The following is a 55,167-nucleotide window of genomic DNA, read 5'->3' as shown; positions in this document are numbered from 1 at the left end:
GCCTTGCCCTCGGCATAAAGCTGGCGGACGCGTTGCTTTTCCTTGTTCGCGAGCCCCGACGGCATCGGCCCCGCCGGGATCAGGATCTGCGGCAGATGGCCGAAGCGCAGCGCACCGATCAGCAGGCCGGGGACGATCTTGTCGCAGATGCCGAGCAGCAGCGCGCCCTCGAACATCGCATGGCTGAGCGCGATCACCGTACCCTGCGCGATATTGTCGCGGCTGAACAATGACAGGTCCATGCCCGCCTGCCCCTGCGTCACCCCGTCGCACATCGCGGGAACACCGCCCGCGACCTGCGCGGTGGCGCCGACTTCGCGCGCGAAGAGTTTGATCTGCTCGGGATAGCGGCCGTACGGCTGATGCGCCGAGAGCATGTCGTTGTAGCTGGTGACGATGCCGATATTCATCGCCGCGCCGGTGCGGATGACGGGTTTGTCCTCACCCGCCGCGGCAAAGGCGTGGGCGAGGTTGCCGCACGACAGATTGCCGCGATTGGTTCCCGCCTCGCGCTGGCGGTCCATCAGGTCCAGATAGGCGGCGCGGCGCGGTGCGCTGCGCTCGATGATGCGGTCGGTAACCTTGGCGATTACGGGGTTCAGATCAGTCATGCCAGCTCGCTCCATCGCGCTCGATCAGCGCGATTGCGCTCGACGGGCCCCAGCTGCCCGCGGTGTAATTCTGCGGCGCCATGTCGACTTCGGCCCAGGCGTCGCGGATCGAATCGATCCACTGCCACTGCGCCTCGACCTCGTCGCGGCGCACGAACAAAGTCTGGTCGCCCTCGATGAAGTCGAGCAGCAGGCGCTCGTACGCGATCCGCCGCCGCTCGCCGGCAAAGCTGTGCGAGAGCGAGACGTCCATCGTCACCTCTTTCAGCTTCACGCCGTCGCGGTCGAGCCCGGGCTGTTTCGCCATCACCTTGACGCGGATATTCTCCTCAGGCTGGAGGTTGATGATCATGCTGTTCGCATCGAGCTTGCCCGCGCCGACGCGCGCGAAGATATTGTGCGGCACCGGCTTGAACTGGATCAGCACCTCCGACTTGCGCTGCGGCATGCGCTTGCCCGTGCGCAGGTAGAAGGGCACACCCTTCCAGCGCCAATTGTCGATATAGGCCTTGAGCGCGACGAAGGTTTCGGTGTTCGACGGATTGCCGAGTTCGTCGGCATAGCCCGCGACAGCGCCGCCGTTCACCGCACCGCTGGTGTACTGGCCCTTGACGCTATGCGCCTTGACGTCGGCGGCGGTCATCTTGCGCAAGCTGCGGAGCAACTTCACCTTCTCGTCGCGCACCGCGGTCGACGACACGCTCGACGGTGGCTCCATCGCGATGATCGCGAGCAGCTGGAGCATATGGTTCTGCACCATGTCCTTCAATGCGCCGACGCCGTCATAATAGGACACGCGGCCTTCGAGCCCGACGGTTTCGGCGACGGTGATCTGGACATGATCGATCGCCTGCGCGTTCCACAGCGGCTCGAAGAGCATATTGGCAAAGCGCAGCGCCAGCAGGTTCTGCACCGTTTCCTTGCCGAGATAATGGTCGATGCGGAAGACGCGGTCCTCGGCAAAGGCATCGCCGACCTGCGCATTGACGTCGCGCGACGAGGCCAAGTCGTGGCCGATCGGCTTTTCCATCGCGATGCGGCATTCGGCGCAGGCGATGCCTGCGGCCTTCAGCCCCTGCGCGATCGGGCCGAACATCGACGGCGGGGTCGAGAGGTAGACACCGATCGGGCGGCCCATGCGGTCGCCGAGCAGCGCGGCAAGTTCATCATATCCGGTGCCGGCACCGGCATCGATCGCGCAATAATCGATGCGATCGAGGAACGCCGCGACGCCCGTTTCCTCGATCCGGTCGGCGAGCAAATGCTCGGTCAGCGCGTCGCGGACCTGCGCCTGAAACGCCGCGCGATCCATCTTCGAGCGCCCCGATCCGATGATCGTCAGCGCATCGGCAAGCAGCCCGTCGAGGTGGAGATTGTAAAGCGAGGGAAAGAGCATGCGCTGCGCCAGGTCGCCCGTCGCGCCGAACAACACCAATGTTTCGACTTTCACGCTCACATTCGTCCCCTTGGATTATCTGCAAAGAATTGGGCGATACACGAAGCGAATGCAACGCGCATACGTAAGCCGCATACGATGTCTTGCCATTGGCAAGCGCGGCCGACTTGGCTTAGGAAACCGCACCATGAACGACGTTCCCTCGCCCTATGATGTCATCGTCGTCGGCGGCGGCGTCAACGGCGCGGGGGTCGCGCGCGACGCCGCCGGACGCGGCGCGCGGGTGCTGCTGCTCGAGGCGGGCGATCTGGCTCAAGGCACCTCGTCGAAGTCGACCAAGCTGATCCACGGCGGGCTGCGCTACCTCGAACATTATGAATTCGGCCTCGTCCGCGAGGCATTGAAGGAACGCGAAATATTGTGGGGCATCGCGCCGCACATCATCCGCCCGCTGCGTTTCGTCCTGCCGTATCGCGACGGGCTGCGTCCGCGCTGGCTGCTGCGGCTCGGCCTCTTCCTCTACGACCATATCGGGGGCCGCAAGAAACTGCCCGCGACGCGCTCGGTCGACCTGCGTCGCCATATTGCGGGCGGACCGCTGCAGCCGCAATATGTGCACGGCTTCGAATATTCGGACGGCTGGGCCGACGATGCGCGGCTGGTCGCGCTCAACGCGCGCGATGCCGCCGAGCATGGCGCCCGCGTCCGCACGCGGACGCGCGCAGACATGCTGCGCTGCGAGGATGGCCTGTGGATCGTCGACGCGAGCGACGATCAGGGGCATCAATATCGATTCACCGGGCGCAGTGTCGTGAATGCAGCGGGTCCAGCGGTGCTCGACCTGCTGAAGCGCGCCGACGCCGAACCCGACCATCAGATGCGGCTGGTACGCGGCTCGCATATCGTCGTGCGCAAGGTCTTCGAGCATGACTATGCCTATTTCTTCCAGCTTCCCGACGGACGCATCTTCTTCGCCATCCCCTATGAGCGCGACTTCACGCTGATCGGGACGACCGATCAGGACCATGACGGGCCGGCGAGCGAGGCGAAGGCGAGCGACGAGGAAATCGCCTATCTGTGCGAAGGTGCCAGCCTCTATTTTCGAACCTCCGTCACCCCGGCCGATGTCGTGTGGACCTATTCGGGCGTGCGGCCGCTGATCGAGGACGGATCGGGCCGCCCCGAAGCCGCAACGCGCGGCTATCGCATCGACCTCGACCTCACCGAGGGCGCTCCGCTGCTCACCATCTATGGCGGCAAGATCACCAGTTATCGCCATGTCGCCGAGGCCGCGGTCGACGAACTTGTCGATCATGTTGAGGCGCTGTCGGCCAAGCATTGGACCGCCAAGGCGCCGCTTCCCGGCGGCGATTTCCCGACGAACGGCGTGGCGGCGCTCAAGGCCGAATATAAGCTCGCTTACCCCTTCCTGACCGCGGCGACGGTCGACCGCATCACCCGGGCCTATGGCACCGATGCGTGCGCCTGGCTCGGCCAGGCCGAGGATTGGGATGCACTCGGCGGCGAGATCGCGCATGGGCTCAGCGCCGCCGAGGTGCAGTGGATGGTTGGCCGCGAATGGGCGCGCACGACCGACGATATATTATGGCGGAGAAGCAAGCTGGGGCTGCATTTCAGCGACGATGAGGTCGCGAAGCTCGCCGCCTGGCTCGAAGCCAAACGCCCCCTCGCGCAGTCCGCATAGCCCTGATTTCGTCATTCCCGCGAAAGCCGGAATGAATGAGCGATGGTCTAATCCGCGCCGAACTGCTCGGCGAGCTTGGCACGCCTTACCTTCCATGTTTCGGCGAGCACGGGCACGTCGCGGAGCGCGCGCAGGTCCGCGGGACGATCCTTTGCCTCGCCGCCGATCAGCAAGGCGAACAGCGACGCCAGCGGCCATTCGGGATAGGGCCGTTCGACGAGGTCGAGCGCATCGCCCGCCCGCACCTGTCCGGGTTCGAGCACGCGGTAATACCAGCCCGTCCGCCGCGTCTTCACGACCTGCGCCATTACCCCCTTGGCCTGAAACCGGTGGTCGAGTTTCCAGCACGGCTGGCGCGCCTGCGTCACTTCGACGAGCGCGGTGCCGAGGCGGAAGCGGTCGCCGAGAAAGACATTTTCCTCATCGAAACCGGTCGTCGAAATATTTTCGCCGAACGCGCCGGGCGCGTCGAGCAGCGGCGCATCGCCCAGATACCCGCGCCACCAGTCATAATGATCGGCGGGATAATGATGGATCGCCTTGTCGATACCGCCATGCACCGTCCGGTCGGCCTGCTCGTCGCCGGCAAGGCCCATCGCGCCGACGGCGACCAAGTCCGCGACCGGCAGCTTGCCGATGGCGCTCGGTTCATCGTCACCGCGGAAAGGGCGGACCTTGCCAAGCAGGACAGCGAGAATTTCGGCTTTCATACCGCGATGGCATAGGCTCTGCCGCCGAAATGGCAATCGTCAGGCCTGCGCGAGCGCCGGGGCAGCGCGTTGCCGTGACGCGAGCACGATTGCTAGCCCGGCGACCGCCATCGCGGCGCCGGCGATCGACACCGCCGGAAAGCCAAGGCCGAGGCCGATTACCCCGCCCCCGACCGCGGCACCGATCGCATTGCCGAGGTTGAACGCGCCGATATTGACCGCCGAGGCGAGGTTGGGCGCATCGGAGGCCGCCTCCATAACGCGCATCTGGAGCGGCGGGACGATGGCGAAGGTCGCGACGCCCCACAGGAAGATCGTGACCGCCGCCGCGATCGGCGAATACATTGTGACAGCAAACAGGATTAGCATCGCCGCAAGCCCGGCGAGCGAGACGATCAAGGTGCGGTCGATCGAACGATCGGCGAAGATACCGCCGAGCCAGTTGCCGATGGTCAACCCGAGCCCGTAGATCACCAGCATCGCGGTGACGAACAAGGTCCCTGCCCCCGTCGCTTCGGTCAGGATCGGCGCGATATAGGTGAAGACGGTGAACATCGCGGCCGAACCGATCGCGGTGAGCGCGAGCGCGACGAGCACCTCGCGGCGCTTCAATACACCCAGCTCCGCGAGCATGTTGCCGCCCTCGGCACGCGGGATATCGGGGAGTGCGAAACGGAGCGCGGCCATCGTGATCAGGCCCCAGATCGCAATCGCGCCGAACGCGGTGCGCCAGCCGAAGGTCTCGCCGATCCACGGCGCGAGCGGCACGCCGATGACATTGGCGAGCGTCAGTCCCATGAACATCGCCGCGACCGCGCTCGCGCGCTTTTCGGGCGCGACGAGGCTCGCCGCGACGACCGAGCCGACGCCGAAAAAGGCGCCATGGTTGAGCGACGTGATCACGCGCGCAACCATCAGCGTCGTGTAGTCGCCCGCGATCGCCGACAGGAAATTGCCGAGCGTGAAGATCGCCATCAGGCCGATCAGCAGGGTGCGCCGGTTCATCCTTGCGGTGGTGAGCGTCATCAATGGCGCACCGATCAGCACGCCGAGCGCATAGGCCGAGACGAGCAGCCCGGCGGCGGGGATCGAGACCCCCAGCCCCTCGGCCATATCGGGCAAGAGGCCCATCGGCGCGAATTCGGTGATGCCGATGCCAAAGGCACCGGTCGCGAGCGCAAGGAGGGGAAAGTTGATTTTCATGTCGGTTCTTCCGATCAGACGAGTGGCGGGTTCAGGCGGGCGAACCCTGCCTGCTGCCGATAGGGGGTGTGCGGATAGGACGGCAGCACGTCGCTCGCGGCGTCGAGCGCGGCCACCTGTTCGGCGGTGAGCGCCCAGCCGACCGCACCGAGATTCTGGTGCAGCTGTTCCTCGTTGCGCGCGCCGATGATCACCGACGAGACGGTTGGGCGCCGGAGCAGCCAGTTGATCGCGATCTGCGGCACCGTCTTGCCGGTTTCGGCGGCGACGGCTTCGAGCGCGTCGATCACGCGGTAGAGCAAGTCTTCGTCGACGGGCGGCGCGAATTGTTCGGTTTCGTGCAGGCGGCTGCCCGCGGGAATCGGGCGGTCGCGCCCGATCTTGCCGGTCAGGCGGCCCCAGCCGAGCGGGCTCCACACCAGCGCACCGACTCCCTGATCGGCGGCAAGCGGCATCAGATCGGCCTCATAGGCGCGCCCGATCAGCGAATAATAGACCTGGTGCGCGACGAAGCGCGGGGTGCCGAGGCGGTCGGCGACCGCCTGCGCCTTCATCAATTGCCAGCCCGGATAGTTGGAGACGCCCGCGTACCGCAGCTTGCCCGCGGCGATCAACATGTCCAGCGTGCCCATCAGTTCGTCGACCGGGGTCGAGGCGTCGAACGCGTGGAGCTGGAGCAGGTCGATATGGTCGGTGCCGAGCCGCCGCAGTGCATCCTCAATCGCGCGAATCAGCCGGCCGCGCGAGGCGCCCCAATCCTGCGGCCCGTCGCCCATCGGCAGCCCGGTCTTGGTCGAGATGAGCACCGCATCGCGGCGCCCCTTGATCGCTTCGCCCAATATCTCTTCGGACGCGCCGTTCGAATAGACGTCGGCCGTGTCGAACAGCGTGACCCCGGCATCGAGGCTGATGTCGATCAGGCGCCGCGCCTCGGCGGCGTCGCTGGTACCCCAGGCGCTGAACAGCGGGCCTTGACCGCCGAAGGTCCCGGTACCGAAGCTCAAGGCGGGGACGCGAAGCCCCGATGATCCCAGTTGGCGATATTCCATAATCCACCCTTTCGATTGCGTTGAACGCATAGATGGACACGACATCCTTACCCGGGTAGCGTCAGCACAGGCGAAGGATTTTTGAAATGAACGCAAAGATAGATAGCGGCGGCGACCGCGCGCGATCGATGGAAGTGTTCGCCGCGACGATCGCCGAGGGCAGTTTTTCGGCCGCCGGCCGCTGTCTCGGGCTCACGCCATCGGCGGTGAGCCGCACGATCGACCGGATCGAGGCGCGGCTCGGCGTGCGGCTGCTCCTGCGCTCGACGCGCGCGCTGGCACTGACCGCCGAGGGCGAAGCCTATCTGCGCGCGGCGCGGCGCATCCTTGCCGACCTCGGCGACGCCGAACAGGCGATCGCCGATCAGGGCGCGCCGCGCGGGCGGCTCCGCGTCAGCGCAGCGCAGGCGCACGGGCGGCTGACCATCGTGCCTATGCTCGGCGACTTCGTCCGCCTGCATCCGCATATCCTCGTCGACATCAGCCTTGCCGACCGGTTGGTCGACATTGCGGCAGGCCAGGCCGACGTCGCCATCCGCTTCGGCCCGCTCGCCGACAGCCCGCTCACCGCGCGCAAGCTGGGCGAAAGCCGCCGCGTCATCATCGCTTCGCCAGCCTATCTGGCAGCACATGGCACGCCGCGCGTGCCCGAGGATCTGCACGGCCATAATTGCCTGAACTTCAATTTCCGCCGCGCCGAACCGACATGGCCCTTCCGCGACGGCGAGCGTGAATTCGCGCTTTCGGTGCAAGGCAATATCGAGGCGAACAATGGCGAGACGCTGGGACAGCTCGCCGCCGCCGGGGTCGGCATTGCGCGCGTCGGCGCCTTCAGCATCGCCGACCAGATCGCGAGCGGCGCGCTCGTCCCGATATTGGAGGACTATAATCCGGGCGATGTCGAGGCGATCCACGCGGTATTCGCGGGAGGCGCAAACACGCCGGCGCGGGTGCGGGTGTTCGTCGACTTCCTCGCCGAGCGGCTCGGCCGTGCCGGCTGAGACAAGCCAAGGCAGATGCGTTACGATGCGAAGATGAATGACGCGATGATCGACCTTCCGGTGCAGCGGCTGGGGCTTGACGAGCCCGGCGACGACGCCCTCACCCGCAGCGTTCCGGTCGAGGCGCCGGTTTCGATCGAGGTTGGCGGCATCGGCTATGCGGTGATGATGGCGACGCCCGCCGACCTTGAAGATTATGCGCTGGGCTTTGCACTAAGCGAAGGCCTGGTCGAAGCGGCCGCGCAGATACGGCGCGTCGACGCCCATCCCATCGAAGGCGGATGGGCGCTGCGTATCTGGCTCCCCCCCGAACGCAACGCGATCGCGCTCGAACGCGCGCGCAAGCGCGTGAGCGAGAGCAGCTGCGGCCTCTGCGGGATCGAGAATATCGAAGAGGTGCTGCGGCCGCTGCCGCCAGTGACCGCGCGCATCGGTACAGATCGTAACGCCATTGCGGCGGCGCTCGCGGCCCTGCCCGATCGACAGCCGCTCGGCCGCGCCACGGGTGCGGTCCATGCCGCTGCCTTCTGCTCGCCCGCGGGTGCCATCCGGCTGGTGCGCGAAGACGTGGGGCGGCACAATGCGCTCGACAAGCTGATCGGGGCCCTGGCGCGCGCGGGCATCGATCCCGCCACCGGCTTTGTCCTGTTGTCGGCGCGGTGCAGTTATGAGCTCGTCGAAAAGACGGTGCGCGCGGGCTGCCCGATGCTCGTCACCATCTCGGCGCCGACCAGCCTCGCTGCGACACGCGCCGCGCAGGCCGGGCTGACGCTCGTGACGCTGGCGCGGGCGGATTCGGCGCTCGTTGTCAGCGATCCGCACGGAATGATCGCGTGAGGACGCTCGGCGCCGTGCTCGCGGGCGGGCGGTCGAGCCGCTTTGGGTCTGACAAGGCGCTCGCGATGCTCGCCGGGCAGACGCTGCTCGACCATGCGCTGGCGGCGCTGCGTCCGCATTGCGATGCGGTGGTCGTCGTCGGCAGGGACGAAATCGCCGATTGGCCGCGCCCCGACATGGGCCCACTCGGCGGAATTGCGGGTGCGCTTATCCAAGCGGCGGACAATGGCTTCGATCAGCTGCTGACGGCGCCGGTCGATTGCGTGCGCCTGCCCGACGATCTTCGCGCGCTTCTCGAACCGGCGCCGGCCTTCCTCGAGGCGCAGCCGGTAATCGGCCTGTGGCCGATTACCTCGATCAATGACCTGCGGACCATTCTCGAGGACGGACACGACCTCGCCGTCCGGGCCTATGCCCGCCGGATCGGCGCACGGCCGGTCTCCGGCGACTTCGTGCCACCGAACATCAACAGCACAGCCGACCTCGACCGCCTGACGGGTTTATGATCCGCCGATGGCGTTCACCGTGAACGCCAAAATCCCCATGTTGAAGACAAACGCCGCCATGCAGTGGCCGAGCACGACCCGCCGCATATGCGCGCCCGATATCGTGACATCCGAGGTCTGAAAGGTCATGCCGAGCGTGAAGGCGAAATAGAGGAAGTCCCAATAGCCGGGCTCGTGCATCCCCGGAACCTCGATCCCGCGCTGGTCGCGTCCCTCCTTTTGCAGATAATAGAGATGCGCATAGTGGAGCGTGAACACCATGTTCGCGAACAGCCATGCGAGCGCGAGGGTCGCGACGATCAGTATGACGTCGCAGCGATCGAGCTTGCCGGGACTGGCGATCAACGTGCCGACCGCGAACAGGATGACGAGCGACAGCAGCACCGTGATCGCGAGCAGCCCGACGCGGTTCGCGTCATTAAATTCGGCGCGGCGACGCATCTGATCGGCGTCGGCGCGGAAGAGCGGCACGACGGTGCAAAGAAAGACAAAGGCGGCGACGTCGAAGCCGATCAGGAACGCGGCGCGCGGATCGATGTCCGATGCGAGCGCTGCCCCCATCGCCGTGACCAGCACGAACGGAAAGATCAGGAAACGGACGGGCGCGATATGCTTGCCGACGGACACCGGCGGCGTCAGTCCGCGGCCCGGACGACGCGCACCGGGATCGACTTCGCCGCGGGGCAGCCGCTCGTCTTGTCGTAGTGGGCGAGCGGCAGCAGCGGGTTGAGCTCGGGATAATAGCCCGCGACCGAGCCACGCGACATCGGATAGTCGAGGATCGTCAGCCCCTCTACGCGGCGCACGATACCGTCGGCGCTGATCGTTTCGAGCGCGACCTTCATTCCCGCCTCCAGCCCGCGGGCGGCGATATCGTCGGCGTTCAGGAACAGGACCATCCGGTCGTTATACACGCCGCGATAGCGGTCGTTATAGCTATAGATCGTCGTGTTGAACTGGTCGTGCGAGCGAACGGTCGCCAGCCGCAGCATGTCGGGATCGTCGACCGCCGCATTGACCGCGAGCCCCGGCAGGATGAGAAAATTGGCCTTGCCGTTCGGCGTCGCCCACGCGCGGCGGCGCGGCGGGATGTCGAGGTGAAAACCCGTCGGCGCCTTGATGCGCTCCGAAAAACCCTCGTAGAGCGCGGGATAGACTTCGGCGATCTTGTCGCGGATCAGGCCATAATCGTCGATATAGCGCGGCCAATCGACCTTGCTGTGCGGGAGCGTCGCCATCGCCATGCGGCAGACGATCTCGGTCTCGGGCATCAGATCGGCGCTCGCAGGATCGAGCACGCCGCGCGAGGCGGTAACGTTCGACATCGAATCCTCGATCGTGACGAACTGTTCGCCGGCGGCGGTTTCGATGCGCTCGGAGCGTGCAACGACGGGCAGGATCAGCGCATCCTTGCCATGCACCAGATGCCCGCGGTTGAGCTTCGTCGCGATGCCGACGGTCAGGTGCAGCTGGCGCATCGCGGCATAGGCGCGGTCGGTGTCGGGAACCGCGCGGACAAAATTGCCGCCGAGGCCGATGAAGACCTTGGCGGTGCCCGCCATCATCGCCTCGACCGACTCGACGCTATGATGGCCGTGCCCGCGCGGCGGTTCGAAACCGAAGACGTCGCGGACCTTGTCGAGATAGGCCTGGCCCGGTTTCTCGTCGATCCCGACGGTGCGGTCGCCCTGCACGTTCGAATGGCCGCGGATCGGCGAGATGCCCGCCCCCGGCTTGCCGTAATTGCCTTTGAGGAGCAGGATATTCGCGATCTGCTGGACCAGCTGCGACCCCTGCTGATGCTGGGTCACCCCCATGCCGTAACAGATGATCGTCGCGTTCGAGCGGATGTAGATTTTGGCGCAGCGGCGGATCTGCGCCTCGCCGATGCCAGCCGCGGCAACGAGGTCGGGCCAGCTCTGCGCCTCGATATCTGCCTTCAGCGCGGCGAAGCCCGACGTATGTTCGGCGATGAAGTCGTGGTCGAGCACGGCCTCGCCCGCCGCCTCGCGTTCGAACATGACCTTCATCATGCCCTTGAGCAGCGCGAGGTCGCCGCCGATCCGGATATGGACGAATTCGCTGGTGACTTCGGTCGAGCCGAAGGTCGCCATCTGGACGATGTCCTGCGGCTCGGTGAATTTGATCAGCGCGCGCTCGGGCATCGGGTTGACCGCGACGATCGGCACCCCCCGCTTACGCGCTTCGACCAGCGGCGTCATCATCCGCGGCGCGTTGGTGCCGGCATTATGCCCGATCAGGAAGATCGCTTCGGCATGCTCGAAATCGTCTAGGATCACCGTGCCCTTGCCGACCCCGATCGAGTGCGGCAGCCCGCGGCTCGTCGGTTCGTGGCACATGTTCGAACAGTCGGGGAAATTGTTCGTGCCGAACTCGCGCACAAAGATCGAATAGAGGAACGCCGTCTCGTTCGCGGTGCGGCCCGAGGTGTAGAATTCGGCCTCGTGCGGGCTGGCGAGTGCGCGGAGGTGCGCGCCGATCAGCGCGAAGGCATCGTCCCAGCTCACCGGCACATAATGGTCGGTCGCAGCGTCGTAGCGCATCGGCTCGGTCAGCCGCCCCTGCATCTCCAGCCAATAGTCCGACTGTGCCATCAGCTCGGACACGCTGTGCTGCGCGAAAAATTCGCGCGTCACGCGAAACTTCGTCGCCTCGTGCGCGAGCGCCTTGGCGCCATTTTCGCAGAATTCCAGCTTCTTGGTGCAGCTGGCGTCGGGAAAAGCGCAGCTCGGGCATTTGAAGCCGCCCGGTTGGTTCATCGACAGCAACGCGCGCGACCCCTTGGTGACGACGCTTTGTTCGAGCAGCACCTTGGCGGTCGCGGCCGCCGCGCCCCAGCCGCCGGCGGGACTGTTGTAGGGCTGGTAGCGGGGTTTGTTGTGCGCCATCGCAACCCGATTAGAGCATAGCGGACGACGCATATCCATCGGTCTTTGGCGGATGGCCCACCTGCCACTTCCAAGCGGAGTCCCAGCTGAGCGGATTTATTGCAATAAATGGAATAAAATATTCCAACTTTCGCCAATTATAATCTTTATGGGAAAGAATATCTCTTGAGCACGAAGGCCATTGGGCCATCGACAGTCGTTCAAGGAGTTTTGGATTATGAAGCATTTTGTCCTTTCCGCGCTGCTTGCAAGTGCCGCGAGCGTCGCGCTGTCCGGCACCGCCATTGCCGCGCCCACCGAGCCGACAAAGGTCACCGCCGCCGCTGCGCGAACCACCGCCCCCGCGCCGATCACCATTCACCATCGCAGCGCGACGATCGACGGCGTGAAGATATTCTACCGCGAAGCCGGTCCGGCCGACGGCCCCGTAGTTCTGCTGCTCCATGGCTTCCCGACGTCATCGCACATGTTCCGGAACCTCATTCCGCAACTGGCCGACCGCTATCGCGTGATCGCCCCCGACTATCCCGGCTTCGGCCAGAGCGACGCGCCCGATCGTGCGAAGTTCGCCTATACCTTCGCCCACTATGCCGACATCGTCGACGCGCTGATGGGCCAGGTCGGCGCGCGGAAATACGCCATGTACGTGATGGATTACGGCGCGCCCGTCGGCTACCGGCTCGCGCTGAAGCATCCCGAGCGGGTTAGCGGCCTGATCGTCCAGAACGGCAACGCCTATGCCGAAGGCCTGCGCGAATTCTGGAACCCGATCAAAGCCTATTGGAGCGACGGTTCGGCCGAGCACCGCAAGGCGCTTGCGGGCGTCCTGACGCTCGACACCACCAAGTTCCAATATACGCATGGCGTCAAGGACCCAAGCCGGATCAGCCCCGACAATTGGGTGATCGATCAGGCGGGACTGGACCGGCCGGGCAACAAGGATATCCAACTCGACCTGTTCTACGACTATCGGACCAACGTACCGCTCTATCCGCAGTTCCAGGCGTTCTTCCGCGAGCACAAACCGCCGACACTGGTCGTGTGGGGCAAGAATGACGTGATCTTTCCGGTGGAGGGTGCGCACCCCTATCTGCGTGACCTGCCGAGCGCGGAGCTTCACCTGCTCGACACGGGCCATTTCGCGCTTGAGGACAAGCTCGACGAGATGGCGCCGCTCATCCGCACGTTCCTCGATCGCAAAGTGGCGGATCGCTGAGCGCACGAAGCGGAAACCGTACCGCAGCGAGCGGTGGCCGGCGCATGCCGCCGGCCACCGCTCGCATTTTTACGACCGCCCATTCAGGGTCAGGGCTCTCTGCTGCGCCTTCGAGGCGTCGAATGGAATTGGCGCGCCCGGCAGGATTCGAACCTGCGACCACCCGCTTAGAAGGCGGGTGCTCTATCCAGCTGAGCTACGGGCGCGCAGCGCTGCTTGCGTCGCGCGGCGAATAGCGCGGTTTGCGTAGGCTGCAAAGCGGGTTAAGCAGCGGCCCATGATCGATTCCGATGCCCCGCCCGCTAAACCCGCCCATGTCAGCGCCGCGAGCATCCGGCATTTTCGCTATTATGACCTGGTGATGGCGGCATTCGTCGCGGTCCTGCTGCTCAGCAACATCATCGGTGCGTCGAAATTGTCGATGGTCGGCGGGTTCACCTTTGGCGCCGGCATCCTGTTCTTCCCGGTCAGCTATGTGATCGGCGACGTGCTGACCGAAGTCTATGGCTACGCCCGCGCGCGCCGCGTCATCTGGACGGGGTTCGGCGCGCTGCTGTTCATGGCGGTGATGAGCTGGATCGTGCTCGCGATGCCGCCCGCACAGGATTGGTGGTGCAGCGGCGCCGACGCGCTGACTCTCAAATCGGGCGACGCGGGCGGGACGGGCGCGGTGTGTCAGGCGAGTTATGAAAGCGTGTTCGGCAGCGCGTGGCGTATCGTCCTCGCCTCGATGGTGGCCTTCTGGGCCGGCGAATTCGTGAACAGCTATGTCCTTGCGCGGATGAAGCTGGCGACCGGCGGGCGTTTCTTGTGGATGCGCACGATCGGGTCGACTGTCGTCGGACAGGGCATCGACAGCCTGATCTTCTATCCCATCGCCTTCCTCGGCATCTGGGAAACCGAACAGGTGCTGCTCGTTCTGACCACGAACTGGGCGATGAAGGTCGCCTGGGAAGCCGCGCTGACCCCGGCAACTTATCTGGTGGTGGGGGCGTTGAAGCGGCGCGAAGGTGTCGACGTGTTCGACGAAGGCACCGACTTCAACCCTTTTGGAGCCAAGGTCTGACGGCATGACATTGATCGAATTCGCCGCGCTGTTCACCGAGCGCAAGACCTGGCTCGTCACCTCGACCGATCTCAGCAAGGATGCGCTTCATATCTATTTCGGGCTGGCGCTGTTCGTGGCGGTGCGGCTTATGTGGCGCTGGCGCGGAGGATGGCTGGTCGCGTGGCTCGCGGTGCTGGCGATGGCGGCGGGCGGCGAATGGCTCGACATGTCGCTCGAAGCGCAACGATCGGCGATCCAGCCCGACGCCGCGCATTGGCACGACATCTGGAACACGATGTTCTGGCCGACGATCCTGTTGCTGATCGGACGCTGGCTGCATCCCGAGGCAAGGCCGGAGAGCGATGCCGCGGGAGAGCTATCAGGCGAGGACGCCGAGCGCCGCCTCGAACAGGCGTAGCCCGTCGGTGCCGCCGTGCGCGCGGTCGATCGCGCGTTCGGGATGCGGCATCATGCCCAGGACATTGCCCGCATCGTTGAGCACGCCCGCGATGTCGCGCGCCGAGCCGTTGACGGCATCGGCGTAGCGGAACGCGACGCGCCCCTCGCCCTCGATGCGGTCGAGCGTCGCCGCGTCGGCGAAATAATTGCCGTCGTGGTGCGCAACGGGGATGTTGATCGTTTCGCCCGCATCATAGCTCGCCGTGAACAGCGACTGGCTGTTCTCGACCTTGAGCGGCACGGTGCGGCAGACGAAGTTGAGCCCGGCATTGCGCATCAGCGCGCCCGGCAGCAGCAGCGCCTCGGTCAGCACCTGGAAACCGTTACACACGCCGAGCACGGGCACGCCGCGCGCCGCGGCATCGGCAACGCTGCGCAGGATCGGCGACCGCGCGGCCATCGCGCCCGAGCGCAGATAGTCGCCATAGGAAAAGCCGCCGGGCAGCGCGATAAAGTCGGTGCCATCGGGCAGCTCGGTCTCGCGGTGCCACACCATCGCGGGCGCACGGCCGGTGACCTGTTCCAGCGCGACCGCCATGTCACGATCGCAGTTGGAGCCCGGAAAGACGATGACGGCGGTCTTCATGGCGTGCGCTCCCTTTACGGACGTTCGATGCGGTAGTTTTCGATCACCGTGTTGGCGAGCAGCTTGGCGCACATCGCGTCGAGGTCGGCATCGCTCGTACCGTCGGCGACATCGAGCTCGATGAAACGGCCGGCGCGGACGTCTGCGACGCCGCCGAAGCCGAGGCCCTCGAGTGCATGATGGATCGCCTTGCCCTGCGGATCGAGCACCCCCGGCTTGAGCGTCACATAGACATTCACTTTCATGGGGCGGACCTTTGCTTTTTGGCGGGCGGGGAAGATGGGCGCGCCTATGCCCGCGAATCACTTTGGGGGCAAGGGGCGGCGGGCCAAGCGAGCGGCGAAAAATACCGCTGTTCGGATTGCGAACCAGTCGCATCTTTCCTGTTGCGAATCGCTCGCACTATCCCTACATCAGCCTTGTTGAGAAGGATTCGCACATGGTCGTCTGTGTCTGCAACGCAATAAGAGAAAGCCAGCTGCGCGATGTCGCGCGCGATGGCCAATTGCGGTGCGCCAAGGCCGCCTATGCGCAATTGGGTCGCAAACCCAAGTGCGGACAGTGCCTGCCATTCGCTCGCAATATCATCAGCGACGTCGCCGCGACCGCCTGATTTTTCTTGGTTTTCCGCCATTTTTGACCTTGGCCTGATGGGGTTCGGGGGCGTATAATGCGCCCACTCCATTCCAAGACAAAAATGACAGGAACAACACCATGAAGGGCGACGAAAAGGTCATCGATTTTCTAAACGAGGCGCTCAAGAACGAGCTGACCGCGATCAACCAGTACTGGCTGCACTATCGCATGCTCGACAATTGGGGCGTCGCGAAGCTCGCCGCGTTCGAGCGCGAAGAATCGATCGACGAGATGAAGCATGCCGACAAGCTGGCCGATCGCGTCCTCTTCCTCGGCGGCCTCCCCAATTTCCAGATGCTCGGCCGGCTGCGCGTGGGTGAGACGGTCGAGGAGATCCTGAAGGCCGACCTCGCGCTCGAAGAAGAGGCGATCCCGCTGCTCAAGGATGCGATCGCGCATTCGGAAAGCGTGCGCGACTATGTCAGCCGCGACCTGTTCGCCGACATCCTCGAAAGCGAAGAGCATCATGTCGACGAGCTCGAAAAGCAGTTCGAGATGATCGAGCGCATGGGAATCGAAAATTATATCCAGCTCCAGTCGAAGCCTGTCGGCGACGATTGAGGCCATGGACCTTCGTCATTCCCGCGAACGCGGGAATGACGAGACGGGACAAAAACGCGGTTTTCAGGGGCGCTTTCGGGCGCCTCTTTTTTTGCTTGTATTTGCGAATAATTCTCAATAGCAAGGCGAGGCAGTCCCCTCCTGCCGGCCGCTGCAACTTAAAGCTGCGCTTAAAGCGGCCGGCATCTTTTTCGAAAAGGAGAACGGACGGACCGCACGGGCCGGGAGAGAAAAACCTCATGCAAAGCAGCGAGCTGATCCGCCAATTGACCGAGCAGCCGCTGGTGCGCGATTTGCCGGTCGAAGCGGCGCAGGCGGTCCTGGCCCTTCGTTACTGCATTCTTTGCCGTCGCAGCGAACGCGACCCGATGCCCGAACTCGAACGCCGCTGGGGCAATATCCTCGCGGCGCGGCGCTATCGGCTGGTGGTCGAGGCGATCGGCCATGTCTGGCCCGACCCCTTTGCCGTCGCCCCGCCCTGCTGCCCGCGCGTCAGCTTCGACGAGGCGTTGCTCGCCGCGATCGTCGGCGCCGCCGCGCGCCGCGACCGCGTCCATTTCGACTGGCTGACCGCCGAGATGCTCGGCGGCGACGCACGCGAGATGCTGTTCGTGGCGCTCGAGAATTTCATTCGTGCCCGCGCGCCGGGGCGGGTTTAGACCCTAAGCTCGTCATTGCGAGCGTAGCGAAGCAATCCAGAGCTACCTTGCGCAGCTCCTGGATTGCCGCGTCGCCTTCGGCTCCTCGCAATGACGATCTAAGGACTGCGCCGCTACTTCCCCGCCTTGTCGCTTACCGCCTTGATCACCAGCGCCTTGTCGTCGACGAGGTAGCGCTTCGCGAGCGCCTGCAACTCGGCCGGCGTCGCCGCCTCGACCGCGCCGATCCCCTTGCGGCTGCGGTCGAGGCGATCGGCGTGGCTCGCGGCTTCGGCGACATAGTTCAGCCAATAGCTGTTCTCACGCCGCGATTTCACCATCGCCTCGACGAGCGGCCTCCGCGCGCGGTCGAGCAGGTCGGCGTCGACGGGCTTGTCGCGCAGTTCTTTCGCGATCGCGAAGATCGCCGCGCGCGTGGTCGCGAGATCCTTATAGTCGACATTGCTCGCGGCGAAGAGATGGCCATAGCCGGGGAATTCGTCGGACAGGCTAGCCGCGGCGCCGGGGCTGTAGCTTTCGCCGAGCTTTTCGCGCAGCTCCTCGGTCAGCATCAGCTGCATCGCGCGCGACAGCAGGGTGAGCTGCATCGCCTCGGCGAGGTCGCTGTCGTCGCGCGCCGGCCAATAGACGCGGAGTTCCGCCTGTTCGGCGGGCCCCTTGTGGATCAGCGTGCGTTCGCTGCGGTCGGTCGCAAATTGGCGGATGCGCGCGTCGATGCGCGGTTCAAAAGCGGCGCGGCGTTCAGGCAGCGCCCCGAACGTCGCCGCGATTGCATCGATCGCCGACTGTTCGCCGATATCGCCGACGACGCCGATCTCGATCGCGCCATGGGCAAAGCTGTCGGCGACGACAGGCTTCAGCTGCGCCCAGTCGAGCGCCATGACCTTTTCAAGCGGCGGCGTCTGCGAGCGCGGATCATTGTTGGCGAGGATGCCGCCGACGTCGCGGCCGAGCACCGCCGCCGGGGTCGCATCGTTCGCGGCATATTGCTGCGGCAGCACACGGCGGATCAGCGCAAGCCCGTCAGGGCGATAGCCGGGGTGCGTGAGGTATGCCGCCATCAGCTTGGCCTGCGGCGCGAAATCCTCGGGCGAGGTCAGCGCCGATCCGCCAAACGCGTCGGTGGAGGTGCCGAACACCGGGCTGATCGTCTTGCCCGCGAGGATCGAACGCAGATCGTCGAGGCTGTGCGCCTCGAGGCCACCCAACATCAGTGAACCGGCGAGCGACACCCTGGTCGGATCATCGCGCGTCGCGAGCAGGTTGCCGCCGTCGACGCGCAGCGACAGCATGACCTTGTCCTTCTGGAAATCGGTCGTCTTGATGTTGAGCATCACGTTGTTGGCAAAGCGGATGCGGCGGATGCCGAGATCGTCGACACGCTCGTCGCTGACGATTTTTCCGGGCGTGCCGAAATTGTCGTACGCGAAGACGGCATTCGCGGCCTCAACCGGCGCCGCAACGGCGACCTGTGTCGAGGCACGCAAGCTGGCAAGGATCGCGTCCGCGCCGCCCTCGATCGGCTTCTTCGCCGTGACGCGCGCGAGGGGGGCACTGAACCCTTCCATGCGCTTCTGGAACGCCGCAGTGACCGCCGCGGCGGTCAGCGACGGCGCCGTGGCCTCGAACAACGCCTGCGAGGTTTCGGGCCGGACGAGAACGAAATCGCCATCGGCAGCCAAGATCAGCGCGTCGGCAAGCCCTTCGCTGCGCCGCGTCGTCACCCCGGCAACGGCGTTCCTGAGCGCGGTGCGGCGGTTCGCGAGCTGTTCATCGACCTCGGCTTGCGTGAAGCCATGTTCGACGGCGCGGCGCTGCTCCTGTTCGGCGAGCGCGAGCGCCTCCTTCCACGCGCCTTCCTTGGCGACCGCGCCGACGGTGATCTGGTCGAATTTCTTCCAGCCTTCGGCATCGCTGAAATAGCCGGTCAGGATCGGCGAATCCTCGTTCAGCGCGATCTTGGCGAGCCGGCGGCTGACGATCGCCTCGCCGACATTCTCGGCGAGCTTGCGCGCGCGTTTCGCCTTGGTGTCGGGCTCGTCCACCCACTGCTTGAAGCTCGCGATCGTCACCGAATCCTGGATCGCCGGATCGACGAAATCGTCGGCCGCCGCGGCGCGCTTGTAATCGACGTTGCCGATTTCGGGGTCGGCGCCCGCGGGACCGACGCCCTTCCAGTCCGCAAAGCGCGCCTTGATCTTCGCCTCAACCGCCGCGGGGTCGAAATCGCCGACCATCACCAGCGTTGCGCGTTCGGGACGGTAATAGCGGTCGTAGAGATCGCGGAGCCGCGATGCGGGGGCGGTCCTGATCACCTCCTCGGTGCCGACCGGGATGCGGTTCGCGACATTCATCCCCTTCATCTGGAAGTCGAGCTGATCGATCAGGCTGCGCAGCTGATAGGTGTCGCGCGCGCGGCGTTCGGACAGGATGATCCCGCGCTCGCGGTCGACCGCGGCAGGATCGATGGTGAGATTGCCCCCCGTTTCGCGCATCAGCATCAGCCCGGTGTCGATCAGATCGTCCGATGCGTTGGGCAGGTCGAGCTTGTAGACCGTCTCATCAAAGCCGGTCGACGCGTTGGTGTCGGCGCCGAACGCCAGCCCCTTGCGTTCGAGCAGCTTGATCATCTCGCCCTCGGGCACATTGGTCGATCCGTTGAACGCCATATGTTCGAGGAAATGCGCGAGGCCGCGCTGGTCGTCCGCCTCGGCAAAGCTGCCGACCGCAAAGCGCATGCGCAGCACGACGCTGTCCTTGGGCGTGCTGTTTTTCAGCAGCGCATATTTCATCCCGTTGGGCAGCACGCCGAAGACAATGTTCGGATCGACCGGGACATCGCTCGCCGCGAAATTCCACGCCTTGGCCGCTTCGCTCTGCGGATTGACCGCCGCGGGCGCTGCAACCGTTGCGGGCGTTTCCCTGGCCCAAGCCGGGACGGTGCTGGCGATGAGGAAGACAAAGGGCGACAGCGCGGTCGAGGCGCGCCGGACAAAGGATTTGGTCATGCGTCCGATGTGGCCACCGCCCTTCGGGCGGTCAAGCCAGTGTTACGCGACCCGGCCGATGCTTTCGACGGACGACGTCTTCTCGCGGTCCGCGGCTTTTGCCGCATAGAGCGCGCGGTCGGCGACCTCGAGCAATTTACGCGCGCTGTCGCCATGCTCGGGCCAGCTGGCGGTGCCGACGCCCGCGCCGACGCCGATCGAGCGGCCGCCAATGCGGTAGGGCGCGGCGAGCGCGGCGAGGACATGGTCGGCAAGCGAGGTGTTAAGCAGGATCGAACCGGCGGGCACGAGGATCGCGAACTCGTCGCCGCCCTGCCGCGCGACCACGGCATGATCGCCGCACGCACGGCGCAGGCGTTCGGCGAGTTCGCACAAGACGCCATCGCCGATCGCATGGCCGTGCTGGTCGTTGATCGGTTTGAAGCCGTTGAGGTCGAGCAGCGCGATCGCGAACGGGTTGGCCGCGTCGCCCTTCGCAATCTCTTCGTCGAGCCGCATGTCGAACTCGCGGCGATTGGCAAGGCCGGTGAGTGGATCGGTGTGCGCCAGGTCGCGCATCTGATGCTGAAGCTGGAGCAGGTCGATCAGCTGGTCGTGCTGTTGCAGGATCATGCGCAGCAGGAAGATCGTCGCGACGACGAGGCTCGTGCCCGCGGCGATTTCGGGCGGGTTGCCCGACGTCAGCATCAGGAAAGAGATCGGCACCAGCCCGATCAGCAGGTTGATGAAGGTCGCAAGGCGGATCGACGACAGGCAATAGGCGGTCGCGAGCGAACCCATCGCCATGATCATCGCATAATAGCTATGCGTCGACGGCGGCGCGGCGAGCCAGTTGATCACCGTCCAGGCGCTGCACATCGCGCCCGTCGTCCCCGACAGCCACATCGATTCTTTGATCATCCGCCGTGCGCGGCGCAGGCTCATCCGCCGGCCGCGATTGTGGATCAGGAAGACGAAGCCGAGCACGCCGATGAGGGCGAGCGTGACCGGGAAACCGATGCGAACGATCGGGTGGACCGTCTGCACCCCGGCATAGATGGCGGTCGGCGTCGTCGCCGCCAGCATCAGGAAAAGCATCGGGGTCAGCGTTTCGACGCGATTGGCGCGCAGCAAGGCGACGTCGTCCCGAATCGCGTCCGGAATCGGCGGAAAGAAACGCCTGCGCAGCCAGTGATAGACCCCCGTCATAACGGCGGGATAGCAAGCGCGAGTAAAGCAGGGGTTAAGGAATGAAAACCTGTCTTATCACTTACCTAACAGCGCCGCGCGGGCGCATGGCTTGCGAAATATTAACCATGTTCGGGGACAAGCGCGGCCGTAATTCCCGCGCCCGAAAGGAGCCACGCCATGTCTTATCCGACGCCGCAGCTGACCGCAGCCAATCCCGCGCCGGCAGCGCCGATGCCGCCGGCCGATCCCACGCTGCCGCAGGATGACACGCCCGCGCAGCAGGCCGCGCGCGCGGCGCAGCTGACCGCGACGCAGGCGGTCTACACATGGACGACCGACGTCCCGACCCTGCCCGGCGTGCCGCTCGCGACCAGCGTGCCGAAGAATGACGAGCCGACGATCGCCTGGTTCGTGATCCTGATCGGCGTCGGGCTGGGCATCGTGCGCAACGCGCTGACGGTGAAGCTCGGCGGCGTCAACAAGGGTGAGCTCGACAGCCCGCGCGCCAAATATGAAGCCGCGCTCGCCGAATGCGACGCGATCGAAGCCTCGGCGACAAAGATCGCGGCCGAACATGGCGTGCATACCGGCGGCAACATTTTCGAACGGATGATCTGCGATGTCGAAAACGCCGTCGCCGCCGCCGAGCGCGACGCGCATGTCGCGCTGCTTCAGGGTTACAAGGACCGGCTCGAAGAGCTGATGAAGGTCGAGGACGCCGATGGGCTTGGCGGGAAAACCCCGCGCAGCATCGAGGCGTATCGCGCGCTCTTCGCCACGCTGCCCGTTCCGGGCGTCAGCTATATGTTTCAGGACGACAGCGAGTTTGCGCGGCTGCGCGTGCAGGGACCGAACTGCATGCTGATCACCGCGGTCGGCGATGCGCTGCCCGCCAATTTCCCGCTCAGCGCCGCCAAATATGCCGCCGTCGTCAATAGCGACACGCTCGCCGCCGCGCTCGCCGACGGGCGCCTGTTCATGCTCGACTACAAGCCGCTCGAAGTGCTCGATCCCGGCACCTACGGCTCACTCGCCAAATATATATGGCAGCCGATGGCGCTGTTCGCGGTGCCACCGGGTGGGTCGTCGCTCGTGCCCGTCGCGATCCAGTGCGGTCAGGACCCGGCCGACACTCCGATCTTCACACCCTCGCCTGTCGCCGACAAGATCTGGGGATGGGAAATGGCGAAGTTCGTCGTGCAGGTCGCCGACGGCAATTATCACGAGCTGTTCGCGCATCTCGCGCGCACGCATCTGGTGATCGAGGCTTTTGCCGTCGCGACGCACCGCCACCTCGCCGAAGTGCACCCGATCTGGGCGCTGCTCGTCCCGCATTTCGAAGGGACTTTGTTCATCAACGAACAGGCGGCGACCTCGCTCATCGCCGCGGGCGGCCCGATCGACCATATTTTCGCGGGCACGATCACGTCGAGCCAGCTTGCCGCGGTCGACGCGCGGCTGGCGTTCGATTTTTATGGCAAGATGCCGCACGTCGACTTCGCCGCACGCGGGGTCGGGATCGATTCGACGCTCGCCGACTATCCGTATCGCGACGATGCGCTGCTCGTATGGGACGCGATCCACGAATGGGCGCGGCAATATGTCGACCTTTATTATGCGCACGACGCCGACGTCGTCGCCGATACCGAGCTTAGCGCGTGGGCGGCATGCCTTGCGGGCGAAGCGAAGATCAAGGGCTTCGGACCCGTGACGACGCGCGCACAGCTTGCCGACATCTGCACGATGGTGATGTTCACCGCGAGCGCGCAGCATGCCGCGGTCAATTTCCCGCAAAAGGACATCATGGCCTTTGCTCCCGCGGTCACCGGCGCGGGCTGGCAGGCGGCGCCGAACGGGCAGCGCGGGCATGACAAGGCGGGCTGGCTCGCGATGATGCCGCCGATGGCGCTCGCGCTCGAACAGTTGAACGTGCTCGAGCTGCTGGGGTCGGTGCACTACCGCCCCCTCGGCGATTACCGCAGCAACGCCTTTCCCTATCCTTTGTGGTTTCAGGACCCGCGCGTGACGGGGGCCGAAGGGCCGCTTGCGTGGTTCCAGGCGGCGTTGCAGGGCGTCGAGGCCGAGATCGTCCAGCGCAACAGCGAACGGATGCAGCCTTATCCCTATCTGCAGCCAAGCCTGATCCCGACGAGCATCAATATCTGAGGCGCATATGCGAACCCCGGCGAAAGCCGGGGTTCATTGTCGCTTAGCTGGCCCCCGGCTTTCGCCGGAGTGCATATGGGCTCAGCTGCCCTTTTTCTTTCGGTGGCTCTCAAGGTCGAGCACCGCATTCTCGCCGCCCTCGGGAAGCAGACCAAGCCGGCGCGCGACTTCCTGATAGGCCTCGACTTCGCCGCCGAGGTCGCGGCGGAAGCGGTCCTTGTCGAGTTTTTCGTTCGTCGTCATGTCCCACAGGCGGCAGCCGTCGGGGCTGATCTCGTCGGCGAGGATGATGCGGCTGAAGTCGCCTTCATAAAGACGCCCGAACTCGAGCTTGAAGTCGACGAGGCGGATGCCGACCGCGGCGAACATTCCGCTCATGAAGTCGTTGATGCGGATCGCCATGTCCTGAATATCGTGAAGCTCATCCTGGCTGCACCAGTTGAAGCAGGCGATATGCTCCTCGGCAACGAGCGGATCGCCGAGCGCGTCGTCCTTGTAGCAATATTCGATCAGGGTGCGCGGAAGCTGCGTCCCCTCCTCGATGCCGAGGCGCTTCGACAGCGTGCCCGCGGCGACGTTGCGCACGATCACTTCGATCGGCACGATCTCGACCTGGCGGATCAGCTGCTCGCGCATGTTGAGGCGGCGGATAAAATGGTGCGGCACGCCGATATTGCCGAGCAGCGTGAAGACATGCTCCGAAATCCGGTTGTTGAGCACGCCCTTGCCGCTGATTGTGCCCTTTTTCTGGGCATTGAACGCGGTCGCATCATCCTTGAAATACTGGATCAGCGTGCCCGGTTCGGGGCCCTCGTACAGGATCTTCGCTTTGCCTTCGTAAATCTGGCGGCGACGGGACATGGCGTGCAAACTTTCTGTCGGAACCAAATGAATGACCCCGGCAAAGCGACTCAGACGGAGGCGCGCCGCCGGGGCGATGGGGCGCCTATAGCGACAAAGGTCGGGCGCGTCATCCCCGGCATCGCACGCGCTGACTTACGTTTACGTCAAGTAGAGCTTGCACTCCTCCGCCGCGCTTGCGACGCTGCCCCAAAACCAAGGAGAGAGATGGATGAGCTTCGACCAGATTCGCCTCGACAAGCATGAAGGCATCGCGCTGCTGACGCTCCACCGGCCCGACCGGATGAACGCCTTTACCACCGAGATGATGCTGGAGATCGTCGCCGCGCTCGACGAATGTGATGCCGACGACGGCGTGCGCGCGGTGATCTTCACCGGATCGGGCGACCGCGCCTATTGCGCGGGCGCTGACCTGGGCCAGGGCGCCGCGACCTTCGATTATGACAAGCGCACCGACAAGGCGGCGCTGTTGCCCGACGGCATGACGGCGAGCCCGGTGGCCGAAGACGGCACGATCGACTGGTCGCACCCGCTGATCCGCGATTCGGGCGGGCGCGTGTCGATGCGCATCTTCGATTGCAAGAAGCCCGTATTAGGGGCGATCAACGGCGCCGCGGTCGGCATCGGCGCGACGATGACGCTGTCGATGGACGCACGGCTCGCGAGCGAGACCGCGCGCTACGGTTTTGTCTTCGCGCGGCGCGGGATCGTGCCAGAGGCCGCGTCGAGCTGGTTCCTGCCGCGCCTCGTCGGCATCCAGAATGCGGTCGACTGGTGCTATTCGGGGCGGCTGATCGATGCTGCCGAAGCGCATGAAAAGGGCCTCGTCCAGTCGGTCCACGCCCCCGGCGAACTGGTCGATGCCGCGATCGCCAAGGCGTGCGAGCTCACCGATCACAGCGCGCCGGTCTCGGTCGCGCTCACCCGCCATATGCTGTGGCGGATGCTCGGCGCGCCGCACCCGATGAGCGCGCATCGCTGGGACAGCCGCGCGATCTTCGCGCGCGGACGCAGCGCCGATGCCGCCGAGGGCGTGTCGAGCTTCCTCGAAAAGCGCCCCGCGAACTTCACCGTCAGCGTCGCGAACGACTATCCCTGGTTCGCCGAGTTCGAGGATGCGCCCCCCTATAGCTGAGGGCTCAACCCGCCACGCCGCCGCGCTTTCTGAAATAGGGCCTGAAGAACATGTAGAGGCCCGAGAATATCAGCAGGAAGAGCGGCGGCAGCGGCAGGTAATAGACCCACTGGGCGGGCTCCTGCCCCGCGCCGAGCATCACGAAAATCGCGAGCACGATCACCGAGAAGAGGATCGATACCCAGCGGTGAAATTGCCGGATCCACAGACTCCAGTTCATAACATTCTCCCTGCTTGATTATGCGTCGAGACCCGCGACGACCTTCTCGAGATTTTCGAGGTGGATCTTCCAGCCGCCCCTGGCGCCGCCAAAGGCCTGCTTCTGGTCGGGACGGAAACCGACCTGTTCCATGCGCAGCAGCGTTCCGGCGGGCGTCGGTTCGAGCGTGAATGTCACCGTGCTGTCGAGCCGGTACGCCGGATCGTCATGCGCATAATTCCATGAGTAGGAGAGACTGCGCTCCGGCTCGACCTCGAGGATCTCGCAATCGACATTCCCCCAATCTCCACGCAGCTGGAAGCGATGGCCAAGGTCGAGGCCGAGGCCGAAATCGTTCTTCATCAGCCATTCCTCGATCAGATGCTGCGTCGTCAGCGTGCGCCAGATCTTTTCGGGCGGGTGCGGGATTTCGCGCTCGACGGTTACGGTGCGCACGTCGGTATCGGTCATTGATCCATCCTTTTGAGCAAATTTTCGAGATCGTCGAACCGCGCCTCCCAGAAGCGGTTCATGCGCCCGGTCCAGTCGACCAGCGGCGCGAGCGCGCGCTGCTGCGCGCTATAGTGCGTCTGACGGCCCTCGTGCCGATCGAGCACGAGACCCGCCTGCTTGAGGATGCCGAGATGCTTCGACACCGCGGGCTGCGAAATCCCCGCGCCCGCAGTCAGCGCGCCGACCGTCTGCTCGCCGTCCAGGCAAAGCCGTTCGAACAGCGCGCGCCGGCTGGGATCGGCGAGCGCCTTGAAGAGAAGATCGGGTGAGGGTTGCGTCATAATCCATAACTCACTGGCTATGCATTTTCTCATAACCACATAGTTATGGATGTCAAGCGCCGCCATCGTGACGGCACCACCGCCCATCGGACGCTGGAGCCGGCGTTTGCCTTCTGGCTAGATGCGGGAATGAATCCTCCGCGCTCACCTTCCGTCCACCCTTCGCGCCGCTTCGTCTGCGCCGGGGTGCTGGCAGGAATGACCGTCCCATCCATTGCAATTGCGAGGCCCGCCATGCCCAATCGCGCGATCAATCCCACCGGCGTTTCCTATGCGCAGGCGCATCTTGTCGAAGCGCCGACGCGATGGCTGTTCGTCAGCGGCCAGATTCCGGTCGACGAGAAGGACGAGGTGCCCACTGGCGTCGAGGATCAATGCCGGCTCATCTGGCGCAATATCGAAAAACAGCTTCATGCGGGCGGGATGACCTTGCAGGATCTGGTCAAGGTCACCGTTTTCCTGTCGGATCGCCAGTATCGCGCGGCGAACTACAAGGTGCGGCACGAAGTGCTGGGCGGCCACTCGCCCGCACTGACGATCATCATTGCTGGCATCTACGACGAAGCCTGGCTGCTCGAAATCGAGGCGATCGCCGCCGCCTAGCGATCCTTGTCGCGTTTCAGGATCAAGGCGGTCGTTGTGTCCTCGACCCCCGCAATCAGCGCAATCCGGTCGCGCACGGTGTTGAGCTGCGCCGCATCCGCCGCCTCGATCTCGACGAGCAGGTCGATCTCGCCGCTCAGCGAATAGCAGCGCGCGACCTCCGCCATGCCGGTCACCGCCGCGACGATGTCGGGCGAAGGCGTGCGCGCCAGCCGCAGTTGCAGGATCGCCGCGATCCCGCCCTCGTCAACGATGCGCGCGTGATAGCCGCCGATCGTCCCCGCGGCCTCCAGCTTCGACAATCGCTCGCGCACCGAACTGCGCGCGAGACCCACGGTCGCGGCGAGCGTCTTCAACGGCAGGCGGGCATTGCCGCGCAGCATCGCCACGATTTGCCGGTCGATCGCGTCCATATCCTCTCCCCGCCGCCCTTTCGGCGGCGCCGCCGCCGATCGGACGATGGCCAAGCGCCCGCACTCCGGCAAAATTCACCGCACGCCTGCTAACGTCTTGCCGGAGAGAAAGTCCATGATGTTCGCCAACCGCGCGCCGGCCCTCGTCTGCCTCGCGATGCTTGCGGGATGCACCGCGGCGGCGGACACACCCGTGCCGGGAAGCGCGAGTCTGTGGACCCCCGCCGCCATCTCGGGGCCGGGCTATGAATCCTCGCCTACCTTCACCCCCGATGGGAGAACGATGGTCTACCTCGCGGCCGACAAGGATTTTCGGAGCTACCGGCTGATGCAGTCGCAGTGCGACAACGGCGCATGGGGCAAACCCGTGCCGCCGTCCTTCGCGATGCCGCTGCCGGTGATCGAAGCCGACCCCTTCGTCACGACCGACGGCAAGCGGCTCTATTATATCTCGTCGCGCCATGCGCCCGCGAAGGAGGATTTCGACATCTGGTATGTCGAGCGCGCCGCGGGTGGCGGCTGGGGCGAGCCGCAGCGCCTGCCCGAACCGGTCAACTCACCCGCCGCCGAGCTGCTGCCGCGCACCGATTCCGACGGCCGCCTCTACTTCGGGTCGAGCCGCAAGGGCAGCGCTGGCGGCGGCGACATCTATGTCGCGACCGAAGTCCGACCGGGCGAATGGACGGTCGCCAACCTCGGCCCGCCGGTCAGCGCCGGAGCCTATGAGTATGAAGCGGAGATTTCGCGCGACGGAAAGACGTTGATCACCGTGTCCGATCGCGGGGACAGGTCGCACCTCTACCGCTACCGCCGCGAGGGCGACCGCTGGGTCGAGGTTGGGCGCATTCCCGCCGACCCCGGCCAGTTCCAGGTCGGCCCGCTGCTGTCGCCAAAGGGCGACCGGCTGCTCTTCGCGCAGCGGCACGGCGAGCAGTCGGGCGAGATGTTCCTGATCGATCTGGTGCCCGATCCCGACCGGTCGTGGCCGCCGACGTGCGGCGATCAGGCGGCGTCGTAGACGCGCCGCCCGCGCCTCGCGGTCATGCTGTGCGTATTCTTCAGCGCGAGCGAACGCGTGCGGATCGTTTCGACGCTGTGCCAGTTCGCGGTCACCCGCTCGGGGGAGAATTGCACGGTCACATAGCCGCGATCCGCGGTATTCGCCCATTTGAGCTGCGGCGACGAGCGGCGCAGCGCCGTCACGCGCGCCTCGTCGGTCACGCCCTTGATATAGCTTTCATATCCCGGCGAGGTGACGCTCTGTCCGGCGATCTCGATTCCCGCCGGCCGGCCGTCCTCGGCGAGGTCGAAGGCCCAGGCGTTGTGCGTGTCGCCGGTCAGCGTGACGAGGTCGGCGTCGGCGCGCTGCGCCGCGGCGAGCAGGCGGCTGCGCGCGGCGGGATAACCGTCCCACGCGTCGAGGTTGAGCGGCAGGCCCGCCTTCGCCGCAAGCTGCCCCGCCTCGACGCGGCGGCGGATATAGTCGGGTTGTTCGCCCGCGAACCAATCGCGCGTCTCGGGCGGCGTGAAGAGCGTGCCCATCACGACCTGCTGCGCGCAGACCTGCCAGCGCGTTCCCGCCCTGGTCGAGGCGGCGAGCCCGTCGAACAGCCATTTCTCCTGCTCCGCGCCGAGCATCTGGCGCGCGGGCTCGCGGTAGCCGGTTTCGGCGAACTGCTTGAGCTTCGCCGCGGCGTCGCCCCCACCGGCGATGATCTCGTCGACCTCGAACTGCCGGTCGCGCGCCGTCACCCGCGTTTCGGGGAGGAAGATCGTCGCGAGGTCGCCGACCTGATATTGGCGCCAGCGCGTGTCGGCGACGGGCATCCACTCGCGATAGGCGCGTTCTGCGGCTGCCATGCGCGCCGCCCAATCGCCTTCGCCCTCATTGTGATTTTCGGCACCGCCCTTCCACACGTCATTCGCGAATTCATGGTCGTCCCACTGGGCGATCATGGGGAACAGCTGATGCAGCTTCTGCAGGTCGGGATCGGCGCGATAGGCGGCATAGCGAAGGCGGTAATCGGCAAGCGCGACGATCTCGTGCGCGGGCTGGATCTCGCGCCCGGGCAGCGCCTGCTTCGCCGAAGGATAGTCGCCCGCCTTATATTCGTACAGATAGTCTCCGACATGCGCGACGAGGTCGATGTCGCCGCGCGCCGCCGCATGGCCATAGGCATTGAACCAGCCGAACGGCATGTTCGAACAGGAGAAGAGCGCGAGATTGAACGCCTTGGTCGACCCCTGCGGCAAGGTGCGCGTGCGGCCCGTCACCGACCTGGTGCCGTCGGGAGCGACAAAGCGATAATGATACCAGCGGCCGGGTTTCAGCCCGTCGACGACGAGCTTTGCGGTATGATCGCGTTCGCCCGCCGCGACGACGCTGCCGCCCGCGGCGACTTTGGAGAAATCCTCGCTTTCCGACAGTTCGGCGGTCAGCGTCGCATCATTCGCCGCGGCGTAGCGCGTCCACAGCAGCACCGAATGGGGCCCCGGCTCGCCGCTCGCAACGCCATGGGTGAAACCCTGCGCCATCATCGCGCGCGCGGCACCGGGCAGCGACAGCGCCGCCAGCCCGACCGTGCCCAGTTTGATCAGATGACGCCGGTCGATCTCGCCCCAATGATGATGCATCGCGAATCTCCTCCTCTTTGGCCGGGTCTTTGCCCCGCCTTTGTGACGATTCGGGTGCTATCCCATCACCCCGAGCGCGAGCAGCAGCAGCATGAAGGTGATGACCGAAAACAGGCTGAAAAAGAGCAGCAGGCTCGTTCGCACGAGCGCCCCGAAGCGCGACGAACGATAGGCGCCGCGAAGCTGGCGGTACATATGGAAGGGCACATAGAGCATCGCGAACGCGGTCGCGATGTCGCCGAATATCGTCAGGTTGAACAAGCGCACGACGACGAACAAAAGCAGCATGAAGCTGATCGAATATGTGACGAAGACGAAATGGTCGTAGGTGTGAAAGCGGCGGCTGAACGGAAAGAGCAGCCACATGAAGGGCAGCGACAGCGGGATCAGCGCCCAGGCGAATTTATAGGCGTTCGCCTGTAATTTGTATAATATGAGCGCGGGGTTCGCGTTCGCCTTTTCAAGGCCCTCGTCGATGAACGGCACTCCGGTATTGAAATTGGTGCGTGAAACGAATTCGACGCTGGTCATCATCTGCTTGCCCGGATCGTCGAGCACCGGCGGCCCCTTGGCACGCTCTTCCTTGCTCATCCTGCGCGCGACGCCGAGATAGTCGGCGCTTTTCTGGAGCGTTTCGCGCTCTTCGATGAGCAGGCGGCGTTCGGCCGCCTTCAGGTCCTTGACCGCGAGGCTCGCGTCGACGCGCTTGACCTCCTCCTCGAAACTTTCCTTGAGCGCGTTCGAGCGCGTCTGCTCGGCCGCTGCCTTGGCGATTCCCTCACCCACCCCGCCACCGCTGCCGACGATGGCGAGCACCGCGTAAGTCAGGAAAACCGCAAACAGGAACAAGGCAAGCGGCGAGACAAAGCGCGCGCGTTCGCCGTGGATATAGCGCCGCGTCAGGTCGCCCGGCCGCCAGCTGAGCAGCGGCAGCGTGTTCCAGACCTTGCCTTCGAAATGGAAGATCGCGTGGACGAGATCGTGCCCGATCGCGCCAAAGCTGCGGTGCACATCGGCGCGCTGTCCGCAATAATGGCAATGCGAGCCGGTAAGGCTGGTGCCGCAATTGAGGCAGCGCGCGCCGGCATGCGGCGCGCCCGTGCCCCCATGCCGCGGTTCGACCGCATGCCCTGCCAACCCGGCGGTCACCGCCGCCCCGATGCCTTCGATGTCCCCGCTCATGGCGCCCTGCCTAAAGAGGTGCGAGGTGCGGCGCAACGGGACTTTCGTCCCCCGAGCAAAGCGTGATAGGGCGGCGCCATGAACGCCGAAGCCCTCTCCGCGCCGCCGCTGCCCGGCGATGCCGCCGCCCTGATCGCCGACATGGGCGCGCGCGCGCGCGCCGCGTCGAAGGCGCTCGCGCTGGCGCCAACGGCGAACAAGGCCGCCGGGCTGGTTGCTGCGGCGGCGCAGATTCGTGCGCGGTCGGCGGATATCCTTGCGGCCAACGCGGAGGACATGGCGGCGGGACAGAAGAACGGCCTGTCGGCCGCGATGCTCGATCGGCTGCGGCTCGACGAAGGCCGCCTCGCATCGATCGCCGATGCGATCGACGATGTCGCAGCGCTTCCCGATCCGTCGGGCGCCGAGATCGACCGCGTAACGCGCCCCAACGGGCTGGTGCTGAGCCGCGTGCGCGTGCCGCTCGGCGTCGTCGGCATCATCTATGAAAGCCGCCCCAATGTGACCGCCGATGCCGCGGCGCTCGGGCTGATGTCGGGCAACGCTGTGATCCTGCGCGGCGGCAGCGAGGCGGTGTATTCGAACCGCGCGATCCATGCGGCGTTCGCGGCGGGTCTCGTCGAAGCCGGCCTGCCCGCCGACGCGGTGCAGCTCGTCCCGACGCAGGACCGCACCGCGGTCGGCGCGATGCTCCGCGCACAGGGGCTGATCGACATCATCATCCCGCGCGGCGGCAAGGGGCTGGTCGCGCGCGTGCAGGACGAAGCCCGCGTGCCCGTGCTCGCGCATCTCGATGGCATCAATCACCTCTATATCGATGGCGCCGCCGATCCCGCAAAGGCCGTTGAACTCGCGGTCAACGCAAAGATGCGCCGCACCGGCGTCTGCGGCGCGACCGAGACGATCCTGATCGACCGCGCCTATCCCGCGCCGCTCGCTATCGTCGATGCGCTGGTCAAGGCGGGCTGCGAAGTGCGCGGCGACAAAGGCGTCGTGGCGCTCAGCCCGCATGTCGAACCCGCTTCCACCGGCGACTGGGACACCGAATATCTCGACGCGATCGTATCGATCGCCATGGTCGACGGCCTCGCCGGCGCGCTCGCGCATATCGACGCGCATTCGAGCCGCCACACCGACGCGATCGTCACCGAGGATCCCGCCGCGGCCGAGCGCTTCCTGACCGGCGTCGACAGCGCGATCGTCATGCACAATGCCTCGACGCAATTCGCCGATGGCGGCGAATTCGGCCTCGGCGCCGAAATCGGCATCGCCACCGGCCGCCTCCACGCGCGCGGGCCGGTCGCACTCGAGGGGCTTACGACCTATAAATGGCTGGTACGCGGTACGGGACAGGTCCGGCCCTGACGCGCCGAATCCCCACCGGCCTCCTCGGCGGCAGTTTCAATCCCGCGCATGGCGGGCATCGCGCGATCAGCCTGAACGCGATCGACGCGCTCGGCCTTGACGAGCTGTGGTGGCTCGTCTCGCCGGGCAATCCGCTGAAGCCCAAGGCGGGCATGGCCTCGCTCCCCGCGCGCCTCGGTTCGGCGCAGCGCATGGCGCGGCGCTCACCGATTCGCGCGACGGGAATCGAAACAGAACTCGGCACGCGCTACACGATCGACACGCTCAAAAAGCTAGTCCGGCGTTACCCGAACAGCCAGTTCATCTGGATCATGGGGGCCGACAATCTGGTCCAATTGCCCCATTGGCGCGACTGGCGGGGGATCGCGCGACTCATGCCGATTGCGGTTATCGCGCGTCCGGGCTATAATGACCGTGCCCATGCAAGGCGTGCGATGGGTTGGCTTCGGCGCTTCGTCCGGCCCGTGGACCAGAAATTACATTGGACGGACTGGAGACCGCCCGCCCTCGTGTTCCTGCGATTTTCGCCCGATGTGCGATCCGCAACTGCGATACGGCAGGCCAACCCCCGCTGGTTCGAACGCTATGAAGGCCGCGTCCTGCGCGACCCGCTGACCCGTTCACGCCTTGTGGACCCGACTAGGAAAGGACGCATTTGATCTCCGCAACCCAGGATGCCGCCAGTGGCGCCGCATCCGCCCCAAAGCCTTCTGGCGATAACGTGGACGCGCTCCACGCTCTGATCCTCCACCAGCTGGATGAGGACCAGGCCCAGGAAACCATCTCCATCCCGCTTGCCGGCAAAAGCAGCATCGCCGATCATATGGTGATCGCGAGCGGCCGGTCGACGCGCCATGTCTCGGCGATTGCCGAGAAACTGGCACAGCGGATCAAGCAGGAAGCGGGCCGGCTGGTCCGCGTCGAAGGGCTGCCCAATGCCGATTGGGTGCTGATCGATGCGGGCGATGTCATCGTCCACTTGTTCCGCCCCGAGGTGCGTAGCTTCTACAACCTCGAGCGCATGTGGTCGTTCGGCGACGCGCCGCCGGTTACCGCGGCAAATTGACGTCCGCCCCGCCTACCGGCTAGGCGGACGCTCATGTTGCTGCACATCATCGCGCGCGGGCGCATCGGGCGCGGGCCCGAGGCCGAGCTGGTCGAGCGCTATATGAAGCGCGTGACCTGGGCGCAGAAGATTTCGGAACTTCCCGATACGGGCGGCCGCATGCCCGCCGCGGCAGAAAATAGCCGCACCATCCTGCTCGACGAAGGCGGCGACCAGATGTCGTCGCTCGAATTTGCCAAATTGCTCGAAAAATGGCGCGACGGCGGGGTGCGCGAGGCGCGCTTCTGCCTCGGCGCCGCCGACGGTTTCACCCCCGAGGAGCGCGAGGGCGCCGACAAGGTCATCGCCTTCGGCCGCGCGACCTGGCCGCATCTGATGGCGCGCGCGATGCTCGCCGAACAATTGTGGCGCGCGACGAGCATCGTCGCGAACCATCCCTATCACCGTGAGGGCCGTCAGTGAGGCGCGCGCTTGCCGCGCTGGCGATCACCGCCGTTTTCGGCGGCGCGGCGCTCGCGCTGGCACCGAGCGACATCTTCGATCCGCAGGCGATCGCGGCGCATGAGCGCGCACAGCTGATCGATGCCAAGCAACAGTCGGCGGCGGCAATGGCGCGCAGCACATTGCTCGAAAAACAGGCAGTGGCGGCGAGCAGCGAGGCCGACCGGCTGAAGAAACGTAGCGCAGCGCTCGCCGCGCGCATCCAATCGGCCGAGGCCGACATCAGCGCCGGCGAAGCGCGCGTCGCGCTCGTCAGCCGCCGTCTCGCGGGTCAGCGCGCGCGGCTGGCGCAGCAGCAGCAGCCCTTGCTCGAACTTGCCGCCTCGCTCCAGCAGCTCAGCCGCCAGCCGCCGGTCAGCGTCCTCGCGCAGCCGGGATCGCTGACCGACATGGTCCACGCGCGCGCGGTGATCGACGCCGCGATGCCGGTGATCGAACGCCGCACCGCCGGGGCGCGGCGCGAACTCGGCGCGCTGCAGACGGTACGGCAGCAGCAGGCGATCGCATTGAAGGCGCTTTCGACCAGCAAGACGCAGCTCGCGCAGCGCCGCGATGCGCTCACGCGGCTCGAAAATGAAGGCCGGCTCCGCTCGCGCGAATTGATGAGCAGCGCGCAGCTCGAGGCCGACCGTGCGCTCGGACTCGGCGAAAAGGCGCGCGACATCGTCGACCTGATGGACTCGCTCGAAGCCGATAGCGCGGTACGCGCCGAACTCGCGCAGCTCGCCGGCCCGCTACCGCGCCCGCGCAATCCCGCGGGCAGCATCGCCAGTGCCGCGCCGCCCGCCGCGGCCGAAGCCGAATTGGCACAGGGCGCCTATCGCCTGCCCGTCGTAGGGCGCATCGTCGCGGGGCTGGGCGAGGTCAACGAAAGCGGCGTGCGTTCGCGCGGCGTCACCATCGCAGCACGCCCCGGCGGCCAGGTCGTCGCCCCCGCCCCCGGCCGCGTCGGCTTTGCCGGCGATTATCGCGGCTATGGCAAGATCGTCATCATCGACCATGGCGGCGGCTGGGTGTCGTTGCTCACCGGCATGATCGCGCTGTCGGTCAGTGTCGGCGACACTCTCGACGCCGGAGCGCCGATCGGCCGCGCCGGATCGGACGACAGCCGCATCACCGTCGAGCTCCGCCGCGCCGGCCGTCCCGTCGATATTGTCGCGATGATCGGCTGAGCGGCGCCGTTAATCGCCCGTTCGGCCGCTGTCTTGCATAGGGATGCACCGCTTGACGCCCGCAGATTTGCGTAGGAGGATGGCGGGCCGGGGATTATAAGGCGGGATTGCTCTCGCGTGACTGAAAGACGCCCATGACCGAATCGACCAAGACCGCCGTGTCCCCGAAGCGCCGCTTCGCCTTGTGGCAGGGCGCCGCCGCGCTCTCGACGCTGGCGCTCGTTCCGCTCGCGACCGGCGCGATGGCGACCGTCGATTCGAAGACGCAGGAAGAAATTTCGCGCTTCATGGACGTCTATCTCGAGGTCAAGTCCAACTATGTCGAACCGGTCGACGATTCGAAGCTGATCGAGGGCGCGATCAACGGCATGCTCGCCAGCCTCGACCCGCATTCGGGCTATCTCGACGCGCGCGGCTTTTCGAACCTGCGCACCCAGACCGACGGCGAATATGGCGGGCTCGGCCTGTCCGTGACGATGGAAGACGGCGTCGTGAAGGTGATCGCGCCGACCGCCGACACCCCGGCCGACAAGGCGGGGATCAAGGCGGGCGATTATATCACCCACATCAACAAGGAACTGATCTTCGGCCTGACGCTCGACGAGGCGGTCGAACAGATGCGCGGGCGTCCTGGCACCGAGATCGGGATCACCGTTGTCCGCGAAGGCCAGGACAAACCGATCGAAATGACGCTGACGCGCGAGATCATCGACCTGAAGCCCGTGAAGTGGGAAGTCAGCGGCGATGTCGGCGTGCTCACCGTCACCAGCTTCTCGGCCGACGCGACCACCGACCTCAAGGCCGCGATGATGGCGGTCGAAAAATCGCTCGGCAAGAAACCGCGCGGCTGGATCCTCGACCTCCGCTCGAACCCCGGCGGGCTGCTCGACGAAGCCGTCGGGATCAGCGACCTGTTCCTCGAACGCGGCGAGATCGTTTCGCAGCGCGGCCGCAAGAAGGGCGATATCGAACGCTACTTCGCCGAACCCGGCGACCTCGCCGGCGGCGCTCCGGTCGTCGTGCTGATCGACTCGGGATCGGCCTCGGCCTCCGAAATCGTCGCGGGCGCGCTGCAGGACCAGCACCGTGCGGTCGTGATGGGCGAACGCAGTTTCGGCAAGGGATCGGTGCAGACGGTGTTGCCGCTGACCGACACCACCGCGCTCCGCCTGACAACCGCGCGTTACTACACCCCGTCGGGCCGCAGCGTGCAGGAGGGCGGGATCGAGCCCGATATTCGCGTGCCGCAGATTTCGGATCCCGATTATGCGTCGCGGCCGAAGTTCCGCGAGAGCGACCTGCGCCGCCACCTGATCAACGAAAAGAAGGTCGACAACGGCCTGCTCGAAAAGGACGAAAAGGCCGATCCGCGCTTCACCGCGACCGCCGCCGACCTGAAGGCGAAGGGCATCGAGGACTTCCAACTCCACTATGCGCTGCAGACGATCGGCCGCATCGGCCCGGTCGCGCCGCGCATGGCGCAGAGCGGCAAGCCGCCGGTCAAGCCCGCCAAGCCGACCGCACGCAACTAAGGGGCGCGGGACATGCTGAACTCGCGGCTTTCCGCGCCCGTCGCCGCGTTCCTTGCGCCGCTGCTGCTCTATGGCGGCGCGCTCGTGTCGCAATATGGCTTTGGCCTGCACCCGTGCGAAATCTGTTACTGGCAGCGCTGGCCGCATCAAGCGGCGATCATACTGGCGCTGCTCGCGCTGCTCCTCCGCCGCAATGACAAGGCGATGCGCGCTCTCACCCTGCTCGCCGCCGTCGCGATCGCAATCAGCGGGGCGATCGGTATCTTTCACGCCGGGGTCGAATATGGCTTCTGGGAAGGCATCACCACCTGCGCGACCGGCGGCGCCGGTCCAGTGTCGCTCGATTCGATAATGAACGCGCCGCTGATCCGCTGCGACACTGCGCAATGGACGCTCTTCGGCATCTCGCTCGCGGGCTTCAACGCGATCTTCTCGCTCGGCGCCGCAGCGCTCGTCTTGACCTTGCTGCGCCGGAAGACCACATCGGCGGCATGAGGAACAAACGCACCGCATCGATGATCCGCGTCGACCAGGCGGGCGAATATGGCGCGACGCGCATCTACGCCGGCCAGCTGGCGGTGATGGGTGACCGCCACCCGATGGCGCGCGAAATCGCGCATATGGCCGAGCAGGAAGAGCGGCACCGCAAATTCTTCGACGCCATGATCGCGCGGCGCGGGGTGCGCCCGACCGCGCTCCAGCCCTTCTGGAAGGTCGCGGGCTTTGCCTTGGGCGCGGTGACCGCCGCGATGGGCCCGCGCGCCGCGATGGCGTGCACCGCCGCGGTCGAGACCGAGATCGATCGCCATTACCAGCACCAGCTCGACGAGCTCGGCGACCGCGATCCCGAACTCAGCGCCGCGGTCGACGAATTCCGCGCCGAGGAGCTGGAGCATAAGGAAGCCGCGCTTGCGGCGGGTGCCGAGAGCGCCCCCGGCTACCCGGTCCTGAGCTTCGCGATCCGCGCGGGTTGCCGTGCAGCCATCGCGCTGTCGAAACGTATCTGATAGAATGATCGCCGGCGCGCCGTTCACGACGGATGCAGGTAGCGGCTGCCATGCCGCCTGAAACGACAAAGGAAGATACGATGACCCGCCTCCCCCTGTTCGCGCTGATTCTCGCCGGCAGTGCCGCCGCCATGCCCGTCGCAGCTCAGCAGCAGACGGTCGATGCCGAAAAGATCAACCAGGTCATCATCTATGGCGACGACAAGTGCGAGCAGTCGAGCCCTGACGAAATCGTCGTCTGTAACCGCCTGCCCGAAACCGAACGCTATCGCGTTCCCCAAATGCTGCGCGGCAATCCGCTTGACGTGCGCAACGAGGCGTGGGCGAACAAGGTGGTCGCGCTCGAACGCGTCGGCCGCTTCGGCACCGACAGCTGCTCGCCGACGGGCCTTGGCGGCTTCACCGGCTGTACGCAGGCACTCGTCGCGGGGGCGAAGGCCGAACGCCAGGCTGCGAACAAGACCGACTGGCAGACGATGATCGCCGACGAACGCGCCAAGCGCATCGCGGGCATCGACGCCGCGGCGGACGAAGTCGAAGCCGCGGTCGTCGCCGAGGAACGCGCGCTCGCCGAACGGCAGAAAGCGGCCGAGGAACTCGAGCGTCAGGCGAACGGCCAGGCGCCCGCGCAGACCGCTCCCGACGAAGCCGACGCCGCGCCGTTGCCTACCCCGCCGCAGAACTGAAGGGCAAGTTCCGGCCCCGGATGCTTTTCCCATTGATCGACCGGTGACGGTCCAATAGCCAACAGGTTGGGGAAAAGTCCGGGGGGATATCATGAAGTTTTGTTTTTCGGCGCTGCTGCCGCTCGCGATCGGCTTGGCCGCTTGTCCAGCCCTTGCGGTTGAAAACGACAAGCTGGCGAAGGTTCCAGGCGCAGGGATGAGTGCGGCGAAGACCGCCCCGCCGTTACCCGTCGGCCAAGACGGTGGCGCCAGCGACAATGATTTCCGTATTTGCGATGGCTATGCCGCACCCAAGGGTAAATCGGACGGCATCGCGCGCGAATCCTTCCTCTTCGGTGCCACGACGCGTTCGGCGGACCTGCGCCGCGGCGGGATGCGGATTTTTGGGGAGACCGGCGTCTCCGCCTGTAGCCGTGCGCTCGTCGATTCGCGGCTGGTCGATAATTTTTGGCTACGCCGCGCCAGCCTGTTGCAAGGCCAGGCAGTACAAAAGATTGCGGCAGGGAATGCCGACGCCGCGCTCAAACTTGCCGACGACAGCGATGCATTGGGCGCGGCGAACAATGACCCCTATTTCGCGCGGAGCATAGGAATCGGCAATCAGGCGGTCCGCGCCTACGCCTTGAGCAAACTGGGCCGTAAAGAAGAGGCGATCGCCGCGATCGCGAAATTCCGTAATCAACGACGATGGTCGCAATCAATTGCCGATCTTGCAACGCGACTGACGCTGGACATGGATCACAGCCTCCCGGCCCAAGTGGTAGAACTGCGCTCGCGAATTGCCCTCGCTCCCGAAAAGAGCATCGGTCTTTTCTGGATGGATTTTCTGTCCGGGCAGTATTAGGCCGCCCGCGACATCGCCCCTGCGGTCAGTTTCGACCTGCCCAAACAACGCGGCGGCTGGACCCTCACCGACGCCGCCGAAGCGGAACTAAAGGAAATCGGCGTTCGAACAGGCTTTTATGGTGCGTGGGCCTATGCCGAAAACGTCGCTGGCAATAGCGAGGAAGCGAAAGCGTTGATCACCCTTGCCGGGGTGGAACTCGACGAGATCATGGCCCCGCCACCCCCGCGGACCGATGGACGACCGCCTCGGAAAAAGGATGTCGAAGCCCATGCCCGACGCCAGCCGCACGCACGCAAGGCGCGGGACGAGCTGAATCTATGGGCTGCGGCCATTGCCTATCGCCCGATGATCGCGATCAAGCCGATCGAGCAATCGCACGCCGAGATGAGGAAAAAACGCCTCGTCGAATTGCCGATCGCCATCGACGTATTGCGCCTGACTCCCCAGATGGGGCCCGATGACAAGGCGGATGTCGAACGCGCGATCGCTGCGATCGAGATGCGAAATGCGCAGGAGCGCAGCGCGGCACTCGACCTGTCGTTCGACGAATTTATGGAAATGCTTCCAAAGCCCGAGACCCCGAAGGTCGTCCCCGTGCTCAAGCCCGCGGGCGATGGCTATTTCCTTAGCGATACGGGGCTGTCGCGCAATCGCGAGGGCGACAGCGACACATGGACGATCCGCTATACCCACGCGCTTGCGCCCAAAGCGGCCGTCGAGGAACTCGCTTTGCTGGGGGCGGCGCAAACCGCACGCAAAGAAGGCTTCGACCGGCTGCTCGTACTAAGCCGCATCGCTCTTACTCGCACCACCCATGTCTCGGGCGGATACATTCCCCCCTTCGACCAGAATTCGGGCTATGAGGCCCAATTGCGCGTCCGCTTCTTTCACGCGACGCAAATCCCTATGGATCTTCGCGGCGCGGAATGGCGGCTCGTTTCGGTCGAGGACATCATCACGGAATTGTCCCCCCGCTATCGCGAAGGCGCGATCATATAGTCGAACGACGCGAAAGCCTTAATTTTCCGGCATTTTTGCAGCCCGGCGCGATTTGGTTGCAAATCCGCGCCGAACCGAGTGCAAAAATTAACGAATCGCTGGCAAGCTGTCTTGACTTGGGATTTTTTGGGGCAAAACGTGCGGTTCTGGGAATCGCCAGCCTAGGGGGCTGTAATATGGCATCAGCATTTGGACCGCGCCTGTGGAGGCGCACGACCGTTAGCGTGCCGCCGGCACGGAGTCTGGGTCGCCGAATGACGTGGCACGCCGCCTCCGCCCTCCTCGCTTTTGCCGCCTTGCAGATCTGGCTCGTGATGAGCGCGGTCTCAGCCGGGGCGCCGTCCGCATTCATCATCGTCGCGCTCGTCATGCTGCTCGCGCTCGCGCTGCCCGTCGCGCGCTCGACCGAACGGCACTGGTATCGCCTCAGCCGTCAGGCGCTCGCGAGCTGGGGCCTGCACGCGCGCTTCCGGCGCGACGTCCGCCGCCTGTGGGTCGCCGCGATCACACTGCCCTTCCTGTGGACCAGCGGCGCGATGGCCGCCACCGACGCGATCGCCGCGATCATCAAATAAGCCGTCCTGGCCGGGTTTGACGCTGGCCCGCGCGCCGTATAGGGCGCGGGGATGCTGACCGTTTCCGAAGCCCTCGACCGCGCACAGATGCTGTGCGACGCCGCGACCAAGGCCGGCGCAGACGCCGCCGACGCATTTTATTACTGCAACGCCGCGACGTCGGTCTCGATGCGGCTCGGCGCGCTCGAGGATGTCGAGCGGTCGGAGGGGCAGGATATTTCGCTGCGCGTCTTTGTCGGGCAGCGCAGCGCGAGCGTGTCGACCGCCGATATGGATGCGGGCGAGCTCGCCAAGCTGGTCGAACGCTGCGTCGCGATGGCGCGCGAGGCGCCCGAGGATCCCTATGCCGGGCTCGCGCCCGAAGCGCTGCTGTTCAAGGGTGCCATCCCCGATTTCGACCTCGACGACAGCAGCGAGGCCGACCCAGCCGCGCTGCGCTCCGCCGCGCTGGCAGTCGAAGAAGCCGCGCGCGCCGTCGCGGGCGTCACCAACAGCGAAGGTGGCAGCGCGAGCCACAGCCGCACGCGCTTCGCGCTCGCGACCAGCCACGGCTTTGCCGGTGGCTACGGGTCGAGCGGCCACAGCCTGTCGGCGAGCGTCATCGCGGGCGAAGGCGCAGGCATGCAGCGCGACTATGGCTGGCACAGCGCGCATCATCTGGCGGACCTCGAAAGCGCTGCGGACATCGGCAACCGCGCCGGTACGCGCGCCGTTGCAAGGCTGAACCCGGGCAAGGCGCCGAACGGTAAGCTTCCCGTGCTGCTCGATCCGCGCGTCAGCGGCGGCATTGTCGGCCATCTGCTCGGCGCGATCGCCGGCCCCGCGATCGCACGCGGCACCAGCTTCCTGCTCGGCAAGGAAGATCGGGCGTTGTTCGACAGCGGCATCGTGATCCGCGACGAACCGCACCGCGCGCGCGGCTTGCGCAGCCGCGCCTTCGACGGCGAGGCCCTGCCGACCGCGGCGCGCGATATCGTCGCCGATGGCAAGATCACCGGCTGGCTGCTCGACACCGCATCGGCGAAGCAGCTCGGCCTGACCCCGACCGGCCATGCGAGCCGCGGCGGCGGCGCGTCGGGGGTCGGCGCGAGCAACCTGCACCTCGCGGCGGGCAGCGTGACCCCCGCGGCGCTGATGGAAGGCATCGCCGATGGTGTCTATATCACCGAACTGATCGGCCACGGCGTCAACCCCGTGACCGGCGATTACAGCCGCGGCGCATCGGGCTTCCTGATCAAGGATGGCGTACTCGCCGGGCCGATCGCCGAATTCACGATCGCGGGCAATCTGATCGATATGTTCGCCGCGCTGATCCCCGCGAGCGACCTCGAATTCCGTCACGGCACCAACGCACCGACGCTGCGCATCGACGGCATGACCGTCGCGTCGAGCTAGGGACCGGCGCCGGTGCCCGGCCGCAACCTCGAAGCCGCGATCGCCGCGACCCGCGAAGTCGGCGACATGGCGATGGCGCGCTGGCGCGGCGAGGGACAGGCGGTCAATGTCTGGAACAAGTCGCACGACAATCCGGTCAGCGACGTCGACCTCGCGGTCGATGCGCGGCTGAAGGCGGTGCTCGGCGCGATGGTGCCCGAGGCGGGGTGGCTGTCCGAAGAGACCGCCGACAATGAAGCCCGCCTGTCGTGCCGCGCGATGTGGTGCGTCGACCCGATCGACGGCACCCGCGACTTCATCCGCGGCCGGCCCGGCTGGTGCGTGTCGGTCGCGCTGGTGATCGATGGCACCCCCGAGTTCGGTATCCTCTATGCCCCCGCGCTCGACGAATTGTGGGTGGCGCAAAAGGGCCAGGGCGCGCTGCTCAACGGCGAAACGCTGCACGCCAGCCAGCGCACGACATTCGCCGGATCGCGCGTTCCCGCCGATGCGCTGCCCAAGGTCGACAGCGATCTGGTCATCGTCACCAAGCCGAACAGCATCGCGCTGCGCATGGCGCTCGTCGCCGACGACCGCGCCGATCTCGTCGCGACGCTGCGCTGGGGTTTCGAATGGGATGTCGCCGCCGCCGCGTTGATCGCGACCGAGGCGGGCGCTGCGGTGACCGACGCGTTCGGCGCGCCGTTGCGTTTCAACACGCCGCGCGCGCAAGCCTTCGGCGTCATCGCCTGCGCGCCGGGAATCCATGCCGCCGTCGTCGACCGCTTGCATGACCGCGCGGTCGCTCTTACATCGCCATCCTGAGCAATAATCCACGGCCTCAAACCACCGCACTTCGCTTGACAATCGGGCCGACTCACCTTAGTTGCGCGTCCATTCCGACAGCCTGACCGGACGGCGAAGCGCCATGCGCGCATCGTGGTCCGTTTTTTGCGTTGGAAAATCAGACGCTTTGAGATGGGGCCGATTGCCTACGGCCCTGTGGAGCAGGAGAAAGTTACCAATGGCACGTATTGCGGGCGTCAACTTGCCCACCAACAAGCGCGTAATCATCGCGCTCACCTACATCCACGGCATCGGTCGCAAGAGCGCTGTCGACATCGCCAACAAGCTGGGCATCGACCACACGCGTCGCGTTCAGGATCTCTCGGATGCCGAAATCCTGCAGATCCGCGAAACGCTCGACGCCGACCACACGGTCGAGGGTGATCTTCGCCGCAACACGGCGATGAACATCAAGCGCCTGATGGACCTCGCCTGCTATCGCGGCCTGCGTCATCGCAAGGGCCTTCCGGTCCGCGGCCAGCGCACGCACACCAATGCGCGCACCCGCAAGGGCAAGGCCAAGGCGATCGCCGGTAAGAAGAAATAAGGTTTGAGCGCGTCCATCCGGGCGCGCTTCCTTATTTCCCCTGCCGGGGCAGCGGCGCATCGCCCGCCACCGGCCATTCTGGATTAGGTTAGGAATACATCATGGCTCGTGAACCGCAGCGTCTTCGTCGGCGCGAACGCAAAAACATCTCGTCGGGCGTCGCCCACGTCAACGCGACCTTCAACAACACGATGATCACCATCACCGACGCACAGGGCAATGCGATTGCCTGGTCGAGCGCCGGCATGATGGGCTTCAAGGGAAGCCGCAAGTCGACCCCGTATGCGGCGCAGGTTTGCGCCGAAGACGCCGGCAAGAAGGCCGCCGAACATGGCGTCCGCACGCTGGAAGTCGAAGTCAAGGGCCCCGGCGCCGGTCGTGAATCGGCTCTCCGCGCGCTGCAGGCTGTCGGGTTCCACATCACGTCGATCCGCGACGTGACGCCGATCCCGCACAATGGCGTCCGCCCGGCCAAGCGCCGCCGCGTCTGACGTCTTTCGGGCGCGCTCCGCCGGAGCGCCGCCCGTACAAAACTCCTCGCTGGACAGGTGGCCGACCCCCGCCCGTCCCGCCCAAAGCAAAGGGAAATCCATGACTGTCAATATCCGGAACTGGCAGGAATTGAAGAAGCCCAGCAACCTGGAAATCAAGGCTGGCAGCGACGGCAAGCGCAAGGCGACCTTCGTCGCCGAACCGCTCGAGCGCGGCTTCGGCCTGACGCTTGGCAACGCGCTGCGCCGCGTGCTGCTCTCGTCGCTCCAGGGTGCGGCTATCACGTCGATCAAGATCGAGAACGTGCTCCACGAATTCTCGAGCCTGGCCGGCGTGCGTGAAGACGTCACCGACATCGTGCTCAACGTCAAGCAGATCGCGCTCAAGATGGAAGGCGAAGGCCCGAAGCGGCTCCAGCTTTCGGCGACCGGTCCCGCGACCGTCAAGGCCGGCGACATCATGGTGTCGGGCGACATCAAGGTGATGAACCCGAACCACGTCATCTGCCACCTCGACGACGGCGCGACGCTGAACATGGAACTCGTTGCCGACACCGGCAAGGGTTACGTCCCCGCGACCGCCAACCGTCCGATCGACGCGCCGATCGGCCTGATCCCGGTCGACTCGCTCTACTCGCCCGTGCGCCAGGTCGCCTACAAGGTCGACAATGCCCGCATCGGCCAGGAACTGGACTATGACAAGCTGAACCTGACCGTCGAAACCGACGGCACGGTCACCCCGGAAGACGCCGTCGCTTACGCCGCGCGCATCCTCCAGGACCAGCTCCAGGTCTTCGTCCACTTCGAAGAAGCGATGAACGACAGCGGCCTCATCGGCATGGCGGCTTCGCCGACCACCGCCGACGAGTCGGACGTCAACCAGCTCAACCGCTTCCTTCTCAAGAAGGTCGACGAGCTCGAACTGTCGGTCCGTTCGGCGAACTGCCTCAAGAACGACAACATCATCTATATTGGTGATCTCGTTCAGAAGACCGAAGCCGAAATGCTTCGCACGCCGAACTTCGGCCGCAAGTCCTTGAACGAAATCAAGGAAGTGCTGTCGTCGATGGGCCTGCGCCTCGGCATGGACATCCCCGGCTGGCCGCCGGAGAACATCGAAGAAATGGCCAAGAAGCTCGAACAAGAGCTGCTGGGCTAATCGAGATAGCGCCCCGGTTCGCCGGGGCGTCATCACACCGGGAATGGGTCGGCCCGCAATCGACCTGGTCTGGGCTACCTCACACGGGCCCTTAACGAACGAAGGAAAGAATTATGCGTCATAAATCGGGTGGCCGGAAGCTTCAGCGCACGAGCGCGCATCGCACGGCCCTGTTCCGCAACATGTCGGCTTCGCTCATCAAGCATGAGCAGATCACGACGACCGTCGCCAAGGCGAAGGAACTGCGTCCCTATATCGAAAAGCTGGTGACGCTCGCCAAGCGCGGTGGCCTTGCCAACCGTCGCCTCGCGAACAGCCGCCTGCTCGACGACACGCAGCTCAAGAAGCTGTTCGACGTCCTGGCCGAGCGCTACAAGGACCGCAACGGCGGCTACACCCGCGTGATCAAGGCCGGCATCCGCGCCTCGGACGCGGCTCCGATGGCGATCATCGAATTCGTCGACCGCGACGTCGATGCCAAGGGCCAGGATTCAGGTCCGGTCGAACAGTATGACGAGGAACTCGCCGAAGCCTGAGCTTCGCGTCTTCGCTAAGAGATCAAGGGCGGCGTCCGGTTGGACAGCCGCCCTTTTTCTTTGCGGGCGACGGCTGGAATCGGTCGCATTCGGGCATCCTCCTTGCCCGGATTGCGCCAAGGCATCGGTTTAATTCTCCCTTGCCCGTCCCTTTCCGATGCTTACATATCGGCGCACGATAATATCCCCCAGAGAATGAGGATCGCCTTGCCATGTCCCGTAAAGCCCTGTCCGCGCCGCTGGCGCTGGTTGCCCTGACGATGATCCCGGGCGCAGCAGCGGCGGCCGATGCCGCCGCGACATCGGCGATGGCCAAGGCGTTGACCTATCCCGACACCGCGCGCGGCGACACGGTCGATCCGCAGTTCGGCGTCGATGTCGCCGACCCCTATCGCTGGCTCGAGGACGATGTCCGCGTCAATCCGAAGGTCGCCGACTGGGTCGCGGCGCAGAACAAGGTCACCGACACCTATCTCGAAACGCTGCCCGGCCGCGACAGCTTTAAGGAGCGGATGACCGAGCTTTATAATTACGAACGCTTCGGGCTGCCGACGAAGGCCGGGACGCGCTATTTCTATAGCCGCAACGACGGGCTGCAGCCGCAGTCGGTGCTCTATGTCCGCGAAGGGCTCAAAGGAGAGGGTCGTATACTGATCGACCCCAACGCCTGGGCGAAGGACGGCGCGACCGCGCTCGGCGAATGGAACCCGTCGGAGGATGGCAAGCACCTCCTCTATTCAGTGCAGGATGGCGGCACCGACTGGCGCATCGTGCGCGTCAAGGACGTCGCGACCGGGCGGGATCTGTCCGACGAGGTGCGCTGGGTCAAATTCTCGGCGCTCGACTGGGCGAAGGACGGCAGCGGCTTTTATTATTCGCGCTTCCCCGAACCGAAGCAGGGTGAAGCTTTCCAGTCGCTCAACGAAAATCACAGCGTCTATTTCCACAAGCTCGGCACGCCGCAGAGCGCCGACGTGCTGATCCACGCGACCCCCGACAAGCCCAAGCTCAACAACAGCGCGGTGGTCACCGACGACGGCCAATATCTGCTCGTCGTCTCGTCCGAAGGGACCGACGAGCGCTATGGCCTGACGCTCCATCCGCTCGGCAAGGCCAGCGCCAAGCCGATCACCCTCGTCGACGATTTCGCGAACAACTGGGAATATGTGACCAACGAGGGTCCGCGCTTTACCTTCGTCACCAACAAGGGCGCGCCGCGCGGACGCATTGTGTCGATGGACATCAAAAAACCGGCCGCGCTGACGCAGCTGGTCGGCGAGAATGAGGCGACATTGGTCGGCGCGTCGCGCGTCGGCAACCGCCTGATCCTCTCCTATCTCGGCGATGCGAAGTCGGAGGCACGGATGGTCGCGCTCGACGGCAAGCCGATCGCCAACATCAAGCTTGCCGACATCGGGGCGGCATCGGGTTTCGGCGGTAAGTCGAGCGACCCCGAAACCTTCTACAGCTTCTCTAGCTACGCGCGCCCGACGACGATCTATCGCTTCGACACCGCAACGGGGAAAAGCGAGATTTTCGCCGAACCGAAGCTGACCTTCAAGCCCGCCGACTTCAGCGTCGAACAGCGCTTCTACAAGTCGAAGGACGGCACCGAAGTGCCGATGTTCGTCGTGATGAAAAAGGGTCTCGACCGCAGCAAGGGGTCGCCGACGCTGCTCTATGGCTATGGCGGCTTCAACGTTTCGATGACCCCCGGCTTTTCGCCGACCAAGCTCGCCTGGGTCGACAAGGGCGGCGTCCTCGCGATCGCGAACCTGCGCGGTGGCGGCGAATATGGCAAGGCGTGGCACGACGCCGGCCGGCTCGACAAGAAGCAGAATGTCTTCGACGATTTCATCGCCGCGGGCGAATATCTGATCGCCGAAGGCATCGCAGGCAAGGGCCAGATCGCGATCGAGGGCGGGTCGAACGGCGGACTGCTCGTCGGCGCGGTGACCAACCAGCGTCCCGATTTGTTCGCCGCGGCGCTGCCCGCGGTTGGCGTGATGGACATGCTGCGCTTCGACCGCTTCACTGCTGGCCGCTATTGGGTCGACGATTATGGCTATCCGTCGAAGGAGGGCGATTTCAAGAATCTGCTCGCCTATTCGCCGTACCATAATATCAAGGACGGCACCGCCTATCCCGCGGTGCTGGTGACGACCGCCGACACCGACGACCGCGTCGTGCCAGGGCACAGCTTCAAATATACCGCCGCGCTCCAGCATGCGAAGGCGGGCGACAAGCCGCATCTGATCCGTGTCGAAACGCGCGCCGGCCACGGGTCGGGCAAGCCGACCGACAAGATCATCGCCGAGGCGGCCGACAAATATGCTTTCGCGGCGAAGTGGACCGGACTGAGCGTCGAATAATGTCCTATGCCCTCGCCTTCACCGCGACCGATCCCGCCGAACGCTGGGCCGAGGCGGGCGATGCCGCCGCGGCGCTCGTCGCGGGCGAACCCGACGGCATCGCCAATATGGCGAATGTCGCTGCGCTGATCTGGCAGGCGATCCCCGACCTCAACTGGGCAGGCTTTTACCGCTTCGACGGGACCGAGCTTGTGCTCGGCCCGTTCCAGGGCAAGGCGGCGTGCATCCGCATTCCGCTGGACAAAGGTGTGTGCGGCGCCGCCGCGCGGCTGCGTGCGACGCAGCGCGTCGACGATGTCCACGCCTTTCCCGGCCATATCGCGTGCGACGCCGACAGCCGCAGCGAGCTTGTCGTGCCGGTGGTTGCGAACGACCGCCTCGTCGGCGTGCTCGACCTCGACAGCCCGATCCCGGACCGCTTCACCGCCGCCGACCAGGCGGGCGCCGAAGCGCTGGTCGCGCGCATCGCGGCCGCGCTCGCGGCCTGAAACCCCGCCCCAAATCGGGACAGATAAGTCACGGTTAACGGATTCGCGAAAAGGCGCTAATTTTGCTAACAAACTGTTAACCAATCGGTTCGGCCGAGGGAACAGGGAGTAAGTCATGCGCACGTTCGTGTTGTTGGGAATGGCCGCAGGGTCGTTGTTGCTGGCGAGCCATACGCGCGCCGAACAGCCGGCGCTGGACTATGGCGTTCCCGCCGATCCCGATAGCCGCGTCTACACCGGTTATCCGGACCGCGTGCCGAGCGAAGTCGATTATCGCCACGTCGACGGCACCTATGACGCCGAGGGCCGCTGGACCGGCACCTGGGACGGCACGTACGAGACATCCGACGGCCGCCGCTTCGAAGGCCGTTATGAAGGCACGGTCGAGGGCCATGGCGCCGGCTATCCGCCGCCGCCCGCTTACGATCCCCGTTATCACGGCGGGTATGACGCCCGTTACGACGAAGAGATGGAACGCCGCTGTGGCCGGGGGGGCACAGTGGGCGGCGCGGTTGTCGGCGGGCTCGTGGGGGGCATCGCCGGCAACCGCATAGCCGGACGCGGCGATCGCACCGCGGGCACGCTGATCGGCGCCGGGGTCGGCGCGCTGGCGGGCAGCGCGATCGGCAATGCAGCCGACAAGAAGAAATGCGACGAATATTGGGCGAGCCGCAGTGCGCGTTACCAGGGTGGCCATTATCAGGGCGGCTATTATCCCGGCGGCACCTACCCCGGTGGCTATGCGACGACTTACCAGCACAGCGGCTATGGCTATGGCTACGGCTATTACACACCCGGCGTCGTCGTCACGACGATCATCAACGGGGCGCCGGTCGTGACCGAAAGGGTCGAGACGAGCACGCGCACCTATTATGAAAACGTGCCGGTGCGGAAACGCTATGTCGCGAAGAAAAAGTGGAAGCCCCGGCCCAAGCCGCGCTGCGTCTGCTGATACCCGGGGATAGGTCTGGTCACCTGTAACTGATCCCAAGGCCCGTCGTCCTCCCGGATGGCGGGCCTTTTCATACCGGGCTCGGCTTGCCGCGCGGCAGCCACGGTTCAGCGGCGCGAAAGCATCGCGCGCGTAGGGCGGTCACATTAGGGCTGGACCATCCTGAGCCCGCCGAAGGGAGTTTCCCTCGATGCGTAAACTGACCAGCTTCACCACCGCCGCGGCGATCGTCCTGACCTCGGTCGGCCTCAGCGCCGTGCCCGCCGAAGCGCGCGGACGCCATCATCATGGCGGCTGGGGGTATCGCGACCGCGACAATATCAGCACCGGCGAGGTGCTCGGCGGGCTGCTTGTCATCGGCACCATCGCCGCCATCGCGAGCTCAGTGAGCAAGAACAAGCGCGAGCGCGCGCCCGATTATCGTTACGAGCCGCCCTATCGCGGCGACGAGCGGCAGGAGGTGCCGCGCTACGAACCCGAGGCGCAGAACGACGTCACCCCCGGCGCCTATGGCCGCGGCGAAGCCGAAGGCCGCGCCGCCGATGCCTGCAGCTGGGCGGTCGAAGGCGAGATGGGCGACGACGCCCGCGTCGACAGCATCACCGGCACCGAACCGAACAATGGCGGCTGGTACGTCACCGGCACCGCATCACGCCTTGGCGGCGAGGTGAGCAGCTTTGGCTGCAGCTACCGCAACGGCCGCGTTGTCGACGTCAATTTCGGCTGACGCTATTCAACACACCGATAAATGGCCTCTCGCCCGTGGCGAGGGGCCTTTTCTTTATGAACGCCAGCAAACCAAGTCTGAACCCCAGATAAGCGGAGGGTTCAGCGCCCTGTCACAGCCGAATCGGTAAACCGTCTGCAACAGGCCGCGAAGCTGCCGCCTGCGCTTAAGGAGACCGAACCATGGCTATCAAGACCACCCTGACCAAGGCCGCAATTGGTGCGGCCACCGCCGGCGCGATGCTGATGAGCGCCGCCCCCGCGGCCGCGCGCGATCGTTATGACCGCGACGGAATCAGCGCAGGCGAAATCATCGCCGGCGCCGTGGTGATCGGCGGCCTCGCCGCAATCCTGTCGAGCGGCGACAACGACCGCTACGACCGTTACGACCGCCGCTATGATGGCCGCTATGACGATCGCTATCGCGGCCGCTATGACGATCCCCGTTACGGCTATGGCTATGACTATAACCGCTATGGGAACAGCCGCCGCGCGGTCAGCCAGTGCGTCGGCGCCGTCGAGCGCGGCAGCCGCCGCTATGGCCGGACCGACGTGACCGAGGTCACCAGCATCGACCGCAAGCGCGACGGTTACCGCGTCAAGGGCCGCGTCATCGTCCGCGACGGCTATGGCGACCGCTGGGGCCGCGGCGGTTATTACGACAAGGGCAAGTTCACTTGCGAGGTGCGTTACGGCCGCGTCCAGGACATCCGCTTCTCGGGCCTCGGCTAACCCTTTCGCCCCCTGACCAATCGGCCCGCCCGTGCCCCGGCACGCGGCGGGCCTTTTGTTGCGCCCGATACGCGGCGCCGCCCTTTTGCCGTATCTGCTGGTGATTGCGGCCTTGCCATCGCCGGAGCAGCCGGTTCGGCGCGAGGGCCGCGGAATGCAAGTTAAGGCCCATCGCATCCGTGGGCGCCGCACCGGCCGCCCAGAAAGTCGGGTCGTTCCGGTAGGCTCCGAAAGGACGCTCGCCTTTCCAAGCGATAATCCACGATAATTTCTTTGCCGTTTCAGTGCCTTCGGCCAACCTCCGAGCGCGTCGCGATATTAGGAGGCCTACGCACCGGCCGAATAATTCGTGAAAATTGTCAAACACGATATACGAAAATTTACCTTCCTCATTTAGGACTCGTACCGGGACCAATCAGATAATCGTCCGAGGTGGGAATCGGACGGCAGTTGTTGAGTCGCGCATGTCGAATCCCGAGGCTTCCCCTGCCTCACCGGCCCCTGATGAAAAGCGCCAGCCACGCCAGTCGCGGCTGGTCAAGGCGGCGCTTGCCTGTCAGCGGCTGGGCCAGTTCGACGTCACCATCCGCAATGTTTCGTTGACCGGCGTCGGCGGCCAGGGGCCGCATATCCTGCAGATCGGCGAACGCATCACCATCTTCCTGCCCGGCCACGAAGCGATGCTCGGCACGGTGCGCTGGGTCGCGGGCACCCGATTCGGGATCGAAACCGACAAGCCGGTCGAAACCGTTCGCCTGCGCGCCACGCACGGCGACCAGCTCATGGCCGCGGACAGCAAGGCCGATTTCCAGATCGTCCCCGCGCCGCAACTCACGACCTGGCGGCCGGGGCTGTCGCGGGCCACCAGCCTGCCGGGACATTTCGGCACCAAGCGCTGAAGAAAGGCCGTTTTGGGGCGGTGAGCTGCCCTTGTGCATCCCGGCGAAAGCCGGGGCCCAGTGCGGAAACACGCTAGGTTCGCGTTGTAATTCTGGACCGCGGCTTTCGCCGGGGCACACATCTCTATCGACGGCTTCCGGTCAAAGCCGCCGTATCTCAAGCGTGCAGCAAATCCTGCCCGAACACAAATTCCAAATTGCAAATGACTCGCAATAACATATAAGCCGCCGGCGCCGCATCTTGTGCGCTGGAAAGGGTCCCGATGTACGCCTTTGTTGATCGACCGGTGGAAAGCCTGTGCAATGGCGGGTGCTTCCTGCTCTGGGCGATGCGCGGGTGGGTTCACGCCGCCGAGCGCGGGCGATGTCCGCCGCAGGTTCTGCACCGGGGCTTTGCCGCGGTCGATGCCGCGGACGCCCTGCCCGACTTTCACGTCGCGATGGCGCTGCTTGTCGGCGATGCGGCCGAAACATTGCTGCTTGCGCCCCTGCCCTGTCTCCAGATTTCAGAGGATGAAGCAATTCTGCTTGGACTCTGGCGCGATTTTTCGCTTGAGAACGCCGCAAATGCCCATGCGACGCTGGCCTTGCTGGCCGAGGGAGAAAGCGTCGGTCCGATCGCCAAGGCGATGGGTGCCGCGGTCGACCGGCTGGTCGCGGCGGGATTCGATATGCCGGCCCTCGCGGCCGGCACCATGACACATCAGGAAAGTTCAAAGTGATGAGTGACCGTATTGCCGAAGCCGCCAAGCTGGCCCCCTCCGCCTCGCTGACCGTCGAGGAGGTGCGTTCGGTGCGCCACTGGAACGAACATCTGTTCAGCTTCACGATCACGCGTCCGCCCAGCTTTCGTTTCCGGTCGGGCGAGTTCGTGATGATTGGCCTGCCGGGCGAGGGGCGCCCGCTGCTCCGTGCTTACTCGATCGCCAGCCCCGCCTATGCCGACGAACTCGAATTCCTGTCGATCAAAGTGCCCGACGGCCCGCTGACCTCGCGGCTCCAGAAAATCCAGCCGGGCGACCCGGTCTACCTTGGCCGCAAGCCGACGGGCACGCTCGTCGCCGACGCGTTGCTGCCGGGGCAGCGACTCTTCCTGCTCTCGACCGGCACCGGCCTCGCGCCTTTCCTCAGCCTCGCGCGCGATCCCGACATTTATGAGCGGTTCAGCCAGATCCAGCTTGTCCATTGCGTGCGGCAGGTCAGCGACCTCGCCTTCCGCGACGAGCTCGAAAGCCAGCTCGCGGGCGATCCGCTGGTGCAGGATCAGGCGCTGCTGCAATTTCACTACCTGCCGACGGTGACGCGCCAGCCCTTCCGCACCGAGGGGCGCATCGACGCGCTGATCGAAAGCGGCGGCCTGTTCGGCCATCCGCTGACCGGCCCGGCGCATTTCGACCCCGCAATCGACCGCATCATGATGTGCGGCAGCATGGCGATGATCCGCGACCTCGAAGCGAGCTTCGAGGCGCTCGGCTTCAAGGAAGGGTCGAACGCCGCGCCCGGTGATTTCGTTATCGAGCGCGCGTTCGTCGGTTAAGGCTTCTCCGCATAAGCCTTTACCAGATCGAACATATAGTCGCGCCCGACGTAGACCGAGCGCACCTCCATGCGTTCGTTCAGGCCGTGCGCGCCATTGCCGTCGGGGTCGCCCCACATGCCGGGGATGCCATAGGTCGGAATGCCGACCGCGCCGAGGAAGGTCGCGTCGGTATAACCGTTGGCCATTGACGGGATGACCTTCAGCCCCGGCCAATATTTATCGACGAGCGTCTGCATCGGGCCGATGATCTTCGGGTCGAGCGGCGGCGCGGGTGGTGCGGGGCGCTTGGGCGGCAGCTGGGTGATCGTGACGCCGGGGTCGCCGATCACGCGTCCGAGTTCGTCCTTGATCGATTCGATGCTGTGCCCCGGAAAGATGCGGCAATTGATGTTCGCGCCCGCGCGCTGCGGCAGCGCGTTCGGCGCGTGGCCGCCGTCTAGCAGGGTCGCGACGCAGGTGGTGCGTAGATTGCTGTGGAGGAAGGGATCCTTGTTGACGATCGCCTCGGCCGCCTTGTCGGCGGGGTTCTTCGCCAGCGCGACCATCGCCCGGCCCGTCTCGTCGCCACGCGCGGCGCCGGCTTCGGCGAAGAAGCGCCGCGTCGTGTCGGTCATCTCGACCGGGAAGTCATAATCGTCGATTTTCGTCAGCGCGCGGGCGAGCTCATAGATTGCATTGTCGGGCACGGGCGCCGAACTGTGGCCGCCGGGGTTTCTGGTCTCCAATCGAAAGTTGGCGAAGGTCTTTTCGCCGACCTGCACCGACTGGCCCAGTACTTTGCCCTTACCGTCGCTGTCGCCGCCTCCGCCTTCGTTCAATGCAAATTCGGCGTCGATCAGGTCGCGCTTGTTCGCCGCGAGCCATTCGACCCCGTTGAACGCACCGTTGGTTTCCTCGCCGCAGGTCAGCGCGACTTTCACCGTGCGCTTGGGCTTGTAGCCATCCTTCTGGAAACGGATCAGCGTGTCGACCCACACCGCCGCCTGCGCCTTGTCGTCGGCGGTGCCGCGGCCGTAGAAATAGCCATTTTCTTCGACCATGACGAACGGATCGCGCTCCCAATCGGCGCGCTTCGCCTCGACGACGTCGATATGTGCGACGAGCAGGATCGGCTTCGCGGTCTTGCTGGTGCCCGGATAGACGGCGACGAGGCCGCCTTCCTTGGGGTTCTCGGGGGTGGCGAACAGGGTGAGCTGGCTGTCGGGGATGCCCGCCGCCTTCAGCCGCGCCGCCATGCGCTCGGCGGCGAGGGTGCAACTGCCCGACGAAAGCGTCGTGTTCGTCTCGACCAGCTCCTTGTAGAGATCGCGGAACGCGAGCTGGTCGGGGCGCGGCTGCCCCTCGGCAGCGATCGCGGGCACCGCAAGCAACATGGCGGACGTCAGCAGCGCGGACAGTTTCTTCATCTTTTCCTCCCCTGTTTTGCGGATGAAGGGAGCAGAAAGACGACATCGCCGCAAGCCGCGATGCGTGCACCTCTTGCGCCGTGTGCGCCTTT

The 55,167-nt window shown here is 65.4% G+C and carries 59 protein-coding genes and 1 tRNA gene (1 of these 60 cut by a window edge); 40 read left to right on the top strand and 20 right to left on the bottom strand.

Going from position 1 to position 55,167, the window contains the following annotated elements; all coding sequences use genetic code 11:
- Positions 1–611, bottom strand: the beginning of a protein-coding gene (gene edd / locus V8J55_RS09415; protein ID WP_336445353.1) for a phosphogluconate dehydratase. It extends 1,231 nt beyond the left edge of the window; the window shows 611 of its 1,842 coding nt (coding positions 1–611); its start codon is at positions 609–611; the stop codon falls past the left edge of the window.
- The gene (zwf, locus tag V8J55_RS09410) at positions 604–2,067 is read right to left on the bottom strand and encodes a glucose-6-phosphate dehydrogenase (protein ID WP_336445352.1); all 1,464 of its coding nucleotides are present in this window, start codon (positions 2,065–2,067) and stop codon (positions 604–606) included. The genes edd and zwf overlap by 8 nt, the downstream gene beginning before the upstream one ends.
- Positions 2,068–2,194: 127 nt before the next feature.
- Here zwf and glpD point away from each other — a divergent pair, with 127 nt between their 5' ends.
- A complete protein-coding gene (gene glpD, locus V8J55_RS09405; protein ID WP_336445351.1) occupies positions 2,195–3,712 on the top strand; it encodes a glycerol-3-phosphate dehydrogenase in 1,518 nt (505 codons plus the stop codon).
- A gap of 47 nt (positions 3,713–3,759) precedes the next feature.
- Here glpD and V8J55_RS09400 read toward each other — a convergent pair whose 3' ends face one another.
- From V8J55_RS09400 to V8J55_RS09390, 3 genes are read right to left on the bottom strand one after another with little or no spacing between them, the layout of a single operon-like run.
- The gene (locus tag V8J55_RS09400) at positions 3,760–4,422 is read right to left on the bottom strand and encodes an MOSC domain-containing protein (RefSeq protein ID WP_037514008.1); all 663 of its coding nucleotides are present in this window, start codon (positions 4,420–4,422) and stop codon (positions 3,760–3,762) included.
- 39 nt (positions 4,423–4,461) lie between these two features.
- The gene (locus V8J55_RS09395; RefSeq protein ID WP_336445350.1) at positions 4,462–5,625 is read right to left on the bottom strand and encodes an MFS transporter; all 1,164 of its coding nucleotides are present in this window, start codon (positions 5,623–5,625) and stop codon (positions 4,462–4,464) included.
- A gap of 14 nt (positions 5,626–5,639) precedes the next feature.
- On the bottom strand, positions 5,640–6,674 hold the full coding sequence (locus V8J55_RS09390; protein ID WP_336445349.1) for an aldo/keto reductase: 1,035 nt from the start codon (positions 6,672–6,674) through the stop codon (positions 5,640–5,642).
- A gap of 86 nt (positions 6,675–6,760) precedes the next feature.
- On the opposite strand from V8J55_RS09390, the gene V8J55_RS09385 reads away from it, so the two are divergent.
- From V8J55_RS09385 to mobA, 3 genes are read left to right on the top strand one after another with little or no spacing between them, the layout of a single operon-like run.
- On the top strand, positions 6,761–7,675 hold the full coding sequence (locus V8J55_RS09385; RefSeq protein WP_336445348.1) for a LysR family transcriptional regulator: 915 nt from the start codon (positions 6,761–6,763) through the stop codon (positions 7,673–7,675).
- A 15-nt stretch (positions 7,676–7,690) separates the two neighbouring features.
- Entirely contained in the window at positions 7,691–8,512 is an 822-nt protein-coding gene (fdhD, locus tag V8J55_RS09380; RefSeq protein WP_443030797.1) for a formate dehydrogenase accessory sulfurtransferase FdhD, read from the top strand.
- Complete coding sequence (gene mobA / locus V8J55_RS09375) at positions 8,509–9,018, top strand: molybdenum cofactor guanylyltransferase (protein WP_336445347.1); 510 nt, start codon at positions 8,509–8,511, stop codon at positions 9,016–9,018. The genes fdhD and mobA overlap by 4 nt, the downstream gene beginning before the upstream one ends.
- On the opposite strand, the gene V8J55_RS09370 is transcribed toward mobA, so the two are convergent.
- Both V8J55_RS09370 and V8J55_RS09365 read right to left on the bottom strand, forming a co-directional pair.
- The gene (locus V8J55_RS09370) at positions 9,013–9,645 is read right to left on the bottom strand and encodes a DUF1345 domain-containing protein (protein WP_336445346.1); all 633 of its coding nucleotides are present in this window, start codon (positions 9,643–9,645) and stop codon (positions 9,013–9,015) included. The genes mobA and V8J55_RS09370 overlap by 6 nt on opposite strands.
- 8 nt (positions 9,646–9,653) lie before the next feature.
- Positions 9,654–11,927 carry an FdhF/YdeP family oxidoreductase gene (locus V8J55_RS09365; protein WP_336445345.1) on the bottom strand — a complete coding sequence of 758 codons (2,274 nt, stop codon included), beginning with the start codon at positions 11,925–11,927 and terminating at the stop codon, positions 9,654–9,656.
- 217 nt (positions 11,928–12,144) lie between these two features.
- On the opposite strand from V8J55_RS09365, the gene V8J55_RS09360 reads away from it, so the two are divergent.
- Positions 12,145–13,143: an alpha/beta fold hydrolase gene (locus tag V8J55_RS09360; RefSeq protein WP_443030796.1), complete on the top strand. Its 999-nt coding sequence runs from the start codon at positions 12,145–12,147 to the stop codon at positions 13,141–13,143.
- A 129-nt stretch (positions 13,144–13,272) separates the two neighbouring features.
- Here V8J55_RS09360 and V8J55_RS09355 read toward each other — a convergent pair.
- Positions 13,273–13,349 (bottom strand) — tRNA-Arg (locus V8J55_RS09355).
- Between the two features lie 71 nt (positions 13,350–13,420).
- Here V8J55_RS09355 and V8J55_RS09350 point away from each other — a divergent pair.
- Positions 13,421–14,209, top strand: a complete 789-nt coding sequence (locus V8J55_RS09350) for a queuosine precursor transporter (protein ID WP_336445344.1) — start codon at positions 13,421–13,423, stop codon at positions 14,207–14,209.
- Positions 14,210–14,213: 4 nt separating this feature from the next.
- Positions 14,214–14,609 (top strand): hypothetical protein, encoded by a 396-nt coding sequence (locus V8J55_RS09345; RefSeq protein ID WP_336445343.1) that lies wholly within the window; start codon positions 14,214–14,216, stop codon positions 14,607–14,609.
- On the opposite strand, the gene purQ is transcribed toward V8J55_RS09345, so the two are convergent.
- Together purQ and purS are read right to left on the bottom strand one after the other, a co-directional pair.
- Positions 14,571–15,236: a phosphoribosylformylglycinamidine synthase subunit PurQ gene (gene purQ / locus V8J55_RS09340; RefSeq protein ID WP_336445342.1), complete on the bottom strand. Its 666-nt coding sequence runs from the start codon at positions 15,234–15,236 to the stop codon at positions 14,571–14,573. The two genes, V8J55_RS09345 and purQ, sit on opposite strands and share 39 nt — an antisense overlap.
- A 14-nt stretch (positions 15,237–15,250) precedes the next feature.
- A complete protein-coding gene (purS, locus tag V8J55_RS09335) occupies positions 15,251–15,481 on the bottom strand; it encodes a phosphoribosylformylglycinamidine synthase subunit PurS (RefSeq protein WP_037513977.1) in 231 nt (76 codons plus the stop codon).
- Between the two features lie 194 nt (positions 15,482–15,675).
- Between purS and V8J55_RS09330 the strand changes: the two genes are divergently transcribed.
- The 3 genes from V8J55_RS09330 to V8J55_RS09320 all read left to right on the top strand — a co-directional run bounded on the left by V8J55_RS09330 (position 15,676) and on the right by V8J55_RS09320 (position 17,092).
- Entirely contained in the window at positions 15,676–15,849 is a 174-nt protein-coding gene (locus V8J55_RS09330; RefSeq protein WP_037513974.1) for a (2Fe-2S)-binding protein, read from the top strand.
- A gap of 101 nt (positions 15,850–15,950) precedes the next feature.
- Positions 15,951–16,433 carry a bacterioferritin gene (bfr, locus tag V8J55_RS09325; RefSeq protein WP_037513972.1) on the top strand — a complete coding sequence of 161 codons (483 nt, stop codon included), beginning with the start codon at positions 15,951–15,953 and terminating at the stop codon, positions 16,431–16,433.
- Between the two features lie 239 nt (positions 16,434–16,672).
- The gene (locus V8J55_RS09320; RefSeq protein ID WP_336445341.1) at positions 16,673–17,092 is read left to right on the top strand and encodes an addiction module antidote protein; all 420 of its coding nucleotides are present in this window, start codon (positions 16,673–16,675) and stop codon (positions 17,090–17,092) included.
- A 113-nt stretch (positions 17,093–17,205) separates the two neighbouring features.
- On the opposite strand, the gene V8J55_RS09315 is transcribed toward V8J55_RS09320, so the two are convergent.
- Positions 17,206–20,100, bottom strand: coding sequence for a M16 family metallopeptidase (locus tag V8J55_RS09315; protein ID WP_336445340.1), 2,895 nt, complete (start codon positions 20,098–20,100; stop codon positions 17,206–17,208).
- Between the two features lie 42 nt (positions 20,101–20,142).
- Positions 20,143–21,288, bottom strand: coding sequence for a GGDEF domain-containing protein (locus V8J55_RS09310; protein ID WP_336445339.1), 1,146 nt, complete (start codon positions 21,286–21,288; stop codon positions 20,143–20,145).
- Positions 21,289–21,447: 159 nt separating this feature from the next.
- Between V8J55_RS09310 and V8J55_RS09305 the strand changes: the two genes are divergently transcribed.
- Entirely contained in the window at positions 21,448–23,436 is a 1,989-nt protein-coding gene (locus tag V8J55_RS09305; protein WP_336445338.1) for a lipoxygenase family protein, read from the top strand.
- An 81-nt stretch (positions 23,437–23,517) separates the two neighbouring features.
- On the opposite strand, the gene purC is transcribed toward V8J55_RS09305, so the two are convergent.
- A complete protein-coding gene (gene purC / locus V8J55_RS09300) occupies positions 23,518–24,297 on the bottom strand; it encodes a phosphoribosylaminoimidazolesuccinocarboxamide synthase (RefSeq protein ID WP_037513919.1) in 780 nt (259 codons plus the stop codon).
- A 211-nt stretch (positions 24,298–24,508) separates the two neighbouring features.
- Here purC and V8J55_RS09295 point away from each other — a divergent pair, with 211 nt between their 5' ends.
- The gene (locus V8J55_RS09295) at positions 24,509–25,432 is read left to right on the top strand and encodes a crotonase/enoyl-CoA hydratase family protein (RefSeq protein WP_336445337.1); all 924 of its coding nucleotides are present in this window, start codon (positions 24,509–24,511) and stop codon (positions 25,430–25,432) included.
- 4 nt (positions 25,433–25,436) lie between these two features.
- Here V8J55_RS09295 and V8J55_RS09290 read toward each other — a convergent pair whose 3' ends face one another.
- Genes V8J55_RS09290 through V8J55_RS09280 form a run of 3 tightly spaced genes read right to left on the bottom strand, consistent with a single transcriptional unit; the run spans position 25,437 to position 26,425 of the window.
- Complete coding sequence (locus V8J55_RS09290) at positions 25,437–25,652, bottom strand: hypothetical protein (RefSeq protein WP_336445336.1); 216 nt, start codon at positions 25,650–25,652, stop codon at positions 25,437–25,439.
- 18 nt (positions 25,653–25,670) lie between these two features.
- The gene (locus tag V8J55_RS09285; RefSeq protein ID WP_336445335.1) at positions 25,671–26,102 is read right to left on the bottom strand and encodes an SRPBCC family protein; all 432 of its coding nucleotides are present in this window, start codon (positions 26,100–26,102) and stop codon (positions 25,671–25,673) included.
- On the bottom strand, positions 26,099–26,425 hold the full coding sequence (locus V8J55_RS09280; RefSeq protein ID WP_037513915.1) for an ArsR/SmtB family transcription factor: 327 nt from the start codon (positions 26,423–26,425) through the stop codon (positions 26,099–26,101). The genes V8J55_RS09285 and V8J55_RS09280 overlap by 4 nt, the downstream gene beginning before the upstream one ends.
- Positions 26,426–26,470: 45 nt before the next feature.
- Between V8J55_RS09280 and V8J55_RS09275 the strand changes: the two genes are divergently transcribed.
- Positions 26,471–27,028 (top strand): RidA family protein, encoded by a 558-nt coding sequence (locus V8J55_RS09275; protein WP_336445334.1) that lies wholly within the window; start codon positions 26,471–26,473, stop codon positions 27,026–27,028.
- Here V8J55_RS09275 and V8J55_RS09270 read toward each other — a convergent pair.
- Positions 27,025–27,441: an Lrp/AsnC family transcriptional regulator gene (locus V8J55_RS09270; RefSeq protein ID WP_336445333.1), complete on the bottom strand. Its 417-nt coding sequence runs from the start codon at positions 27,439–27,441 to the stop codon at positions 27,025–27,027. The two genes, V8J55_RS09275 and V8J55_RS09270, sit on opposite strands and share 4 nt — an antisense overlap.
- Before the next feature lie 115 nt (positions 27,442–27,556).
- On the opposite strand from V8J55_RS09270, the gene V8J55_RS09265 reads away from it, so the two are divergent.
- Positions 27,557–28,459 (top strand): hypothetical protein, encoded by a 903-nt coding sequence (locus tag V8J55_RS09265; RefSeq protein WP_336445332.1) that lies wholly within the window; start codon positions 27,557–27,559, stop codon positions 28,457–28,459.
- On the opposite strand, the gene V8J55_RS09260 is transcribed toward V8J55_RS09265, so the two are convergent.
- Entirely contained in the window at positions 28,444–30,075 is a 1,632-nt protein-coding gene (locus V8J55_RS09260; protein WP_336445331.1) for an alkaline phosphatase D family protein, read from the bottom strand. The two genes, V8J55_RS09265 and V8J55_RS09260, sit on opposite strands and share 16 nt — an antisense overlap.
- A gap of 57 nt (positions 30,076–30,132) precedes the next feature.
- Positions 30,133–31,257 (bottom strand): DUF3667 domain-containing protein, encoded by a 1,125-nt coding sequence (locus tag V8J55_RS09255; protein ID WP_336445330.1) that lies wholly within the window; start codon positions 31,255–31,257, stop codon positions 30,133–30,135.
- 78 nt (positions 31,258–31,335) lie between these two features.
- Here V8J55_RS09255 and V8J55_RS09250 point away from each other — a divergent pair, with 78 nt between their 5' ends.
- From V8J55_RS09250 to V8J55_RS09125, 26 genes are all read left to right on the top strand, one after another.
- Positions 31,336–32,622: a glutamate-5-semialdehyde dehydrogenase gene (locus V8J55_RS09250; RefSeq protein ID WP_336445329.1), complete on the top strand. Its 1,287-nt coding sequence runs from the start codon at positions 31,336–31,338 to the stop codon at positions 32,620–32,622.
- A complete protein-coding gene (locus tag V8J55_RS09245) occupies positions 32,586–33,281 on the top strand; it encodes a nicotinate-nucleotide adenylyltransferase (protein WP_336445328.1) in 696 nt (231 codons plus the stop codon). Before V8J55_RS09250 ends, V8J55_RS09245 begins: the two co-directional genes overlap by 37 nt.
- On the top strand, positions 33,278–33,688 hold the full coding sequence (gene rsfS, locus V8J55_RS09240) for a ribosome silencing factor (protein WP_443030795.1): 411 nt from the start codon (positions 33,278–33,280) through the stop codon (positions 33,686–33,688). Before V8J55_RS09245 ends, rsfS begins: the two co-directional genes overlap by 4 nt.
- Before the next feature lie 33 nt (positions 33,689–33,721).
- Positions 33,722–34,150, top strand: coding sequence for a 23S rRNA (pseudouridine(1915)-N(3))-methyltransferase RlmH (locus V8J55_RS09235; RefSeq protein WP_037513908.1), 429 nt, complete (start codon positions 33,722–33,724; stop codon positions 34,148–34,150).
- Positions 34,147–35,361, top strand: coding sequence for a murein hydrolase activator EnvC family protein (locus V8J55_RS09230; protein ID WP_336445326.1), 1,215 nt, complete (start codon positions 34,147–34,149; stop codon positions 35,359–35,361). The genes V8J55_RS09235 and V8J55_RS09230 overlap by 4 nt, the downstream gene beginning before the upstream one ends.
- A 134-nt stretch (positions 35,362–35,495) precedes the next feature.
- On the top strand, positions 35,496–36,893 hold the full coding sequence (locus tag V8J55_RS09225) for a S41 family peptidase (protein ID WP_336445325.1): 1,398 nt from the start codon (positions 35,496–35,498) through the stop codon (positions 36,891–36,893).
- A gap of 12 nt (positions 36,894–36,905) precedes the next feature.
- Positions 36,906–37,388 carry a disulfide bond formation protein B gene (locus tag V8J55_RS09220; RefSeq protein WP_336445324.1) on the top strand — a complete coding sequence of 161 codons (483 nt, stop codon included), beginning with the start codon at positions 36,906–36,908 and terminating at the stop codon, positions 37,386–37,388.
- The gene (locus tag V8J55_RS09215) at positions 37,385–37,900 is read left to right on the top strand and encodes a demethoxyubiquinone hydroxylase family protein (RefSeq protein ID WP_336445323.1); all 516 of its coding nucleotides are present in this window, start codon (positions 37,385–37,387) and stop codon (positions 37,898–37,900) included. Before V8J55_RS09220 ends, V8J55_RS09215 begins: the two co-directional genes overlap by 4 nt.
- A gap of 80 nt (positions 37,901–37,980) precedes the next feature.
- Positions 37,981–38,586: a hypothetical protein gene (locus V8J55_RS09210; protein ID WP_336445322.1), complete on the top strand. Its 606-nt coding sequence runs from the start codon at positions 37,981–37,983 to the stop codon at positions 38,584–38,586.
- Between the two features lie 91 nt (positions 38,587–38,677).
- Positions 38,678–39,430 (top strand): hypothetical protein, encoded by a 753-nt coding sequence (locus V8J55_RS09205; protein ID WP_336445321.1) that lies wholly within the window; start codon positions 38,678–38,680, stop codon positions 39,428–39,430.
- Positions 39,431–39,778: 348 nt separating this feature from the next.
- Complete coding sequence (locus V8J55_RS09200) at positions 39,779–40,432, top strand: hypothetical protein (protein WP_336445320.1); 654 nt, start codon at positions 39,779–39,781, stop codon at positions 40,430–40,432.
- A gap of 254 nt (positions 40,433–40,686) precedes the next feature.
- A complete protein-coding gene (locus V8J55_RS09195) occupies positions 40,687–41,007 on the top strand; it encodes a hypothetical protein (protein WP_336445319.1) in 321 nt (106 codons plus the stop codon).
- Between the two features lie 51 nt (positions 41,008–41,058).
- Entirely contained in the window at positions 41,059–42,402 is a 1,344-nt protein-coding gene (locus V8J55_RS09190) for a TldD/PmbA family protein (protein ID WP_336445318.1), read from the top strand.
- 12 nt (positions 42,403–42,414) lie between these two features.
- Complete coding sequence (locus V8J55_RS09185) at positions 42,415–43,206, top strand: inositol monophosphatase family protein (protein ID WP_336445317.1); 792 nt, start codon at positions 42,415–42,417, stop codon at positions 43,204–43,206.
- 199 nt (positions 43,207–43,405) lie between these two features.
- Entirely contained in the window at positions 43,406–43,774 is a 369-nt protein-coding gene (rpsM, locus tag V8J55_RS09180; protein WP_037513891.1) for a 30S ribosomal protein S13, read from the top strand.
- Between the two features lie 101 nt (positions 43,775–43,875).
- Positions 43,876–44,265: a 30S ribosomal protein S11 gene (gene rpsK, locus V8J55_RS09175; protein ID WP_003040416.1), complete on the top strand. Its 390-nt coding sequence runs from the start codon at positions 43,876–43,878 to the stop codon at positions 44,263–44,265.
- A 100-nt stretch (positions 44,266–44,365) separates the two neighbouring features.
- Positions 44,366–45,424 (top strand): DNA-directed RNA polymerase subunit alpha, encoded by a 1,059-nt coding sequence (locus V8J55_RS09170; protein ID WP_037513888.1) that lies wholly within the window; start codon positions 44,366–44,368, stop codon positions 45,422–45,424.
- A gap of 113 nt (positions 45,425–45,537) precedes the next feature.
- On the top strand, positions 45,538–45,960 hold the full coding sequence (rplQ, locus tag V8J55_RS09165) for a 50S ribosomal protein L17 (RefSeq protein ID WP_037513887.1): 423 nt from the start codon (positions 45,538–45,540) through the stop codon (positions 45,958–45,960).
- A 212-nt stretch (positions 45,961–46,172) separates the two neighbouring features.
- Positions 46,173–48,332, top strand: a complete 2,160-nt coding sequence (locus V8J55_RS09160) for a prolyl oligopeptidase family serine peptidase (RefSeq protein WP_336445313.1) — start codon at positions 46,173–46,175, stop codon at positions 48,330–48,332.
- Positions 48,332–48,820 carry a GAF domain-containing protein gene (locus V8J55_RS09155; RefSeq protein ID WP_336445312.1) on the top strand — a complete coding sequence of 163 codons (489 nt, stop codon included), beginning with the start codon at positions 48,332–48,334 and terminating at the stop codon, positions 48,818–48,820. The genes V8J55_RS09160 and V8J55_RS09155 overlap by 1 nt, the downstream gene beginning before the upstream one ends.
- Before the next feature lie 115 nt (positions 48,821–48,935).
- Positions 48,936–49,772, top strand: a complete 837-nt coding sequence (locus V8J55_RS09150; RefSeq protein ID WP_336445311.1) for a glycine zipper domain-containing protein — start codon at positions 48,936–48,938, stop codon at positions 49,770–49,772.
- 190 nt (positions 49,773–49,962) lie between these two features.
- Positions 49,963–50,499 (top strand): hypothetical protein, encoded by a 537-nt coding sequence (locus tag V8J55_RS09145; RefSeq protein WP_336445310.1) that lies wholly within the window; start codon positions 49,963–49,965, stop codon positions 50,497–50,499.
- Between the two features lie 182 nt (positions 50,500–50,681).
- Positions 50,682–51,230, top strand: a complete 549-nt coding sequence (locus V8J55_RS09140; RefSeq protein WP_336445309.1) for a hypothetical protein — start codon at positions 50,682–50,684, stop codon at positions 51,228–51,230.
- Between the two features lie 464 nt (positions 51,231–51,694).
- The gene (locus V8J55_RS09135) at positions 51,695–52,129 is read left to right on the top strand and encodes a PilZ domain-containing protein (RefSeq protein WP_336445308.1); all 435 of its coding nucleotides are present in this window, start codon (positions 51,695–51,697) and stop codon (positions 52,127–52,129) included.
- A gap of 263 nt (positions 52,130–52,392) precedes the next feature.
- Positions 52,393–52,851 (top strand): hypothetical protein, encoded by a 459-nt coding sequence (locus V8J55_RS09130; protein WP_336445307.1) that lies wholly within the window; start codon positions 52,393–52,395, stop codon positions 52,849–52,851.
- Positions 52,851–53,666: a ferredoxin--NADP reductase gene (locus V8J55_RS09125; RefSeq protein WP_336445306.1), complete on the top strand. Its 816-nt coding sequence runs from the start codon at positions 52,851–52,853 to the stop codon at positions 53,664–53,666. The genes V8J55_RS09130 and V8J55_RS09125 overlap by 1 nt, the downstream gene beginning before the upstream one ends.
- Here the strand turns inward: V8J55_RS09125 and V8J55_RS09120 are convergent.
- Positions 53,663–55,075: a M20/M25/M40 family metallo-hydrolase gene (locus V8J55_RS09120; RefSeq protein ID WP_336445305.1), complete on the bottom strand. Its 1,413-nt coding sequence runs from the start codon at positions 55,073–55,075 to the stop codon at positions 53,663–53,665. The genes V8J55_RS09125 and V8J55_RS09120 overlap by 4 nt on opposite strands.
- Positions 55,076–55,167 lie beyond the last annotated feature (92 nt).

Source organism: Sphingopyxis sp. CCNWLW2 (assembly GCF_037095755.1).
Lineage (GTDB): Bacteria > Pseudomonadota > Alphaproteobacteria > Sphingomonadales > Sphingomonadaceae > Sphingopyxis.
This window is presented reverse-complemented; position numbering and strand designations above follow the sequence as displayed.

Coding starts and splice junctions, on each gene's coding strand:
- glpD (WP_336445351.1), top strand. CDS start 2,195: ATGAACGACGTTCCCTCGCCCTATGATGTCATCGTCGTCGGCGGCGGC.
- V8J55_RS09400 (WP_037514008.1), bottom strand. CDS start 4,422: ATGAAAGCCGAAATTCTCGCTGTCCTGCTTGGCAAGGTCCGCCCTTTC.
- V8J55_RS09395 (WP_336445350.1), bottom strand. CDS start 5,625: ATGAAAATCAACTTTCCCCTCCTTGCGCTCGCGACCGGTGCCTTTGGC.
- V8J55_RS09390 (WP_336445349.1), bottom strand. CDS start 6,674: ATGGAATATCGCCAACTGGGATCATCGGGGCTTCGCGTCCCCGCCTTG.
- V8J55_RS09385 (WP_336445348.1), top strand. CDS start 6,761: ATGAACGCAAAGATAGATAGCGGCGGCGACCGCGCGCGATCGATGGAA.
- fdhD (WP_443030797.1), top strand. CDS start 7,691: ATGCGTTACGATGCGAAGATGAATGACGCGATGATCGACCTTCCGGTG.
- V8J55_RS09365 (WP_336445345.1), bottom strand. CDS start 11,927: ATGGCGCACAACAAACCCCGCTACCAGCCCTACAACAGTCCCGCCGGC.
- V8J55_RS09360 (WP_443030796.1), top strand. CDS start 12,145: ATGAAGCATTTTGTCCTTTCCGCGCTGCTTGCAAGTGCCGCGAGCGTC.
- V8J55_RS09350 (WP_336445344.1), top strand. CDS start 13,421: ATGATCGATTCCGATGCCCCGCCCGCTAAACCCGCCCATGTCAGCGCC.
- V8J55_RS09345 (WP_336445343.1), top strand. CDS start 14,214: ATGACATTGATCGAATTCGCCGCGCTGTTCACCGAGCGCAAGACCTGG.
- purQ (WP_336445342.1), bottom strand. CDS start 15,236: ATGAAGACCGCCGTCATCGTCTTTCCGGGCTCCAACTGCGATCGTGAC.
- purS (WP_037513977.1), bottom strand. CDS start 15,481: ATGAAAGTGAATGTCTATGTGACGCTCAAGCCGGGGGTGCTCGATCCG.
- V8J55_RS09330 (WP_037513974.1), top strand. CDS start 15,676: ATGGTCGTCTGTGTCTGCAACGCAATAAGAGAAAGCCAGCTGCGCGAT.
- bfr (WP_037513972.1), top strand. CDS start 15,951: ATGAAGGGCGACGAAAAGGTCATCGATTTTCTAAACGAGGCGCTCAAG.
- V8J55_RS09320 (WP_336445341.1), top strand. CDS start 16,673: ATGCAAAGCAGCGAGCTGATCCGCCAATTGACCGAGCAGCCGCTGGTG.
- V8J55_RS09315 (WP_336445340.1), bottom strand. CDS start 20,100: ATGACCAAATCCTTTGTCCGGCGCGCCTCGACCGCGCTGTCGCCCTTT.
- V8J55_RS09310 (WP_336445339.1), bottom strand. CDS start 21,288: ATGACGGGGGTCTATCACTGGCTGCGCAGGCGTTTCTTTCCGCCGATT.
- V8J55_RS09305 (WP_336445338.1), top strand. CDS start 21,448: ATGTCTTATCCGACGCCGCAGCTGACCGCAGCCAATCCCGCGCCGGCA.
- purC (WP_037513919.1), bottom strand. CDS start 24,297: ATGTCCCGTCGCCGCCAGATTTACGAAGGCAAAGCGAAGATCCTGTAC.
- V8J55_RS09295 (WP_336445337.1), top strand. CDS start 24,509: ATGAGCTTCGACCAGATTCGCCTCGACAAGCATGAAGGCATCGCGCTG.
- V8J55_RS09290 (WP_336445336.1), bottom strand. CDS start 25,652: ATGAACTGGAGTCTGTGGATCCGGCAATTTCACCGCTGGGTATCGATC.
- V8J55_RS09285 (WP_336445335.1), bottom strand. CDS start 26,102: ATGACCGATACCGACGTGCGCACCGTAACCGTCGAGCGCGAAATCCCG.
- V8J55_RS09280 (WP_037513915.1), bottom strand. CDS start 26,425: ATGACGCAACCCTCACCCGATCTTCTCTTCAAGGCGCTCGCCGATCCC.
- V8J55_RS09275 (WP_336445334.1), top strand. CDS start 26,471: ATGGATGTCAAGCGCCGCCATCGTGACGGCACCACCGCCCATCGGACG.
- V8J55_RS09270 (WP_336445333.1), bottom strand. CDS start 27,441: ATGGACGCGATCGACCGGCAAATCGTGGCGATGCTGCGCGGCAATGCC.
- V8J55_RS09265 (WP_336445332.1), top strand. CDS start 27,557: ATGATGTTCGCCAACCGCGCGCCGGCCCTCGTCTGCCTCGCGATGCTT.
- V8J55_RS09260 (WP_336445331.1), bottom strand. CDS start 30,075: ATGCATCATCATTGGGGCGAGATCGACCGGCGTCATCTGATCAAACTG.
- V8J55_RS09255 (WP_336445330.1), bottom strand. CDS start 31,257: ATGAGCGGGGACATCGAAGGCATCGGGGCGGCGGTGACCGCCGGGTTG.
- V8J55_RS09250 (WP_336445329.1), top strand. CDS start 31,336: ATGAACGCCGAAGCCCTCTCCGCGCCGCCGCTGCCCGGCGATGCCGCC.
- V8J55_RS09245 (WP_336445328.1), top strand. CDS start 32,586: ATGGCTGGTACGCGGTACGGGACAGGTCCGGCCCTGACGCGCCGAATC.
- V8J55_RS09235 (WP_037513908.1), top strand. CDS start 33,722: ATGTTGCTGCACATCATCGCGCGCGGGCGCATCGGGCGCGGGCCCGAG.
- V8J55_RS09225 (WP_336445325.1), top strand. CDS start 35,496: ATGACCGAATCGACCAAGACCGCCGTGTCCCCGAAGCGCCGCTTCGCC.
- V8J55_RS09220 (WP_336445324.1), top strand. CDS start 36,906: ATGCTGAACTCGCGGCTTTCCGCGCCCGTCGCCGCGTTCCTTGCGCCG.
- V8J55_RS09215 (WP_336445323.1), top strand. CDS start 37,385: ATGAGGAACAAACGCACCGCATCGATGATCCGCGTCGACCAGGCGGGC.
- V8J55_RS09210 (WP_336445322.1), top strand. CDS start 37,981: ATGACCCGCCTCCCCCTGTTCGCGCTGATTCTCGCCGGCAGTGCCGCC.
- V8J55_RS09205 (WP_336445321.1), top strand. CDS start 38,678: ATGAAGTTTTGTTTTTCGGCGCTGCTGCCGCTCGCGATCGGCTTGGCC.
- V8J55_RS09200 (WP_336445320.1), top strand. CDS start 39,779: ATGATCGCGATCAAGCCGATCGAGCAATCGCACGCCGAGATGAGGAAA.
- V8J55_RS09195 (WP_336445319.1), top strand. CDS start 40,687: ATGACGTGGCACGCCGCCTCCGCCCTCCTCGCTTTTGCCGCCTTGCAG.
- V8J55_RS09190 (WP_336445318.1), top strand. CDS start 41,059: ATGCTGACCGTTTCCGAAGCCCTCGACCGCGCACAGATGCTGTGCGAC.
- rpsM (WP_037513891.1), top strand. CDS start 43,406: ATGGCACGTATTGCGGGCGTCAACTTGCCCACCAACAAGCGCGTAATC.
- rpsK (WP_003040416.1), top strand. CDS start 43,876: ATGGCTCGTGAACCGCAGCGTCTTCGTCGGCGCGAACGCAAAAACATC.
- V8J55_RS09170 (WP_037513888.1), top strand. CDS start 44,366: ATGACTGTCAATATCCGGAACTGGCAGGAATTGAAGAAGCCCAGCAAC.
- rplQ (WP_037513887.1), top strand. CDS start 45,538: ATGCGTCATAAATCGGGTGGCCGGAAGCTTCAGCGCACGAGCGCGCAT.
- V8J55_RS09160 (WP_336445313.1), top strand. CDS start 46,173: ATGTCCCGTAAAGCCCTGTCCGCGCCGCTGGCGCTGGTTGCCCTGACG.
- V8J55_RS09155 (WP_336445312.1), top strand. CDS start 48,332: ATGTCCTATGCCCTCGCCTTCACCGCGACCGATCCCGCCGAACGCTGG.
- V8J55_RS09150 (WP_336445311.1), top strand. CDS start 48,936: ATGCGCACGTTCGTGTTGTTGGGAATGGCCGCAGGGTCGTTGTTGCTG.
- V8J55_RS09145 (WP_336445310.1), top strand. CDS start 49,963: ATGCGTAAACTGACCAGCTTCACCACCGCCGCGGCGATCGTCCTGACC.
- V8J55_RS09140 (WP_336445309.1), top strand. CDS start 50,682: ATGGCTATCAAGACCACCCTGACCAAGGCCGCAATTGGTGCGGCCACC.
- V8J55_RS09135 (WP_336445308.1), top strand. CDS start 51,695: ATGTCGAATCCCGAGGCTTCCCCTGCCTCACCGGCCCCTGATGAAAAG.
- V8J55_RS09130 (WP_336445307.1), top strand. CDS start 52,393: ATGTACGCCTTTGTTGATCGACCGGTGGAAAGCCTGTGCAATGGCGGG.
- V8J55_RS09125 (WP_336445306.1), top strand. CDS start 52,851: ATGAGTGACCGTATTGCCGAAGCCGCCAAGCTGGCCCCCTCCGCCTCG.
- V8J55_RS09120 (WP_336445305.1), bottom strand. CDS start 55,075: ATGAAGAAACTGTCCGCGCTGCTGACGTCCGCCATGTTGCTTGCGGTG.